The organism is Nocardia sp. NPDC003979, assembly GCF_053605015.1.
In genome coordinates, this window is sequence record NZ_JBSGIJ010000001.1 from 1 (window position 1) to 56,203 (window position 56,203).

At 69.1% G+C, this 56,203-nt stretch carries 53 protein-coding genes (1 of these 53 cut by a window edge); 28 read left to right on the plus strand and 25 right to left on the minus strand.

Annotated elements, in window-relative coordinates:
• Nucleotides 1-229: 229 nt before the first annotated feature.
• Nucleotides 230-1,837 (minus strand): (2,3-dihydroxybenzoyl)adenylate synthase, encoded by a 1,608-nt coding sequence (locus tag ACWEVR_RS00005; protein WP_452465179.1) that lies wholly within the window; start codon nucleotides 1,835-1,837, stop codon nucleotides 230-232.
• A 150-nt stretch (nucleotides 1,838-1,987) separates the two neighbouring features.
• Here ACWEVR_RS00005 and ACWEVR_RS00010 point away from each other — a divergent pair, with 150 nt between their 5' ends.
• The 3 genes from ACWEVR_RS00010 (at nucleotide 1,988) to ACWEVR_RS00020 (ending at nucleotide 7,175) form a co-directional block, all read left to right on the plus strand.
• Complete coding sequence (locus ACWEVR_RS00010) at nucleotides 1,988-5,707, plus strand: non-ribosomal peptide synthetase (RefSeq protein ID WP_452465180.1); 3,720 nt, start codon at nucleotides 1,988-1,990, stop codon at nucleotides 5,705-5,707.
• Between the two features lie 54 nt (nucleotides 5,708-5,761).
• A complete protein-coding gene (locus ACWEVR_RS00015; RefSeq protein WP_452465181.1) occupies nucleotides 5,762-6,625 on the plus strand; it encodes an oxidoreductase in 864 nt (287 codons plus the stop codon).
• 79 nt (nucleotides 6,626-6,704) lie between these two features.
• On the plus strand, nucleotides 6,705-7,175 hold the full coding sequence (locus ACWEVR_RS00020; RefSeq protein WP_452465182.1) for a carboxymuconolactone decarboxylase family protein: 471 nt from the start codon (nucleotides 6,705-6,707) through the stop codon (nucleotides 7,173-7,175).
• Between the two features lie 12 nt (nucleotides 7,176-7,187).
• On the opposite strand, the gene ACWEVR_RS00025 is transcribed toward ACWEVR_RS00020, so the two are convergent.
• On the minus strand, nucleotides 7,188-7,991 hold the full coding sequence (locus ACWEVR_RS00025) for an NmrA family NAD(P)-binding protein (RefSeq protein WP_452465183.1): 804 nt from the start codon (nucleotides 7,989-7,991) through the stop codon (nucleotides 7,188-7,190).
• A gap of 297 nt (nucleotides 7,992-8,288) precedes the next feature.
• Here ACWEVR_RS00025 and ACWEVR_RS00030 point away from each other — a divergent pair, with 297 nt between their 5' ends.
• The 4 genes from ACWEVR_RS00030 to ACWEVR_RS00045 all read left to right on the plus strand — a co-directional run bounded on the left by ACWEVR_RS00030 (nucleotide 8,289) and on the right by ACWEVR_RS00045 (nucleotide 13,145).
• Complete coding sequence (locus ACWEVR_RS00030) at nucleotides 8,289-9,377, plus strand: 3-deoxy-7-phosphoheptulonate synthase (protein ID WP_067640921.1); 1,089 nt, start codon at nucleotides 8,289-8,291, stop codon at nucleotides 9,375-9,377.
• A gap of 73 nt (nucleotides 9,378-9,450) precedes the next feature.
• Entirely contained in the window at nucleotides 9,451-9,675 is a 225-nt protein-coding gene (locus ACWEVR_RS00035) for a ribbon-helix-helix domain-containing protein (RefSeq protein WP_181701128.1), read from the plus strand.
• Nucleotides 9,663-10,088: a type II toxin-antitoxin system VapC family toxin gene (locus ACWEVR_RS00040; protein ID WP_357147687.1), complete on the plus strand. Its 426-nt coding sequence runs from the start codon at nucleotides 9,663-9,665 to the stop codon at nucleotides 10,086-10,088. Before ACWEVR_RS00035 ends, ACWEVR_RS00040 begins: the two co-directional genes overlap by 13 nt.
• A gap of 66 nt (nucleotides 10,089-10,154) precedes the next feature.
• The gene (locus ACWEVR_RS00045; RefSeq protein WP_452465184.1) at nucleotides 10,155-13,145 is read left to right on the plus strand and encodes an ATP-dependent helicase C-terminal domain-containing protein; all 2,991 of its coding nucleotides are present in this window, start codon (nucleotides 10,155-10,157) and stop codon (nucleotides 13,143-13,145) included.
• Between the two features lie 273 nt (nucleotides 13,146-13,418).
• Here the strand turns inward: ACWEVR_RS00045 and ACWEVR_RS00050 are convergent, their stop codons facing one another.
• Together ACWEVR_RS00050 and ACWEVR_RS00055 are read right to left on the minus strand one after the other, a co-directional pair.
• Complete coding sequence (locus ACWEVR_RS00050) at nucleotides 13,419-13,964, minus strand: class I SAM-dependent methyltransferase (protein WP_452465185.1); 546 nt, start codon at nucleotides 13,962-13,964, stop codon at nucleotides 13,419-13,421.
• Between the two features lie 191 nt (nucleotides 13,965-14,155).
• On the minus strand, nucleotides 14,156-14,740 hold the full coding sequence (locus ACWEVR_RS00055) for a GNAT family N-acetyltransferase (RefSeq protein WP_452465186.1): 585 nt from the start codon (nucleotides 14,738-14,740) through the stop codon (nucleotides 14,156-14,158).
• Between the two features lie 111 nt (nucleotides 14,741-14,851).
• On the opposite strand from ACWEVR_RS00055, the gene ACWEVR_RS00060 reads away from it, so the two are divergent.
• Nucleotides 14,852-15,748 (plus strand): sigma-70 family RNA polymerase sigma factor, encoded by an 897-nt coding sequence (locus tag ACWEVR_RS00060; protein WP_067640925.1) that lies wholly within the window; start codon nucleotides 14,852-14,854, stop codon nucleotides 15,746-15,748.
• Nucleotides 15,749-15,788: 40 nt separating this feature from the next.
• Here the strand turns inward: ACWEVR_RS00060 and ACWEVR_RS00065 are convergent, their stop codons facing one another.
• Nucleotides 15,789-16,004, minus strand: a complete 216-nt coding sequence (locus ACWEVR_RS00065) for a hypothetical protein (protein ID WP_067492380.1) — start codon at nucleotides 16,002-16,004, stop codon at nucleotides 15,789-15,791.
• A gap of 173 nt (nucleotides 16,005-16,177) precedes the next feature.
• Here ACWEVR_RS00065 and ACWEVR_RS00070 point away from each other — a divergent pair, with 173 nt between their 5' ends.
• Nucleotides 16,178-17,356, plus strand: coding sequence for a pyridoxal phosphate-dependent aminotransferase (locus ACWEVR_RS00070; protein ID WP_452465187.1), 1,179 nt, complete (start codon nucleotides 16,178-16,180; stop codon nucleotides 17,354-17,356).
• A gap of 16 nt (nucleotides 17,357-17,372) precedes the next feature.
• Here the strand turns inward: ACWEVR_RS00070 and ACWEVR_RS00075 are convergent, their stop codons facing one another.
• On the minus strand, nucleotides 17,373-18,032 hold the full coding sequence (locus ACWEVR_RS00075) for a trimeric intracellular cation channel family protein (protein ID WP_452465669.1): 660 nt from the start codon (nucleotides 18,030-18,032) through the stop codon (nucleotides 17,373-17,375).
• 127 nt (nucleotides 18,033-18,159) lie between these two features.
• Nucleotides 18,160-18,804 carry a LysE family translocator gene (locus ACWEVR_RS00080; RefSeq protein ID WP_452465189.1) on the minus strand — a complete coding sequence of 215 codons (645 nt, stop codon included), beginning with the start codon at nucleotides 18,802-18,804 and terminating at the stop codon, nucleotides 18,160-18,162.
• A 402-nt stretch (nucleotides 18,805-19,206) separates the two neighbouring features.
• Between ACWEVR_RS00080 and ACWEVR_RS00085 the strand changes: the two genes are divergently transcribed.
• The 3 genes from ACWEVR_RS00085 (at nucleotide 19,207) to ACWEVR_RS00095 (ending at nucleotide 23,088) form a co-directional block, all read left to right on the plus strand.
• A complete protein-coding gene (locus tag ACWEVR_RS00085; RefSeq protein WP_452465190.1) occupies nucleotides 19,207-20,877 on the plus strand; it encodes a DNA repair helicase XPB in 1,671 nt (556 codons plus the stop codon).
• A gap of 95 nt (nucleotides 20,878-20,972) precedes the next feature.
• A complete protein-coding gene (locus ACWEVR_RS00090; protein WP_452465191.1) occupies nucleotides 20,973-21,638 on the plus strand; it encodes a DUF3239 domain-containing protein in 666 nt (221 codons plus the stop codon).
• Nucleotides 21,639-21,696: 58 nt separating this feature from the next.
• Complete coding sequence (locus ACWEVR_RS00095) at nucleotides 21,697-23,088, plus strand: M1 family metallopeptidase (protein WP_452465192.1); 1,392 nt, start codon at nucleotides 21,697-21,699, stop codon at nucleotides 23,086-23,088.
• A gap of 2 nt (nucleotides 23,089-23,090) precedes the next feature.
• Here ACWEVR_RS00095 and ACWEVR_RS00100 read toward each other — a convergent pair whose 3' ends face one another.
• Nucleotides 23,091-23,942, minus strand: coding sequence for a hypothetical protein (locus ACWEVR_RS00100; RefSeq protein WP_452465193.1), 852 nt, complete (start codon nucleotides 23,940-23,942; stop codon nucleotides 23,091-23,093).
• Between the two features lie 99 nt (nucleotides 23,943-24,041).
• On the opposite strand from ACWEVR_RS00100, the gene ACWEVR_RS00105 reads away from it, so the two are divergent.
• The gene (locus ACWEVR_RS00105) at nucleotides 24,042-24,548 is read left to right on the plus strand and encodes an LppU/SCO3897 family protein (protein ID WP_133733952.1); all 507 of its coding nucleotides are present in this window, start codon (nucleotides 24,042-24,044) and stop codon (nucleotides 24,546-24,548) included.
• Between the two features lie 4 nt (nucleotides 24,549-24,552).
• Here the strand turns inward: ACWEVR_RS00105 and ACWEVR_RS00110 are convergent, their stop codons facing one another.
• Complete coding sequence (locus ACWEVR_RS00110; protein WP_452465194.1) at nucleotides 24,553-26,853, minus strand: helicase-associated domain-containing protein; 2,301 nt, start codon at nucleotides 26,851-26,853, stop codon at nucleotides 24,553-24,555.
• Nucleotides 26,854-26,892: 39 nt separating this feature from the next.
• On the opposite strand from ACWEVR_RS00110, the gene ACWEVR_RS00115 reads away from it, so the two are divergent.
• Nucleotides 26,893-27,084, plus strand: coding sequence for a hypothetical protein (locus tag ACWEVR_RS00115; RefSeq protein ID WP_067492396.1), 192 nt, complete (start codon nucleotides 26,893-26,895; stop codon nucleotides 27,082-27,084).
• 64 nt (nucleotides 27,085-27,148) lie between these two features.
• On the opposite strand, the gene ACWEVR_RS00120 is transcribed toward ACWEVR_RS00115, so the two are convergent.
• Both ACWEVR_RS00120 and ACWEVR_RS00125 read right to left on the minus strand, forming a co-directional pair.
• Nucleotides 27,149-27,757 carry a transglycosylase family protein gene (locus ACWEVR_RS00120; protein WP_067492397.1) on the minus strand — a complete coding sequence of 203 codons (609 nt, stop codon included), beginning with the start codon at nucleotides 27,755-27,757 and terminating at the stop codon, nucleotides 27,149-27,151.
• Nucleotides 27,758-28,125: 368 nt separating this feature from the next.
• The gene (locus tag ACWEVR_RS00125; protein ID WP_452465195.1) at nucleotides 28,126-28,353 is read right to left on the minus strand and encodes a hypothetical protein; all 228 of its coding nucleotides are present in this window, start codon (nucleotides 28,351-28,353) and stop codon (nucleotides 28,126-28,128) included.
• Nucleotides 28,354-28,515: 162 nt separating this feature from the next.
• On the opposite strand from ACWEVR_RS00125, the gene ACWEVR_RS00130 reads away from it, so the two are divergent.
• Nucleotides 28,516-28,938, plus strand: coding sequence for a cold-shock protein (locus tag ACWEVR_RS00130; protein WP_174550347.1), 423 nt, complete (start codon nucleotides 28,516-28,518; stop codon nucleotides 28,936-28,938).
• Nucleotides 28,939-28,972: 34 nt separating this feature from the next.
• Here ACWEVR_RS00130 and ACWEVR_RS00135 read toward each other — a convergent pair whose 3' ends face one another.
• The 3 genes from ACWEVR_RS00135 to ACWEVR_RS00145 all read right to left on the minus strand — a co-directional run bounded on the left by ACWEVR_RS00135 (nucleotide 28,973) and on the right by ACWEVR_RS00145 (nucleotide 32,152).
• On the minus strand, nucleotides 28,973-29,491 hold the full coding sequence (locus tag ACWEVR_RS00135; RefSeq protein ID WP_452465196.1) for a DUF2771 family protein: 519 nt from the start codon (nucleotides 29,489-29,491) through the stop codon (nucleotides 28,973-28,975).
• Nucleotides 29,488-31,308 carry an MFS transporter gene (locus ACWEVR_RS00140; protein WP_452465197.1) on the minus strand — a complete coding sequence of 607 codons (1,821 nt, stop codon included), beginning with the start codon at nucleotides 31,306-31,308 and terminating at the stop codon, nucleotides 29,488-29,490. Before ACWEVR_RS00140 ends, ACWEVR_RS00135 begins: the two co-directional genes overlap by 4 nt.
• A gap of 67 nt (nucleotides 31,309-31,375) precedes the next feature.
• A complete protein-coding gene (locus ACWEVR_RS00145) occupies nucleotides 31,376-32,152 on the minus strand; it encodes a glutaminyl-peptide cyclotransferase (RefSeq protein WP_452465198.1) in 777 nt (258 codons plus the stop codon).
• A 17-nt stretch (nucleotides 32,153-32,169) separates the two neighbouring features.
• On the opposite strand from ACWEVR_RS00145, the gene ACWEVR_RS00150 reads away from it, so the two are divergent.
• Entirely contained in the window at nucleotides 32,170-33,675 is a 1,506-nt protein-coding gene (locus ACWEVR_RS00150) for a DUF3027 domain-containing protein (protein WP_452465199.1), read from the plus strand.
• Nucleotides 33,672-36,800: a sacsin N-terminal ATP-binding-like domain-containing protein gene (locus tag ACWEVR_RS00155; protein ID WP_452465670.1), complete on the plus strand. Its 3,129-nt coding sequence runs from the start codon at nucleotides 33,672-33,674 to the stop codon at nucleotides 36,798-36,800. The genes ACWEVR_RS00150 and ACWEVR_RS00155 overlap by 4 nt, the downstream gene beginning before the upstream one ends.
• On the opposite strand, the gene ACWEVR_RS00160 is transcribed toward ACWEVR_RS00155, so the two are convergent.
• Entirely contained in the window at nucleotides 36,797-37,423 is a 627-nt protein-coding gene (locus tag ACWEVR_RS00160) for a TetR/AcrR family transcriptional regulator (protein WP_084457265.1), read from the minus strand. The two genes, ACWEVR_RS00155 and ACWEVR_RS00160, sit on opposite strands and share 4 nt — an antisense overlap.
• Nucleotides 37,424-37,542: 119 nt before the next feature.
• Between ACWEVR_RS00160 and ACWEVR_RS00165 the strand changes: the two genes are divergently transcribed.
• On the plus strand, nucleotides 37,543-39,576 hold the full coding sequence (locus tag ACWEVR_RS00165) for a neutral/alkaline non-lysosomal ceramidase N-terminal domain-containing protein (protein WP_452465200.1): 2,034 nt from the start codon (nucleotides 37,543-37,545) through the stop codon (nucleotides 39,574-39,576).
• Here the strand turns inward: ACWEVR_RS00165 and ACWEVR_RS00170 are convergent.
• Nucleotides 39,573-39,833 carry a DUF2530 domain-containing protein gene (locus ACWEVR_RS00170; protein ID WP_067492412.1) on the minus strand — a complete coding sequence of 87 codons (261 nt, stop codon included), beginning with the start codon at nucleotides 39,831-39,833 and terminating at the stop codon, nucleotides 39,573-39,575. The genes ACWEVR_RS00165 and ACWEVR_RS00170 overlap by 4 nt on opposite strands.
• Nucleotides 39,834-39,901: 68 nt before the next feature.
• Here ACWEVR_RS00170 and ACWEVR_RS00175 point away from each other — a divergent pair, with 68 nt between their 5' ends.
• Nucleotides 39,902-40,333: a MarR family winged helix-turn-helix transcriptional regulator gene (locus ACWEVR_RS00175; RefSeq protein WP_067492414.1), complete on the plus strand. Its 432-nt coding sequence runs from the start codon at nucleotides 39,902-39,904 to the stop codon at nucleotides 40,331-40,333.
• Here the strand turns inward: ACWEVR_RS00175 and ACWEVR_RS00180 are convergent, their stop codons facing one another.
• Nucleotides 40,334-40,720 (minus strand): YccF domain-containing protein, encoded by a 387-nt coding sequence (locus ACWEVR_RS00180; protein ID WP_067492416.1) that lies wholly within the window; start codon nucleotides 40,718-40,720, stop codon nucleotides 40,334-40,336.
• A 25-nt stretch (nucleotides 40,721-40,745) separates the two neighbouring features.
• Between ACWEVR_RS00180 and ACWEVR_RS00185 the strand changes: the two genes are divergently transcribed.
• Complete coding sequence (locus ACWEVR_RS00185) at nucleotides 40,746-41,549, plus strand: TrmH family RNA methyltransferase (protein WP_452465201.1); 804 nt, start codon at nucleotides 40,746-40,748, stop codon at nucleotides 41,547-41,549.
• Nucleotides 41,546-41,842, plus strand: coding sequence for a DUF2537 domain-containing protein (locus tag ACWEVR_RS00190; protein ID WP_452465202.1), 297 nt, complete (start codon nucleotides 41,546-41,548; stop codon nucleotides 41,840-41,842). Before ACWEVR_RS00185 ends, ACWEVR_RS00190 begins: the two co-directional genes overlap by 4 nt.
• On the opposite strand, the gene ACWEVR_RS00195 is transcribed toward ACWEVR_RS00190, so the two are convergent.
• The 3 genes from ACWEVR_RS00195 to serC form a co-directional block, all read right to left on the minus strand.
• Entirely contained in the window at nucleotides 41,816-42,532 is a 717-nt protein-coding gene (locus ACWEVR_RS00195) for a DUF6928 family protein (protein ID WP_452465203.1), read from the minus strand. The two genes, ACWEVR_RS00190 and ACWEVR_RS00195, sit on opposite strands and share 27 nt — an antisense overlap.
• Nucleotides 42,533-42,660: 128 nt before the next feature.
• Nucleotides 42,661-43,749: a septation protein SepH gene (gene sepH / locus ACWEVR_RS00200; RefSeq protein ID WP_452465205.1), complete on the minus strand. Its 1,089-nt coding sequence runs from the start codon at nucleotides 43,747-43,749 to the stop codon at nucleotides 42,661-42,663.
• Nucleotides 43,750-44,170: 421 nt separating this feature from the next.
• A complete protein-coding gene (serC, locus tag ACWEVR_RS00205) occupies nucleotides 44,171-45,292 on the minus strand; it encodes a phosphoserine transaminase (protein WP_067492426.1) in 1,122 nt (373 codons plus the stop codon).
• A 239-nt stretch (nucleotides 45,293-45,531) separates the two neighbouring features.
• On the opposite strand from serC, the gene ACWEVR_RS00210 reads away from it, so the two are divergent.
• Nucleotides 45,532-46,167, plus strand: a complete 636-nt coding sequence (locus ACWEVR_RS00210; protein WP_452465206.1) for a hypothetical protein — start codon at nucleotides 45,532-45,534, stop codon at nucleotides 46,165-46,167.
• A 296-nt stretch (nucleotides 46,168-46,463) separates the two neighbouring features.
• Here ACWEVR_RS00210 and ACWEVR_RS00215 read toward each other — a convergent pair whose 3' ends face one another.
• The gene (locus ACWEVR_RS00215; protein ID WP_067640963.1) at nucleotides 46,464-47,585 is read right to left on the minus strand and encodes a citrate synthase 2; all 1,122 of its coding nucleotides are present in this window, start codon (nucleotides 47,583-47,585) and stop codon (nucleotides 46,464-46,466) included.
• Nucleotides 47,586-47,766: 181 nt separating this feature from the next.
• Here ACWEVR_RS00215 and pdxH point away from each other — a divergent pair, with 181 nt between their 5' ends.
• The 4 genes from pdxH to ACWEVR_RS00235 all read left to right on the plus strand — a co-directional run bounded on the left by pdxH (nucleotide 47,767) and on the right by ACWEVR_RS00235 (nucleotide 51,779).
• On the plus strand, nucleotides 47,767-48,423 hold the full coding sequence (pdxH, locus tag ACWEVR_RS00220) for a pyridoxamine 5'-phosphate oxidase (protein WP_452465671.1): 657 nt from the start codon (nucleotides 47,767-47,769) through the stop codon (nucleotides 48,421-48,423).
• 64 nt (nucleotides 48,424-48,487) lie between these two features.
• The gene (locus ACWEVR_RS00225; RefSeq protein WP_452465207.1) at nucleotides 48,488-49,771 is read left to right on the plus strand and encodes an MFS transporter; all 1,284 of its coding nucleotides are present in this window, start codon (nucleotides 48,488-48,490) and stop codon (nucleotides 49,769-49,771) included.
• A gap of 294 nt (nucleotides 49,772-50,065) precedes the next feature.
• Nucleotides 50,066-51,379, plus strand: a complete 1,314-nt coding sequence (locus tag ACWEVR_RS00230; RefSeq protein WP_225281769.1) for a citrate synthase — start codon at nucleotides 50,066-50,068, stop codon at nucleotides 51,377-51,379.
• Between the two features lie 40 nt (nucleotides 51,380-51,419).
• Complete coding sequence (locus ACWEVR_RS00235; RefSeq protein WP_067492438.1) at nucleotides 51,420-51,779, plus strand: FKBP-type peptidyl-prolyl cis-trans isomerase; 360 nt, start codon at nucleotides 51,420-51,422, stop codon at nucleotides 51,777-51,779.
• 54 nt (nucleotides 51,780-51,833) lie between these two features.
• On the opposite strand, the gene ACWEVR_RS00240 is transcribed toward ACWEVR_RS00235, so the two are convergent.
• Nucleotides 51,834-52,406: a hypothetical protein gene (locus ACWEVR_RS00240; RefSeq protein ID WP_452465209.1), complete on the minus strand. Its 573-nt coding sequence runs from the start codon at nucleotides 52,404-52,406 to the stop codon at nucleotides 51,834-51,836.
• Nucleotides 52,407-52,610: 204 nt separating this feature from the next.
• Here ACWEVR_RS00240 and ACWEVR_RS00245 point away from each other — a divergent pair, with 204 nt between their 5' ends.
• Nucleotides 52,611-53,234: a hypothetical protein gene (locus ACWEVR_RS00245; protein WP_067492443.1), complete on the plus strand. Its 624-nt coding sequence runs from the start codon at nucleotides 52,611-52,613 to the stop codon at nucleotides 53,232-53,234.
• A 68-nt stretch (nucleotides 53,235-53,302) separates the two neighbouring features.
• Here ACWEVR_RS00245 and ACWEVR_RS00250 read toward each other — a convergent pair whose 3' ends face one another.
• Nucleotides 53,303-54,463: a hypothetical protein gene (locus ACWEVR_RS00250; protein ID WP_452465210.1), complete on the minus strand. Its 1,161-nt coding sequence runs from the start codon at nucleotides 54,461-54,463 to the stop codon at nucleotides 53,303-53,305.
• A gap of 237 nt (nucleotides 54,464-54,700) precedes the next feature.
• Between ACWEVR_RS00250 and ACWEVR_RS00255 the strand changes: the two genes are divergently transcribed.
• A complete protein-coding gene (locus ACWEVR_RS00255; protein WP_452465211.1) occupies nucleotides 54,701-55,354 on the plus strand; it encodes a hypothetical protein in 654 nt (217 codons plus the stop codon).
• 73 nt (nucleotides 55,355-55,427) lie between these two features.
• On the opposite strand, the gene ACWEVR_RS00260 is transcribed toward ACWEVR_RS00255, so the two are convergent.
• Nucleotides 55,428-56,003 carry an alkaline shock response membrane anchor protein AmaP gene (locus ACWEVR_RS00260; protein WP_452465212.1) on the minus strand — a complete coding sequence of 192 codons (576 nt, stop codon included), beginning with the start codon at nucleotides 56,001-56,003 and terminating at the stop codon, nucleotides 55,428-55,430.
• Nucleotides 56,000-56,203, minus strand: the 3' portion of a protein-coding gene (locus ACWEVR_RS00265; RefSeq protein WP_452465213.1) for a DUF6286 domain-containing protein. Its footprint extends 333 nt past the window's final position; the window shows 204 of its 537 coding nt (coding positions 334-537); its start codon lies off the right edge, out of view; the stop codon is at nucleotides 56,000-56,002. The genes ACWEVR_RS00260 and ACWEVR_RS00265 overlap by 4 nt, the downstream gene beginning before the upstream one ends.

Consider the following 56,203-nt stretch of genomic DNA (forward strand, 5'->3'; position numbering starts at 1 on the left):
AGCGCAACTGGCGATCCAGGGAGGTGGTGATCGGTGGGTGGCAGCGCTCGAAGCGCATGCGCGAAGCGCGAGTCTCGAGCGCTGTTCGCGCGGCCCTCCAGGGGCCGCGCTCGAGCGCGCCAGCGCTCCAAAAACACAGCCCAATACCTCCATGGTGCACAAAACACCAAGGCAGTTCCGCACGGCACCCGAGTCCGGCAGCTGCCCGAACTCGAGTGCCGTAAACCCCCTACAAACTAGCCCGCAGCGCCTTCTTATCGATCTTGCCAACAGCCGTAACCGGCAGCGAATCCGCCTGGCGAACCAAGTCAGGCAGCTTGTAAGTAGCCAGACCACGCTCGGTAAGAAACGTCTTCAACTCAGGAAGCGTCGGCAACGACCCGGTCACCACCAGCACCACACAGACCTTCTCACCGAGCGACGGATCGGGCACCCCCACCGCCGCGGCATGGCGGACAGCAGGATGAGCCAGCAGATGTTCCTCCAACTCATCGCAAGAAATGTTCTCACCACCGCGATTGATGACATCCTTGATCCGCCCACTGACAACCAGGTGCCCGCTGGCAAGCTGACGGACAAGGTCGCCGCTGCGGTAGAACCCATCGGGAGTGAACGCGCGAGCATTGTGTTCGGGGGCACGGTAGTAACCGCGCAGCGTGTAGGGCCCGCGGGTCAGCAGTTCCCCCTCCTCCCCGGCAGGCACATCGTTGCCCTGACCGTCGACCACACGGATCTCGTCACCAGGCGAGAGCGGCCTGCCCTGAGTGGTGTAAACCAGTTCGTCGGCATCATCGAGGCGAGTGAAGTTCAACAGCCCCTCGGCCATCCCGAACACCTGCTGCAACCGGCACTGCAGCGCCGGTTCCACTTCACGGGCATTCACCTCGGCCAACCGCGCGCCACCCACCTGGAGCAGCCGCAGCGAGCTCAAATCGGCGTCCTCCCAATCCACTGCGGCACTCCACAACTGGGCAAGCGGCGGCACCACGGCGCTCACGGTGACGCGATGCTTCTCGATGGCGGCGAACGCGGCCTCGGGGCTCGGGTCGAGGGTGAAGGCGACGGCCCCGCCGGTAGCGACGGTGCCGAAGATGCCGGGGCAGGCGAGCGGGAAGTTGTGTGCGGCAGGCAGAGTCGCGAGGTACACGTCGTCGGCGGTGAGCTCGCACACCTGCGCGCTCGCGGTGGCGTTGTAGACGTAGTCGTCGTGGGTGCGTGCGATGAGCTTGGGCAGACCGGTGGTCCCGCCGGAAACCAGCATCACCGCGATCTCGCCGGGGTCGACCTCGGGCAGCGAATCACCCTGCGCGGGAACGGTATCGAGGGCCCGGAACGCGCCGGGATCGCCCGCGACCAGCACATGCGCCAGGCTCGGCACGGCGGCGCGCACCGTGGCGGCCAGCTCGCGGTAGTCGAAATCGCCGAGCCGGTCCGGGATCAGGTAGGCAACGGCCTCCGACAGTGCCGCCAGGTGCTCGATCTCGGCGCGGCGGTGCGCGGGCAGGGTGAGTACGGGGATGACGCCCGCCCGCAGAAGGCCGAACAGGGCCGTCGCGAACTCGGGGATATTCGGCAGCTGCACGATCACCCGGTCGCCGGGGCGGATGCCGAGGGCGAGCAGACCGTGCGCCATGGCGTCGGCGGCGGCGTCGAGTTCGGCGTAGGACTGCACGGCGGCGTCGCTGAGGATCGCGGGGCTCGACGGCTGGGTGCGTGCGGTGTCGCGCAGCAGGTCACCGAGCGTGCGCCCGGACCAGTAGCCCGCCGTGCGGTACTCCTGCGCTGCCGCCTCGGGAAACGGAACGTAGCCCTCGCGATGGCTTGTCGACGTAGTCACAGTCGAACCCTCCGGTCGATCCAGATCAAAGCGGCCGAGAACCGGGGTGCTCGACCATAGGTTAGGCAACCCTATCTCAGTGGAGTAGGCTGCCGGCGAGCAGTATCGAATCCGTCCGGGGTCGGACGGCGAGCAAGGAGTGATCGGCAGATGGAGACAGCACCCGCGAACGGCGGCGGAATCGACCGTGCCGAGATCCGTGCCGCGATCGCCCGTCACCTCGACATCACCCCCGACGCTGTCGCCGACGCCGACGACCTGATCCAGCTCGGCCTCGACTCTATCCGCACCATGAAGCTCGCGGGCGCCTGGCGCAAACGCGGCATCAAGGTGAACTTCGCCCTCCTCGCCGCGCACCCGACCATCGATGCCTGGCACGCCTTACTCAACGGCGCCGATCCGGAGTCCCTGACCGCCGCCACCCGTGACGGGCGGGTCGCCACGGAGCCGGCCGCGGTCGCGTCCGCTCCGACCGCAATCGCCGACGATGTGTCGACCACCGCCGTGTCGGCCACGGTCGGCCCGACCGGACCGACTGCCAACGCATCGGCCACGCACCGATCGAGTCAGGCCGCGGGTGTCGGCACGGCTGCAGGCGCGCAACCGACCACGCCGACCGAGGGCGCGCTGGCGCCTGGCGAAAACGGCTCTGCCGCAGCGGATCTCATCCCCGACGACGGTACTCCGTTCCCGCTGGCGCCCATGCAGCACGCGTACTGGATCGGACGTTCGGATGCGCAGGAGTTGGGCGGGGTAGCCGCGCACCTGTATGTCGAGTTCGACGGGCAGGGTGTGGACCCGCAGCGCCTCGAGCGGGCCGTGGAGCAACTGCTCGTGCGCCACCCGATGTTGCGGACGAGGTTCCTGCCGGACGGTACCCAGCAGACCCTCGACCGCCCGGGCAGGGCCGTATTCGGGGTCACCGATCTGCGTGCGCTGTCCGAGGACGAAGCGCAGCGCAGACTGGCGGAACTGCGCGACCAGCGCACCCATCAGCGGATGGCCGTGGAGGACGGCCAGGTGATCGATATCGCCCTCACCCGCCTGGCCGACGGTCGCACCCGCCTGCATCTCGATGTCGACATGCTCGCCGCCGACGCCATGAGCTACCGCATCCTCGTCACCGACCTCGCCAAGCTCTACCACGGCGAACAGCCGGCACCGCAGGACTACACATTCCGCCAGTACCTGGCCGAGCAGCCGTCCACCGACGAGGAGCGCGACCGCGACCGCGACTGGTGGCGCGACCGGCTCGCCGAACTACCCGGCGCACCCGAACTGCCGCAGGCGCAGCATGTTTCGGAGCCGAACCGCACCGTCCGCCTGCACCGGTGGCTGTCCCCGGAGGCCAAGGCGCAGGTGTTCGACGCCGCCCACGCGCGTGGCATCACCCCGGCGATGGCGCTGGCCTCGGTATTCGCCGAGACCATCGGCGGCTGGTCGGCGCAGCGCCGCTTCCTGCTGAATCTGCCGCTGTTCCACCGGGAGCCGGTGCACCCGCAGGTCGACGGCGTGGTCGGCGACTTCACCTCCTCGGTGCTGCTCGAGGTCGATGTCACCGAGCCCGCCACCGTCGCCGATCGTGCGCGCACCCTGCAGCAGCGCCTGCACGAGGCGGGCGCCCACTCGGCCTACTCGGGCCTCGAGGTCCTGCGCGACCTGGGCCGCCAGCGCGGCGAACCGGTGCTGGCCCCCATCGTCTACACCAGTGCCCTCAACCTCGGCGAACTGTTCGCCGACACCGTCACCGACACCTTCGGTGACCCGGTCTGGATCATCTCCCAGGGCCCGCAGGTGCTGCTCGACGCCCAGATCACCGAGGTCCGCGGCGGCCTCCTGCTCAACTGGGACATCCGCGAATCCGCCTTCCCGCCCGGCATGGTCGAGGACATGTTCGCCCGCTACATCGAGGCCATCGAACGCCTGGGCGGCCAGAGTTCGGCGACCGTCGCGGGCTGGCAGGCCGAGGCAGGCGTGCGAATTCCCGTGGAGCAGGCCGCGACCCGCGCCCGGGTGAACGCGACGGCCGCACCCCTGAGCGGCAACCTGCTGCACACGGGCTTCTTCGCGAATGCCGCGACGAACCCGTCCGCGCCCGCGGTGCTCTGGGAGCCCGCCGGGCAGCTGACCTACGGTGAGCTGGCCGCCGATGCGCTCGCCGTGGCCGGTGCCCTGCGCGAAGCCGGTGTGACGCCGGGTGATTCGGTGGCAGTGCAGTTGCCGAAGGGGCCCGATCAGGTCGTCGCAGTCTTGGGCGTGCTCGCGGCCGGTGCGGTATACGTGCCGATCGGCTTCGACCAGCCCGCCGCCCGCCGCGCCGAAATCCTCTCCACCGCCGACGCCGTCGCGGTACTCACCGTCGGTGGCACCCAGATCCCCGAGGCTCGGGTCATCGACCTGGCCGAGGCACGCAACCACCCGGAACCCTTGCCGCGCCCCGTCTTCGGCGATCCGGAGAACATCGCCTACGTGCTGTTCACCTCCGGCTCCACGGGCAAGCCGAAGGGCGTCGAGGTGCCGCACCGTGCCGCCATGAACACCATCGACGACCTCGACGACCGCTTCGGCATCGGCGCGAACGACCGTGCCCTCGCCCTGTCGGCCCTCGAGTTCGACCTCTCGGTCTACGACATCTTCGGTCTGCTCGCGGCGGGCGGTGCCGTGGTCACCGTCGACGACGCACAGCGCGGCGACCCGGCCCGCTGGGTGGACATCATTCGCCGCCACGAGGTTTCGCTGGTCAACTGTGTTCCCAGCCTGCTCGACATGCTGCTCACCGCGGCGGGCGGGCAGGCGCTGCCGTCGCTGCGCACGGTGATCCTCGGTGGCGACTGGGTGGATGTCGCCCTGCCCGCCCGCCTGGCGGACGTGGCGCCGGACTGCCGCTTCGCCGGTCTCGGCGGGGCGACCGAAACCGCCATCCACTCCACCATCTGCGAGGTCGTCGGCGCCGAGGTGCCTGCCGAATGGACGGCCGTTCCCTACGGCACCCCGTTGCGCAATGTGCGGTGCCGCGTGGTCGGCCCGGCGGGCAACGACTGCCCCGACTGGGTGAGCGGCGAACTGTGGATCGGTGGGGACGGTGTGGCCGCCGGGTACCGCAAGGACCCCGAACGCACCGCCGACCGCTTCGTCACCCACGAGGGTGTGCGCTGGTACCGCACCGGTGACCTGGCCCGCTACCTGCCCGACGGCGGCCTGGAATTCCTGGGCCGCGCCGATCATCAGGTGAAGATCCGTGGTTACCGGGTGGAACTCGGTGAAGTGGAGAGCGCCCTGCGCGCCGTGCCCGGCGTGCGTCACGCGGTCGCCGCCGTGGTCGGCAAGGCCGCGCCGAAACTGGTCGCGCTGGTGGTGCCGACACCGGGCACCGTCCTCGATGCCGACACCGTGCTGGCCGCTGCCGCCGAACTGGTCCCCACCTACATGGTGCCGACCCGTCTGGAACTGCTGCCCGCACTCCCGCTCACCCCGAACGCCAAACCCGACCGCAAGGCCATTCGCGCCGTACTCGAAAAGGGTGAGGCTGCTGAGGAATTCGTCGCACCGCGCACCGATCTCGAACGCGCGCTCGCGGCGGTGATCGGCGAGGTCCTCGCGACCGAACGCATCGGTGTCACCGACGACTTCTTCGCTCTCGGTGGTGATTCGGTGCTCGCCACTACCGCCGTCGCCCGCATCCGGGAGTGGCTCGACGCACCCGACACCGTGGTCGCCGACCTGTTCACCGCCCGCAGCGTCGAGGGTCTCGCGAAGCGAATGACGCAGCGGGAGAACGAGTCCGGTACGCCGGGCAGATTGGCGGCGGTCGCGACCATGTATCTCGAGGTGGCCGCGATGACTGACGAGGAGATCCTCGCACAGTCCTGACCGGAGGGCGGTTCTCGATTCGCGGTTGTCCCAGCTCGCACTACACTTCGGTCGGTGAGCAAGTGGACTACCGCTGATCTATCCGACCAGACCGGCCGCACTGTCATCGTGACCGGCGCCAACAGCGGTCTCGGTGCCGCCACCGCGCGGGCGCTGTCCGCGAAAGGCGCGCGGGTGATCCTGGCCTGCCGCAATACGGCCAAGGCCGAGCAGGTGGCGAGCGAGTTACCCGGGGAGACCCAGGTGCGTGAGCTCGATCTGGCCGACCTGAACTCGGTGCGCGCTTTCGCCGAGTCCATCGAGCGGGTCGACGTGCTGATCAACAACGCGGGCGTGATGGCGCTGCCGCTGCGCCGCACCGCCGACGGTTTCGAAATGCAGTTCGGCACAAACCATCTCGGACACTTCGCGCTCACCAACCTGCTGCTCGACCGGATCGCCGACCGGGTGGTCACCGTGTCGAGCAACGCGCACCGCATCGGCCGCATCGACCTGACCGACCCCAACTGGGAGCAGCGTCGCTACGACCGCTGGCGCGCCTACGGCCAGTCCAAGCTGGCCAATCTGCTGTTCGCCACCGAACTGCAGCGCCGGCTGGCCGGTGAGGGATCGTCGGTGCTCTCGGTGGCCGCGCACCCCGGCTACGCCGCGACCGAACTCATGTCGCACACCGAATCGGTGCAGGAAGTCTTCATGTGGCTCGGCAACCGGATGTTCGCGCAGAGCCCTGCTCAGGGCGCCCTGCCCACGCTGTTCGCCGCCACCGCCGACGTGGAGCCCGGCGGGTTCTACGGTCCCGACGGCCTGTTCGGCCTGTGGGGCCACCCGGCGCCGTGCGCGATGGCCGCGCCCGCGCACGATCGCGCCGTCGCCGCCGAACTCTGGGAGCTGTCGGAGAAGCTGTGCGGTCTGCTCTGAGGTGATCGTGATCACCCATGTCACACTCCGGCGCCGTGCGTCGTCGTAGAGGTGTATTCCACCCGACGAAGGAGTGATCATGGAAGCGCGTTTCGACCTCTACAACAACCCCGTCGCCAGCAGCTTCGTGAAGCGGCTGCAGACCGCGGCCAAGGTGATCGACGGCTCGCCGCTGCCGAAGGCCACCCATGAGCTGGTGAAGATCCGCGCGTCGCAGATCAACGGGTGCAGCTTCTGCGTCGACATGCACACCAAGGACGCCGCGCACATGGGCGAATCCTCGGTGCGGATCAACCTGGTCGCCGCGTGGCGCGAGGCCAACGTGTTCACCGAGGCGGAGCGGGCCGCGCTCGCCCTCACCGAGGAGGCGACCCGCGTCGCCGACGGTGGCCAGGTCACCGACGACACCTGGGCCCAGGTCCGCAAGCATTACGACGACGACCAGATCGCCGCGTTGATCGCCGCCATCGCGACGATCAACGCCTGGAATCGGCTCAATGCCATCGCTCACACCCCGGCGGGCGACTACGTGGCAGGCCAGTTCGGCTGAGAATCCGGGCGCTCAGGCGAATCGGTGCCCGTATTCGGCCGCCCACTGCGCGAAGGTGCGCGCTGGGCGGCCGAGCACGTTTTCGACCGTCGGGTCGACGGTGCGGGACTCCGGGCTCGACTCGGCGTACCAGCCGATCACGTACTCGGCGTCCGCCCGCGACACCCCGGTCGCCGTCAGCCGCTCGATCGCCTGCTCATGGCTGATGGTCACGAACGCGATCTCCCTCCCGGCGGCCTCGGCGAGTACCGCCAACCGTTCCTGCGGCGTGAGCGCCTGCGGGCCGGTGAGGTTGTAGGCGCGCCCGGCGTGCCCGTCCTCGAGCAGCGCGACCGCGGCCACCGCACCGATATCGGCTTCGTGCACCAGCGCGCTCGGATGCGCGTACGGCTCGCGCACCACGCCCTCGGCCCGGATCGAATCGGCCCAGGTGAGCGTGTTCGCCATGAACTCCTGCGGTTCCAGCCGCGTCCATTCCACGCCGGAACGCTCGATCGCCTGCTCGATGGGACCGACGCCGCCACCCCAGACCACCGTGATGCGGCGCACGCCCGCCGCCACCGCCCGGTCGACGAGTTCCTGGCCCACCTCGGCCAGACCCGCCGTCACGGTCACGTGCAATCGGTCGACACCGCTCCAGTCGAGCGTGCCCGGCTCGGTGTGCGTTCCGCCGACCAGTTCCACCTCGGGACCGAGGAGTGCGCGTGCCCTCTCGGTATCGCGGGTGAGTGCCTTGACCTTCTCGCCGCGCTCGACGAGTTCACGAACCACCTGGCGCCCGGTATTGCCGGTCGCGCCCGTAACCAGTGTTGTCACAGTCGATTTCCTTTCCTCGGCACCCACGCTAGGAACTCAACAGAGGTTGAGGTCAACCGGCGCAGCGGTGTGATCGTGCGCACTTCGGGCAACCACGCGCGGGTCCGCGACGTTTCACCGGTGGTACAGTCCACGGCATGCAGCGCGCATATTTCTGGTTTAGCGAGCCGGCCCTGGGTGGGCCGGTCTGCGACCCTGCGCGCTGACTTCCTCCACCCCGAGCCGGATACCTGACCGGCTCGACGGGTAGCGAAATTTCCGTGGGTCGGCCTTCAACCGAAAAGGACCCACATTCTCATGACCACCGCAGTTGACGTAGACGCGCGGCACTCCGATCTCGACGATCAGCGCACCCTCAGCGTGAGCCCCCTTCGCTCACCCGCCGAGGTCCGCCTCGTGCACCCCATCACCGACGAGCTGGCCGACACCGTGCGCTCGGGTCGCAAAGCCACCGTCGACGTGCTCAACGGCGACGACGACCGCCTGATGGTGATCGTCGGCCCGTGCTCGGTGCACGACCCCGTCGCCGCCCTCGACTACGCCCGCAAGCTCGCCGCCAAGGCCGAGGAACTCGGCGACCGGCTGCACATCGTCATGCGCGTGTACTTCGAGAAGCCGCGTACCACGCTGGGCTGGAAGGGCCTGATCAACGACCCGCACCTGGACGGTTCGTTCGACGTGAACACCGGTCTCGGCATCGGCCGCAAGGTGCTCGTCGACATCACCGCCCTCGGCCTGCCGGTGGCGTGTGAGTTCCTCGACCCGATCACCCCGCAGTACATCGCGGACCTGGTCTCCTACGGCGCGATCGGTGCGCGCACCGCCGCCAGCCAGGTGCACCGTCAGCTGTCCTCGGCGCTGTCGATGCCGGTGGGCATCAAGAACGGCACCGACGGTGACGTGCAGGTCGCGGTCGACGGTGTGCGCGCCGCCGCCGCCAGCCACGTCTTCCCCGGCACCGATCTCGACGGCCGTTCGGCGCTGATCCGCACCTCGGGCAACCCGGACTGCCACGTCATCCTGCGCGGTGGCAGCAACGGCACCAACTACGACGCCGCCTCCGTCGCCGAGGCCAAGCTGCGCCTCGAGAAGTCGTCGCTGCCCCAGCGTGTGGTGGTCGACGCCAGCCACGGCAACAGCAACAAGGACCACAACCGTCAGGTCGACGTCGTCACCGATATCGCGACCCGGCTCGCCGCCGGTGAGCAGGGCGTGGTCGGCGTGATGCTCGAGTCGTTCCTCGTCGCGGGCCGCCAGGACCTCACCCTCGGCAAGGCCGCCGACCTCACCTACGGCCAGTCCATCACCGATGCCTGCATCGACTGGGAGACCACCGCCACGCAGCTCGACCGCCTGGCGCAGGCTGTCGAAACCCGGCGCGGGTAACGCGACGGGCCGAGAGCCCCGGGTATTCCGGGGCTCTGGCCGCAGAGCCTGCCGGAAGGTATGCTGGCATACCATGAAGCGCACGACCATCAAGCTCCCCGACGACCTCGACAGCCGCGTCCGGCACGAGGCCGCGCGTCGTGGCATGACTGTGTCGGAGTGGACCAGAGAAGCGCTGGCTGCGCAGCTTCCCGGCCACGGTGTTCGCCGATTCGGTGCCGCGGGCGCGGGTCGCAGTGGACGCTCCGATATTTCCGAGCGGATCGAGGAAATTCTGCGGGGAGAGTGGGACCGATAGCGCGCCTGCTGGTCGACGCGGGCCCGCTCTATGCCTATGTCGACGCGGACGATGCCCATCATCGGGCCTGTTTGGAGCTACTCCAAAGCCACCGTGGCCCGCTCATCGTTCCAACGCTCGTCATCACGGAGGCCGCCTACCTCATCGGCACGCGATTGGGCGCGGAAGCCGAGGTGCGCTTCCTCGGTGACTTCGCCGAGGGGTTGTTCGAGGTAGAGCCGGTGCGTCCAGGCGACTGGCTGCGCATCGCCGAACTCGTTGCGCGTTACCGTGACTGGCCGCTGGGAACGGCGGACGCGTCGGTTGTCGCTACCGCCGAGAGATTGGGCATCACCGAGATCGCGACAGTCGACCGCCGGCACTTCGGAGCGATCCGCCCTGCTCATACCGAGGCTTTCCACCTCTTACCGTGAGCTCGACGTTGTAGGTGCGGTAGGCCGATGTCGGGGGCCGTCTCGCGGGCGCCACACTTGTGGGCGATGAGACTTCCCGAACTGCCCGATCTTCCCGTGCGGCCCGCGCTGGCGGACATCACGCGCACCCTGGCCGATCGGGGTGTCGCGGTGCTGGTCGCGCCGCCGGGGACCGGGAAGACGACGCTGGTGCCGTTGGCCTTGGCTGCGGACGAGTACGTGGGGCGGGGGAAGACGGTGCCGTCGGCTTCGGCTGCGGGCGAGTGTGTGGGGTCGGGGAGGGCGGTGCCGTCGGTTTCGGCTATGGGCGAGTACGTCGGGTCGGGGAAGACGGCGCCGTCGGCTTCGGTGGCGGGCGGTGGGCGGGTTTTGGTGGCCGAACCGCGGCGGTTGGCGGCGCGGGCGGCTGCCGCGCGCATGGCCGGGATGCTCGGGGAACGGGTCGGGGAGACCGTCGGGTATGCGGTCCGTGGGGATCGCAAGGTGGGGCCGGGTACGCGGATCGAGGTGGTGACCTCCGGTCTGCTGGTCCGGCGGTTGCAGCAGGATCCGGAGCTCGCGGGGGTCGGCACGGTGATCCTCGACGAGTGCCATGAGCGGCACCTCGACGCCGACCTGTTGCTTGCCCTGCTGCTCGACGCGCGGTCGGGTCTGCGACCGGACCTGAAGGTGCTCGCCACCTCCGCGACCGTCGCGGCCGATCGCCTCGCCGAGCTGCTCGGCGGCGGCGATCGGGCGCCGGTGCTGGAGGTACAGGGGCGGACGTATCCGGTGGAGGTCGGATATATGCCCGCAGCGTCTCGGGAACGGGTCGAGGGGCATGTCGCGCGGGTGACGCGGATCGCCTTGGCCGAGTCCGACGGGGACGTGCTGGTCTTTCTGCCGGGTGTCGGCGAGATCAACCGGACGGCCGCGCTTCTGCGTGATCTCGATGTGGATGTCGTGCCGTTGCATGGCCGGCTGGCCGGGGCGGCGCAGGACAGTGCGCTACGTCCGGGTGCGCGGCGCCGGGTCGTGTTGTCCACTGCCGTAGCGGAATCCAGTCTCACGGTGCCCGGTGTGCGTGCCGTTGTCGACTCCGGATTGTCGCGGGTGTCGCGGGTCGATCATCGGCGTGGGCTGTCCGGTCTTGCGACAGTTCGTGTTTCGGCCGCGGTCGCCGAACAACGTGCCGGGCGTGCCGGTCGTGAGGCGCCCGGTCGTGCCTGGCGTTGCTGGCCCGAATACGAACACCACACCCTGCCCGCCTACCCCGACCCGGAAATCCGCACTGCCGAATTGACCCGCCTCGCACTCGAATTGGCGTGCTGGGGCACCCCCGACGGTTCCGTCCTCGCCTGGTGGGACGCCCCACCCGAAGGCGCGCTCGCCGCCGCCCGCACCGTCCTGCACGCCCTCGGCGCCATCGACGACAACGACCACATCACCGCCCGCGGCCGTGCCATGGCCACCCTCGGCCTGCACCCCCGCCTGGCCCGCGCCCTCCTCGACGGCGCCGCCCACCTGGGCCCGAAACTCGCCGCCGAAATGGTCGCCCTGATGGACGACGACACCCTCGCCCCCGGCACAGACGCCACCGCGGCCCTGCGCACCCTCCGCACCGAACGTCCACCCCGCTGGACCCGAGAGGTCACCCGCCTCACCCGCCTCGTCGGCGACTCCGATGGCTCGGCCGTACCGGGCGAGAGTGCTTATGGCGCAATCGCATCGGGTGCGGAGACCGGCGGCGCGGTGCCGGCCGGCGAGGAAAGCCGTTCTGCGGCGACATCGTTCGATGTCCGAGCTGCGGCGGGATCGCCAGGTGATGGTCACGCTGAGCGCAGTTCGCCTGCGGGAAGCCATGGTGATCGGCAGGCGGACGCGAGGCGTGCCAGTGGCGGCTCGGGTACGGGAAAGCATGACTCGGCGGGGTCGGGTGCGGGGAGGCGTGACTCGGCCGGGTCGGGTGTGGGGAGGCGTGACTCGGCCGGGTCGGGTGTGGGGAGGCGTGACTCGGCCGGTTCGGGTGTGGGGAGGCGTGACTCGACCGGTTCGGGTGTGGGGAGGCGTGACTCGGCTGGGTCGAGTATGGGGGTGCTCGAAGAAGGGGTGGCGTTGATGATCGCGTTGGCGCAGCCGGAGCGGTTGGCGCGGCGGCGGGGGAGGGGGTCGGGGTCGTATTTGATGGCGGGCGGGACGGCGGTTTCGTTGCCTGCGGGGTCCGGGTTGGTGGCGGCGGAGTGGTTGGCTGTTGCCGTGGCGGATCGGGATCCGGGGTGGGCGGAGGGCCGAATTCGGCTGGCGGCCATTGCTTCTGAGGATTTGGCGCGGGAGGCGGCGCCTGGCTTGGTCAGTGCTGGGGAGGAGGTGCGCTGGGACGGCGGGGATGTGATCGCGCGGCGGGTCGAGCGGTTGGGTGCGATCGTGCTGTCCGAAAAACCGCTGCGTGAACCGGATTCGGCGTTGGTGGGCGCGGCGTTGCGGGAAGGACTGCGCGCGGAGGGGATCGGTCTGCTTCGCTGGTCCGACGACGCGCGCACCCTGCGTGATCGCCTCGCCTTCCTGCACCGCACGCTCGGCGCACCATGGCCCGATGTCGACGACGACGCCCTCCTCGCCGCCCTCGACTCCTGGCTCGGCCCCGAACTCGCCACCGCCCGCCGCCGCGCCGACCTCGCCCGCATCGACGCGGGTACCGCCCTGCGCCGCCTCCTGCCCTGGCCCGAAGCCGCCCGCCTCGACGACCTGGCCCCCGAGCGCCTCGAAGTCCCCTCGGGCAGCCGCGTCCGCGTCGACTACAGCGCCGACCAGCCGGTCCTCGCGGTCAAGGTCCAGGAAATCTTCGGCTGGACCACCCCACCGGCCCTCGCCGACGGCCGCGCCACCCTCCTGCTGCACCTGCTCTCCCCAGCCCAGCGTCCCGTAGCCGTCACCGCCGACCTCCCCTCCTTCTGGCAAACCGGCTGGCCCCAGGTCCGCGCCGACCTCCGCGGCCGCTACCCCAAACACGCCTGGCCCGAAGACCCCACCCGAACCCCCGCCCACCGAGGCACCGCCCGCCGCCTCCGCCCCACCTGACCACCCTCGAGACCGGCCCCTGTCCCGCCTGATGTCCGCATCGGGCTTGCCGCCGCCTCGAATTCCACCAGCCGTCCGCCCGGAATCGTTGAGTGCGGCTCGCGGAGGAAGTCGTGAACGAAACCCAGCTTCCTCGGTTGACCTACACCTCTCTCGTCCCGCCTGCCCCCGCTTCAGGCCAGCGGCCACCCATCGAGCTGGACATGTGATCGCCACGCTCTGATGGCGGCATCGACCGAGAAGCCAACGCCACCAGAGCGTGGTGAGCTTGGATCAGCGGGTGGGGGTGAGGTGGACGGCGAGGAGGTCGCCCGAGGTGGTGGGTTCGCAGGTGAAGCCGGCGGCGGCGCAGCGGTCGGTGAGGCGGGTGGGGGTGGGTTTCGGGGAGGTGGGGGTGTCGGTGGGGGTGCCGTAGCCGTAGCAGAGCCAGAGGCGGCCGGTGGGGGACAGGCAGGTGCGCAGCGTTGCCCAGGCCTGGGGTGCGGTGGAGGTCCAGAAGAGGTTGACGTTGACCGCGTAGATCAGGTCGAACTGTTCGCCGGGATCGAGTTCGGCGAGTAGGCGGGCCGGTGCGGTCTTTCCGATCTCGCCCTCCACCAGCCGGATTCGGCCTGCCGCGATCTGGTCGGCACACCGCTGCCCGGCTCGCGCCAGCGCGGTCGCCGAACGCTCCACGCCGACGATCCGCCCGTCGCCGAGCCGCTCCGCCATCCGTGCCAACGACACGCCGTTACCGGGCCCTATTTCGAGGACCCGCTCACCGGGCCGCACTCCCATGACATCGGCGAACCACTCGAACCGCGCGTCATCAGCCAACATCGCGCCCCTTTCTCCGCGTTCACCAGCCATGACTGATCGTGGCACGGCTTGCACATGCGAGGGGCGACCATCGCCGAGCCTGCTTCTCCGGGCACGGGCCTGCGGTGCGGAAGTACATATCGCTTGGTTCACGCGTACGGCTCGGCGAAAGCGGCTGGTTCCGACTCACGACAGGGCCGCCGAGACCCGGCTCAGCCTTCCGGAGGAAAGGTTTCCGCAGGCCATCCATCAACCGGCCCGGGAGGATCGTCCACCAAGCGCGCCGCATACCACTCGTCGACCCGAACCCCACGCTGCACGCCACCCAACCGGGCTTTCCCCTCGTAGTGGAATCCGTTACGACGAACGGCGGCTGCCGAAGCGTGATTGCCGACCATCGCGCGCCACGTGATGCGTTGCAGACCAAGCCCGTCGGATGCGAAGGCGAAATCGCAGACCAGGATGATGGTGCGTGACATCAGGCCCCGGCCTCGGTGTTCGGGGCTGAGCCAGAAGCCGATCTCACAGGCGTCGGGACCTCGGGCGTGCAGGCCGACCATGCCTTCGACCCGGCCGTCGGGTGCGGTGCGGATGGACCAGATCGGCTCGTTGTTCAGCCAACCTGCCGCCACGTTCCTGTCCAGGAATTCCTCGGCGTCGGCGCGGCCGTAGGGCACAGGGACGGTGGTCCAGCGCTGGACGGCGGGGTCTTGCACGCATTCGACGATGCGGTCGATATCGGCGGCGGCAGGCCGGATGAGCCACACGGTGCCGTCGGTGAGCGTGTGCTGGTACATCACCTCATCCTGGCAGGACGGGTGCATAGTTCTCACGGCATTTTCCGCGCGCAGGGCAAAACCGGTACACCCGTGCAACCAGCGTGAACCCACTCCGTAGGATCAGCGGCGATGGTTTCCCCGCTTCTCGCCGACCTGTTCGAATCGCATCGAGCACATCTCATTTCGGTGGCCTACCGGCTCACCGGAAGCGTCGGCGACGCCGAGGACGCGGTGCAGGAGAGCTGGCTGCGGATGGCGGGCGCCCACCAGTCCGAGATCGAGGACCTGCGTGCCTGGCTCACCACGGTGGTGAGCCGGATCTGCCTCGACCATCTGCGCAGCGCGGCGGTGCGCCGGGAAACCTACGTGGGCCAGTGGCTGCCCGAACCGATCGTCACCGGGCAGGCCCGCACCGACGACCCGCTCGAGGTGGTCGTCCGCAATCAGGACAACCGGATGGCGGCGATGGTGGTGCTCGACGCGCTCACTCCGCAGCAGCGGGTGGCGCTGGTACTGCACGACAGCCTCGCCGTCCCGTTCGACGAGATCGCCGACATCCTCGGCGTATCACCAGATGCCGCACGGCAGTTGGCGGTGCGCGCCCGCAAGACCGTCGCCCGCACCCCACCCCCGGTGACCGACGACGTGCACGACGAGGCGGTGCAGCGGTTCCTGGCCGCCCTGGCCACCGGCGATATCGCCGCGGTGGCCGCCACCCTGCATCCGGACGTGAATTTCATCGCCGACGCGGGCGGCACGGCACGCACGGCGCTCAATGTCGTCGAGGGTGCGGAGAAGGTGGCGCGGCTGGCGGTCGGCCTGTGGCGCAAGCAGCTCGAGGAACCGGCGCTGGAGATCGGTTTCGCCGCGGTGAACGGGCAATCGGGTCTGGTACTCACCGATCCGAACTCGCCGTTCGGCCGGGCGGTTCGGGTGCTCGCGTTCTCGGTGCGCGATGGGCTGGTCTGTGCCGCTTACGATTTCGCCAATGTGGCGAAGCTGTCGGGCGCTCGGCTGCGCACCTAGCCGGACCGGACCCGCGCGATCCGATCCGGCGCTGCGGTGTCTACGGGTAGGTGGACCCCCACTGGTGATCACCGGTGGACGAGCCGAGGTTGTGGTCCCCGGTGGAGGAGCCCATGTTGTTGTCGGGCGTGGCCGAGCCCGTGAAGAAATCGACGATCGGGCTGGCTTCCAGCTGTTCCTGGATGAAGCGAAGTGCCGAACCGGCGACCTCCGACGCGGCCGGTTGCAGGATGAAGTCGAGCAGAGGTGAGGCCATGCGAGCCCCTTTCGATATGCCACCACGCTGTGGTGTGTGAGGTAGAACACGGCGAGGCTAGCTGAGGTTGAGTGATCGCACAATACCGCAGGTCAAAGGCCAAAAACGTTTGTGAAACATAGGTGTTCGCTATCGTGCGGCAACGGCTGGGAAAGGTGGGATACGCTGCGGAGATGTCGTCTGTGCCGCCCACCGTCGCCCGCTTGCGCCCCTTCGGCTCGACCATTTTCGCCGAGATGACCGAACTGGCCGTGCGCCACGACGCGGTGAATCTCGGGCAGGGATTCCCCGACACCGACGGTCCGGCGAGCATGCTCGAGGTCGCCCGCACCGCCATCGCCGAGGGCCACAACCAGTACCCGCCGGGTCGAGGGGTGCCCGCCTTGCGCCGCGCCGTCGCCGACGATCGCGCCCGCCGCTACGGCACCCGCTACGACCCCGACACCGAGGTCCTGGTCACCGTCGGCGCCACGGAAGCGATCAGCGCGACGCTGCTCGGCCTGGTCGAACCGGGCGCGGAAGTGGTGCTCATCGAGCCCTATTACGACTCCTACGCCGCCGCGGTCGCCCTGGCGGGTGCGCAGCGCCGGACCGCGCGACTGGTTCCCGACGGCGACCGCTTCGTCCTCGACCTCGACAGCCTGCGTTCCGCGATCACCCCGAAAACACGCATGCTGGTGATCAATTCACCGCACAACCCCACCGGCTCGGTGCTCTCGCGCGACGAACTCGCCGCGATCGCCGCGCTGGCGCGCGAACATGATCTGCTGGTGCTGGCCGACGAGGTGTACGAGCACCTCGTGTACGACGGCGTGGAGCACATCAGCATCTCGACGCTGCCGGGGATGCGCGAGCGGACCATCGTGGTGTCCAGCGCGGCGAAGACTTTCAATGTCACCGGCTGGAAGATCGGCTGGGCGTGCGCGCCCGCGCCACTGCTGAATGCCGTGCTCACGGCGAAGCAGTTCATGACCTTCGTCGGTGGCGGGCCGTTCCAGCCCGCCGTCGCCCACGCGATCGACACCGAGCTGGAGTGGGTGCACGGCATGCGTGACGGCCTCGCCGACAAACGTGTACGGCTCTCGGATGCGTTGCGCGACACCGGCTTCGCCGTGTCGTCCACCGCGGGCGGCTACTTCGTGTGCGCTGATGTGCGACCGCTCGGCATCGACGACGGGTTGACGCTGTGCCGGGAGATGCCTGCTCGGTTCGGCGTGGCCGCCGTACCGGTGAGCGCGTTCGTGGACCATCCCGGCGAGTGGAAACACCTGGTGCGCTTCACCTTCAGCAAACGGGACGAAACCATCGACGAAGGCGCCCGCCGGTTGCGTGCGGGAGTCGCGACTCGCTGATCGGCGAGACTGCCGGTCAGTCCCGGGCGTGGCGGGCGGTGGGTGCGTGCCAGCCGTAATGCCGTGCGAGCAAACGGAATCCGACGGCGCCCGCGGCGGCGAGCAAACCTGTCCAGGTCTGGTAGATGTCCAGGTGCAGCAGGACTGCGGTGGTCGCGGCGCCGAACAGGGCGGGGATCGCGTAGAGGTCCTGGTCGGGTCGCAGGACCAGGGGGACCTCGCCGCTGAGCACGTCGCGCAGCACGCCGCCGCCGATGGCAGTCGTCATGCCGAGCAGGGCGGCGGTCGGCGCGCCGAGCCCGACCGAGTCGGCAATCACGGTGCCGGTGACACAGAACAGTCCGAGCCCGATCGCGTCGGCCACTTCGAGGGGGCCCTTGGTGAGCCGTGGCGAGGGCGCGATGAAGTACAGGATCAGCGCGGTCACGATCGACGCGGTCAGGAAGGTCAGGTCGGTGAACGCGGCGGGCGGGGTGCGTCCGATGAGCAGGTCGCGCACGATGCCGCCACCGAGCGCCGTCGCGCAGCCGAGCACGACCATCCCGAACAGGTCCAGCCGCTTGCGCACCGCGACCAGCGCACCCGACGCGGCGAACGAGATCACCCCGAGCAGCTCGCCGCTGCGATGCACCACGCTGACCGCCTCGTCGAGCTGCGCCGCCAGCGCGCCCACCATCACCACACCACTCACCACCCGCTCCTTTCCGCTGCAAGCAGGGTGGCACGGCGCCCCTCGGCGACCGCACACCGCCCATGTGTCGCAGCGCACGCCCGCCAGCGCGCCGGGCCGGTCGGTGCGCGCCTTACACCGGAGCGGGGCGGGTGCGGTCGGTGGCGAGGAGGACCGCGATGCTGCCCAGGGCGGTGCCCATCAGATAGCGCTGGATACGCAACCACAGCGGGCGGGCGGTGAGGAAGGCCGCCAGGCCCGCGGCACCGAGGACGATCAGCGCGTTGACCGTGAGGGCCACGGTGATCTGGATCGCGCCGAGCGACAGGCTCTGCAACCACAGCGAACCGAGGGCCGGGTCGATGAATTGCGGGATCAGGGCCATGTACATGATCGCGATCTTGGGGTTGAGCAGGTTGGTGAGAAAACCCATCGTGAACAGGCGCCGAGCCGGATCGGCGGGCAGCGCGGCGGGCGCGAACACCGAGACTCCACCGGGCCGGATCGCCTGCCACGCCAACCACAGCAGATAGGCGGCACCGGCCAGCTTGAGCGCGAGATACAGCCCGGGAACCACCGCGAACAACGCCGTGATCCCCGCCGTCGCGGCCAGCAGATAAACCCCGAACCCGGCCGCCACACCCGTGAGCGAGATCATGCCCGCCCGGCGCCCCTGCGCGACCGTCCGCGAGACCAGGTACATCATGTTGGGCCCCGGCGTGAGCACCATCCCGAGTGCCGCCGCCCCCACACCGAAAACCGCCGCCGTCTGAAGCATGAGTCGAGTCTGACCTGGTCAGCGAGGCATGTCGCGGTCCAGTCGACGATCGCTGGACCGCTGTCACCGGGCTTCGATCCGAGATCCGCACCGCCTCGGTCACGAGCCACAGGGCGGTGGGTTCGCGGCCCTGCGCTCAGCAGCCCGCCATCGCGACGCCGAACCCTGTCACCGCAGGTCCGTACAATTGATCGAGCTGCCGAACCTCCCCGGAACGGCTCACCAATCCCGACACATCCCGGCCGAACGCAACCCCGCACAGGCGAGTCTTACGAGCCGTTCGGGGCCGCCCCTTCGATTCAGCGCTCGAAGCGCATGTGCGCAGCGCGAGTCTCGAGCGCTGAATCGAAGGGTTACAGGCCCCGAACCCGCGGCCCCCGGCCGCCAAAGATACGGAGCACAGTGACAGACGGTCCGTTGATCGTGCAGAGCGACAAGACCCTGCTGCTCGAGGTCGACCACGAGCTGGCAGGCACCGCGCGTCAGGCCATCGCGCCGTTCGCGGAGCTCGAGCGCGCCCCCGAGCACGTGCACACCTACCGCATCACCCCGCTGGCGCTGTGGAATGCCCGCGCGGCCGGTCACGACGCCGAGCAGGTGGTCGACGCGCTGGTGAACTTCTCGCGCTACGCCGTGCCGCAGCCGCTGCTGGTCGACATCGTCGACACCATGGGCCGCTACGGCCGGTTGCAGCTGGTCAAACACCCCGCGCACGGCCTGTGCCTGGTGAGCCTGGACCGCGCGGTGCTCGAGGAGGTGCTGCGGCACAAGAAGATCGCGCCCATGCTCGGCGCCCGCATCGACGACGACACCGTGATCGTGCATCCGTCCGAGCGCGGTCACATCAAGCAGATGCTGCTGAAGATCGGCTGGCCCGCCGAGGACCTGGCCGGGTATGTCGACGGCGAGGCGCACGACATCGGCCTCGACTACACCGAGGGCAAATGGCACCTGCGCGACTACCAGGAGATGGCCGCCGACTCGTTCTGGGCGGGCGGCTCGGGTGTGGTCGTGCTGCCGTGTGGCGCGGGCAAGACGATGGTCGGCGCCGCCGCGATGGCCAAGGCGAAGGCGACCACGCTGATCCTTGTCACCAATACCGTCGCGGGCAGGCAGTGGCGGCGTGAGCTGCTGGCGCGCACCACCCTCACCGAGGACGAGATCGGCGAGTACTCCGGTGAGCGCAAGGAGATCCGTCCGGTCACGATCGCGACCTACCAGGTCATCACCCGCAAATCGAAGGGTGAGTACAAGCATCTCGAACTCTTCGACAGCCGCGACTGGGGTCTTGTGATCTACGACGAGGTGCACCTGCTGCCCGCCCCGGTCTTCCGGATGACGGCCGATCTGCAGTCGCGCCGCAGGCTCGGGCTCACCGCCACGCTGGTGCGCGAGGACGGCCGCGAGGGCGACGTGTTCTCGCTGATCGGCCCGAAACGCTACGACGCGCCGTGGAAGGACATCGAGGCACAGGGCTGGATCGCCCCCGCCGACTGCATCGAGGTGCGCGTCACGCTCACCGACGCCGAACGCATGGCCTACGCCACGGCCGAACCGGAGGAGCGCTACAAACTGTGCTCCACCGCGCGCACCAAGATCCCGGTCGTCGAGTCCATCCTGGCCAGGCACGAGGGCGCACCCACCCTGGTGATCGGTGCCTACCTCGACCAGCTCGAGGAACTCGGCATCGACCTGAACGCTCCCGTCATCACCGGGGCGACGAAGAACCGCGAACGCGAGGCACTCTTCGACGCCTTCCGCTCCGGCGAGATCCCCGTGCTCGTCGTGAGCAAGGTGGCGAACTTCTCCATCGACCTGCCGGAAGCCTCGGTGGCGGTGCAGGTTTCGGGCACCTTCGGTTCACGGCAGGAGGAGGCCCAGCGTCTCGGTAGACTCTTGCGGCCGAAACAGGATGGGGGACAGGCACATTTCTATTCGGTCGTCGCCCGCGACACCCTCGACGCCGAATACGCCGCGCACCGTCAGCGTTTCCTCGCCGAACAGGGGTATGCCTACCGCATCACCGATGCCGACGATCTGCTCGGGCCGGCCATCGGGGACAGCGGCGTGTAGCGCCGTTTCCCCGCTCAGGTGCCGGTAGCGTGCGGGAGCAGGCCCCGGCAGATAAGTGGAGGCAACACCTCCGCAACTTGTGCTAGGAAGGAAACGTGCGCCGCTTCGAATTCGAGGTCGACCGTGAGCATGCTCATGCGGTCAACGAGACCTTCACCGGATTACGCAGGATGCGGGTGCTCGCCCTGCTCGCCGCCGGGCTGGCCGTCGCGGCCACCGCCGCGTTCCTGTGGAGCGGGCAGGCCTGGGGGTATCTGCTCGCCTTCGTGTGTGCCCTCGCCGCGGTCATCGCCCTGTGGGTCGCGCTGTGGACACCGCACCGCTCCGATATCGAAAAGCTCTACCGCGACGGGGTTCTCGTGCCCGCCGTCGTCTGCGCGGCCGAACCGAACGGGATCATCCTGCTCGCCCTCGTCGACACCGCCGAAGCCACCGCGTCCGCGCGTGGCTGGGCACTGGTCACCCGCAAGGTGCGCGCGCTGCCCGGCCACGAACCGACACCGGGGGAGCGGGTGCCGTCGGTGGCGGTGCGCACCGACGGCGCACCCCGTCAGGTCGGCGAACGCTGGCAGCTGGTGACCGCCATGCCGATCGCCTGGGGCACCCGCGACCGCACGGTGATCGAGCAGGCCCGCGACACCATCTCCGACCTCGAATGGCGCCTGCTCGCCGACAATCTCGCCCTCGCCGCGCGGGTGCGTCGCACCGCCACCAAGCGGCTGATGCTCGACCCGCAACACCTGCCGCCGGAACTGGCCTGAGCGCCGCCCGCCTGCGACGATACTCGGATCCGAGTCGGCGAGAATGGGGGTCCGCGGCATGCGATGGTCGGCAGGTTCGGTGGTGGTACTGGCGCTTCTGGCACTGGGAATCCCGCCGGTAGCAGCGGATCCGGGCCTGGTCGGTGCACCGGGGCTCGGCGATCCCTACTACCCGCTCGACGGCAACGGCGGCTACGACGTGAGCCACTACGACATCACCGTCGACTACGACCCACCGACCCATCAGCTGCGCGGCACCGCGCGCATCGATGCGCGGGCGAATCAGCCGCTGGCGCAATTCAATCTGGACTATCGCGGTCCCGATGTGCTCATGGTGACCGTCAACGGCCAGCCTGCCGGGTTCGCGCGCGAGGGCGACCACGAACTCGTCGTCTCCCCCCTGCTGCCGCTGCTGCCCGGGCTGCCGATGCGCATCGTCATCGACTACGCGGGCGAGGCGGCCGACACCGAGGGCGAGGGGTGGACGTACGCGCCGAGCGGTGGCGCCTTCGCCATCGGCCAGCCGCACAGCGCGAGCAGCTGGTACCCGCTCAACGACACACCCTTGGACAAGGCGACTTTCACGTTGCACGCCACGGTGCCCGCCGAATGGGAGGTGATGTCGACCGGCGCGCGCACCCGCCACGAGGCGCGCGACGGCAAGCTGCACACCAGTTGGGAAACCCGCAGCCCCGTGCTCGGCTACCTCACCACCATCGCCGTCGACCACTTCACCTTCCTCGAACAGCGCCGTGCCGACGGCACACCGGTGCTGAGCGCGTTCGCCCCCGATTCCGACGACAATCGCGCCGACGAACAACGCCTCCCCGAGATTCTCGACTTCCTCGAAAACCTCTACGGTCCTTACCCGTTCGAGGTAGCCGGCGGCATCTACGTGGACGCCGAAGTCCCGTTCTCGCTCGAAACCCAGACCCGTCCCACCTACGCGCCGTGGGCCGATCTCGATACCGTGGTGCACGAGCTGGCGCATCAGTGGTGGGGCGACACCATGTCGGTACGGCAGTGGTCCGATATCTGCCTCAACGAGTGCTTCGCCAGCTACACCGCCGACTACCTGTGGATCGAGCGCGTCGACGGTGTCGATGTGGATGCGAAGTACCGCGAGGACATCGCGAAATACCGGTGGGAGCAAGACTTCTGGACGTACCCGCTGGCCGACCCCGGCGCCGGTAGCGAGTTCACCTCCGTCTATTGGCGTGGCCCTCTATTCCTGCACGCCCTGCGCAAACTGATCGGTGACGACGTGTTCTTCACGGCCGTCAAGGATTTCGTGAACGCCCACCGCGACGGCCATGCCTCGATGCCGGAATTCCGCGCGTTCGTCCAGAGCCGGACCTCGATGCCACTCGGCGAGTTCCTGTCCGAATGGCTGGACGGTACGACTCCGCCGCGCGAAACATTCCTGTTCCCGGGAACATTGCGCCGATAGGGTCAGTCCTCCTCGAGGCGGGAGCGTGCCCGTTCGACCCACCGCTGCATCCGCTCGAATTGCGTTTTGGCCGAAGTCAATTCACCGCGCGCGCGGTGCTCGGCGGTCCGTAGGAAATGGCGTTGCTGCTCGGCGTGCTCGAGGTCGGCACGCAGCTGCTCGATCCGTTGCTCGACCTCGTCGAGTTCGGACTTGGCCTGCGCCGCAGCCTCTTCAGCTTCCCTGCGGGCGGATTCGGCCTCCGCCAGTCCGGACTCCGCGTCGTCGAGTTCCTGCTTCGCCTCGGCGCGCCGGGCCGCCTCGGCGTCCTCGGTCGACTTCTTTGGACGAGCCTTCTTCGCCGGAGCCTTGCCCTTGCCGCCGGTGATCGCGACCAACCCGGCCGGACCGAAACCGTCATAGGTGACCGTGGCGGGCAGCACCCCGGCCCGGACCTGGTCGGCGACATCCGGGTCGGCCAGCGCGGCCGTGAGCGTCTGACCGACCTCCCGCAACACCTGCTCGCTCGCGGGTCGGTCGTGCTCGGCGGCCAGCTCACCCGCCCGCTTGGTCATGGCATTCACCACCTGCTGACGCTGCGCACCGAGCGCGCGCAACTTGTCACCGGAGAGCTGACGTTGCGCCGACCGCAGCGCGTCACCCAGATCCAGTAGCGCCGCGATCTCCTTCGGCGCGTGCCGGGCCAGTAGATTCACCGTCCACGCCGCGACCGTCGGCTTGCGCAGGGCACCGATGGCCTTGGCCAGCTCGCGATCGCCGTCGTCACGGGCCTGGGCCGCACGTTCGGTGCGTGTCGCGACGAAGTCGGCCGGGTCGAGACCGTACAGCTCGCCCGCGACATCGTCGATGGTCATCTTCCGATCGTATCCATGGGGGGAGCGGCGGAGGTGGGCGTTTGGGTATCGTCACCGGCGGTCATATCGGCTGAACCGTTCGGTGAGTGAGGTTTTGGAGTGTTTTTCCCAGGAAAGCGGCTGCTTGTCCGGCTCGTGTTCGCGCCAGTGGCGGCAGTCGCGCTGGTCGGGGCGGTAGCGGCGTGCTCGGGTGACAGCGAGGCGTCGTCGGCGCCTGCCGTCGGCTCGTGCGTCGAGGTCACCGACAACGCGGTCGACGCGATGAAGGCCACCGTCGGCGACTGCTCGTCGGCGAAGTCGAACTACCGGATCGCGCAGGTCGGCGCCGCGCCGCTGAACTGTACGGCCCAGAACGCCACCTTCAACGGCACGGTGGGCGACACCAAGACCGGTCTGTGCCTGTCGCCCAACTTCGCCGAAGGGGCCTGCTACGCCGACGCGGGCACCCGCCCGGTCGAGGCGGTGGACTGCACGGCACCCGAGGCCACCTTCAAGGTGGTCAAGCGCATCGACGGCGAGACCGACGAGATGTTGTGCGGCATGGACGCGACGCTGTACCGCACGGTCCCGGACCCCAAGACGACGTTCTGCATGGCCAAGCCCTGACGGGTCAGTCCAGGAGAGCCACCGACGCGATGCGGTGGAGGGTGAAGTGGCGGGTGGCTCCGGTCACCGGGTCGACGGCGTCCAGTTGCCCGTTGCCGACCCGGACCGGTTCGACCACCCGCTGACTCGCCACGCCCTGGGCGTCGACGTAACCGATGTTCACCGGGCGGCCCACCCGGGCGGCCAGCTGGAGTAGCGCGAGGGTGGCCTGGGTGCCCGTGCGGGTGCCGTCGGCCCGGACCGACTGGGACGTGCGGGCACCCGCCGCCCGCTCGCCCGCGCGCAGTTCGGTGACCAGCTGAGCGAGCTGATCGTCCGACGGCGGGTTGGGCCGGTAGGGCCTGCGAGCCAGGGGACGGACGGCGATGCGTGCGCCACGCGGCCGCAGGTCGACGATGGCGCCGCCGGAATCCTCGCCCGCGGGCGTGAAGCCCGCCGCCCGTAACCGCTCGAGTAGTTCGCCGAGCGGCGCCTGCGCGATCGCGACCGTGGGGGCGATCGCGCGCAGCGCCAATGTCTCGGCCACGGGGGCCGACAGCACCTGGGCGAGCAGCGCCGGGTCGTCGCTGCGCAGGAACGATTGCGCCATCCCCGCGCGCAGCTGCCCGTGCCTACGGGCCACGTCGTCGATGAGATAGGTCAGCGACTGGGGGACCGGCGTGCGGGAGTGGTTGGCGAACAGGGCGTGCAACTCGGCGGCAGTGAGTCCGGCATCGAGCGCGCGACGCACCGAGGCGTCCCCCACGCGATACACCGTCGCCGCACCCGCGGATTCCACGTCGGCGACCAGCGCGATCCGGCTGCGCAATTCGGGCACGAGCGGACCGGGTGCGATCACCGTGAGGTCGGCCTGCACGAGGACATGGTCGACGGGTTCCGGTAGGGCGGCGGCCATCTCGGCCTCGGCATCGGCCACGCTGGTCGGGCTGCCGTGCAACAGGGCACGGGCAGCCGAATCGAGGGCCCCGCGTCCGAGCAGACCGACGGTCGCCGCCTCGGCCAGGGTCGCGGTCACCACGTCGAGCCGGAAGTGCCTGCGCCGCCTCGGCATTCGCCAGGCGAGCAGTTTCCCGAGATCGGCGGGCGAGACCTGGGTGCCGCTGGGGTACTCGGCGAGCAGGCCGAGAATCGCATGCCGGTCGCGCACCGCGTGCGGGATCCGCAGCTCGGCCGACAGCGCCGCGATCGGCTTGTCGGCGGCGTCGCGCAACCCGATCATCCACGGCATCCGGTCCAGCTCGAGCCACGCCTGGGCCAGCGTCACCCAGCGTGTGGCGGGTGGCGCGTCGAGCCAGGCGTCGGCGGCGGGTGTCGGCGCCCAGAAGTCGTCGGTGGAATCCAGGTCGGGCGGCGGTTCGGGCAGACCCTTCTCGACCAGCTTCGCGGCGGCGAGCAGTTCGAGCAGCAGGCCGGTGCGCTGCTCGTCCACACCGGTCTGCTTGGCCAGCCTGCGCAGCTCGCGCACCCCGAGTCCACCGGCGCGCAGCGCGGGGGCGGGAAGTGCACCGAGCGCGTCGAGCAGGTCGGCACAGTCGCGCAGCAGCTCACCCACCTCACCCGCGCCGACGGCGTTCACCTCGGCGGGCGCGTGCTTGGTGAGTGCGGGCTTGGGCGGGGCGAGGGCATGCGGATCGGTGACGGGTTCGCCACGCAACACCTGCCCGACGGTGACCGGCAGTTCGACGGTCTCGTCATCGATCCAGCGCAGCAACCGCGCCGCGAGCAGCCGCTGCACCGGGCGGTCGGCGGGCGCGTCGGGCGCGGCGTCGCGCGTGCGCCCCCGCGGACCGGTCGTCGCCAGTTTGTCCAGCAGCGCCCGTTCGGCGGGCCCGGCCGTGTTCAGCGCCGTGCGTACTTCCGGCTCGGTGAGCGCGTCCGGTAGCGCTGTCGTCGCCCCGAGCGGCCACGGGAGGGCCTCCACGGCGCTCGGCGCCAGGTGCAGGCCGTCACCGGTCTCCCACACGAGCGCGCGGTCGAGCAAGCGGGTGAGCGCGGCTGTGAACGCGGTCTTGGTGACCCGGTCCTTCAGCTGCGCGTGCAGCGCGGTCCGGGTGAGCGGGGTGTGCGCGGTGCCGATCGTGCGCGCGTCCTCATGGGCCGCCAGCGCCTCGATGATCGCGAACTCTAGGGTGTCCAGGTCGTCGGCGGCACGCAGCACCGAGGCCCGCTGCTGCGCCCGCACCGCGAGCACCGACATCGACGCGGGCAGCGGCACCGCCAGATCGGGCCGCAACTGCAGCAGTTTCACCAGCTGGGCGTCGGTGCGCGCACCTAGCCAATCGGCGAGAGAGTCGGTCGCGATCATCGGATTCAGCGTACGTGTTCGATATGCCAGAATGAGCCCGTGGTCAACAAATCGAAGAAACCCTACGTCGACAACGGCTGGCCCGAGGTGGCCGACGGCGAGCACGCCGTCACCGAACTGTCGGCGACCCGCGCCGGTAATCTCTCGCCCTTCGGTGAGGACACCGAGTTTCCCGTTCCGGCCGCGACGCTGCCGTATGTGCACCCGCACACTGTCATCAATCGGGTGTAATTCGAACGGGAAAGACAAGAGCCCGCATCCTGGACGAGGATGCGGGCTCTTGTTGTAAGGCGGATCAGGAGGGCAGCAGGCCCTTGTTCGCCTCGAAGAAGTCGATGACCGCCGGGTCCAGCTGGGTGCCCTTGGCGTTGTTGACGAAATCGATGGCCGCCTGCGGCACGGCGACGCCCTGCTGCTGGGCGACGGTGAGGGCGCGATCGACGGCCGAGAAGACTTCCTGGCTCGGATCCTGCACCTGCGGGACGCTGACCTCGGGGACCCAGCTCGGGGTCGAGGGCACGGCGCGCTCGGTCGGACCGCTGCTCAGGCCCAGCTTGGCCGAGCAGGAGGGCCAAGCGCCCCAACCCTGGGAAGCGAGAACCTTTTCGGCGACCGCGATCTGCTGTTCGCGAGTGGCCTGGTTTGCGGTGGCGGCGTACTCCCCACCGCCGTGTGCGGCCCAGGTGGAGGGCGAGAACTGCAGCCCACCCTGGTAGCCGTTGCCGGTGTTGATACCCCAGTTGCCGCCGGCTTCACACTGTGCGAGGCGATCCCAGTCGGAGTCGGGGGCCGCGCTGGCGTTTCCGGCGAGGGCAGCGGTTGCGGTGCCGAAGATCGCGCCGGTGACGGCGACCTTGGCAGCAGTGCGCCCGGTGGAAGTCGGCTTGCGGTGGCGTCCACTCATATCGGGTTTCTTCCTCTCGTTCGCACCTGCATGTGGTCCGGACTGAGAGGTCTCCCGGTCCGCCCTCACCCCTTGATTCCAATCGGGGTCCGGTACCCGCGGGGTGAGGTTCGGTGCGGCGGGCCGGTGGTTCCGGGGGCCTGCCCCGGCTGAGAGAAACGGTACGACGGTCAGCGGGGAAAGTCACTATTTGGTAACCGGCGTGTGCGGGTGGGTATCAGGGTGGTCTCAGGGTTGTCCCGGAGGCGTCCGCGCAGGTAGTCGCGGCGCCGGGTGTGCGTGACCGTTGCACGCACAGTTCGTTACCCAGCCGTTATGTGACGAGGATCACACAAGAGATTGGGTATCGAACCCTCGGGATAACCGGTTCACCGTGCCCGTCGACCCGACCACAGGGCGAACACGATCGCGAGCAGGAAGCCCACCGGCGCGAGCATCGCGAGCAGATACAGCCACAGGCCCGGTTCCGAGTCGGAGACGATCGGCGTCACGAAGATGGCGACGACGGCGAGAATCCCGATGCCGAACAGCGCCACCGCCACTTGCAGCAGCCGATCACTGGAACGTCGCGCGGGCGGTCGAGGTGAGTTGGTCACGGGTGCACCGTAAAACTGATGTGCTCGCGGTATAGCCACCGGGGTAGACTCTGACCACATCGCGTCCTGCCTTGTTGTGGGGCGCGTTCTTTTCGCGACAAGCAGCAGGTAGTAACCCGGGCCACAAGGGTTCGGGTATCGAATGATGAACGGGTGAGCGCAGTGCCGACCGGCCGGGTGAAGTGGTACGACGTCGAAAAGGGCTTCGGCTTCCTTTCCCAAGACGAGGGCGAGGACGTCTACGTCCGTTCTTCCGCGCTGCCCGAAGGAGTCGAGGGCCTCAAGCCGGGCCAGCGGGTCGAATTCGGGATGGCCGCCGGTCGTCGCGGCCCGCAGGCGCTGAGCCTCAAGCTGCTCGAGGCGCCCCCGACCGTCGCTCGCGGTGAGCGTGGCGCACAGCCCGCCCGCAAGGACGCGGGCCCGCGCAAGTCGCCCGACGAGCTGCACGGCCTGGTCGAGGACATGATCACCCTGCTCGAGACCAAGGTCCAGCCCGACCTGCGCCGCGGCAAGTACCCGGACCGCAAGATGTCCCAGCGCATCTCCGAAGTGGTCCGCGCGGTAGCCCGCGAACTGGACCACTGAGATCGGCGCCTGGTGAAACCAGGCGCCGATTCGCTCAGGGCTGCGGGGTGCCGACGCGCCAGAGGCCGTGCACGTCGTACATCTCCTGGCCGGTGGCCGGGTCGGTGTAGACGATCGGCAGGCGCAGCTCGAAGCCCGCGAGGCGCAGTTCGGGTTCCGGCTGGGTGTCCAGGCTCAGGAAACGGGTGCCCGACGGGTAATCGATGAAGCTCAGGATGCGTTCGAACTGCTCGCCGTTGGGGCGCTCGTACACGGTGACGACGATCCACGGCGCCTCGGCGACGCTGGTCGGCAACGACACCTGCACCGGCTTACCCGAGGTGGCCGGGATGTAGTAGGTCGACTCGTCGTTGACGCACTCCCCGTTCGACAGCTCGCAGTACCCGTACGGCTCGACGACGACGGACTCGCCGTTGGCGAACACGGTGAGTTCGGGATAGTGCTTCGGCGCCTTGGACACGGCGTAGGCCACCACGCCTGCGGTCACCGCGGCCAGGGCCAGCAGGCCCACCGCGACCAGCGCGAAGATCGTGCGGACGTTGGGCTTGCTCACCAGTGCGGGTCTCCTGTTTCGCGGGGATGGGTCGGCACTTCCTGCTCGGCGTGCTGCGGGCGGTTGCCGCCGAAGCCCGGCAGCAGGGTGTGCCCGGTATAGCTGACGAAGGTCTGCGCGAGCCCGGCAACCAGGATCACGCTGATCACCGCGAAACCCTTCCAGAACTCTGTCGGCAGCAGCACACCGGCCGCCCCGCCGATCACCCAGCTCAGCTGCAGAACGGTCTCCGACCGGCCGAAACCCGAGGCGATCGACTCGGGTGGCAGGTCGTCCTGGATGGCCGCATCGAGCGACACCTTGGCCAGCGCACTGGCCGCCGACGCGACGAGCGCGGCCACCGCGGCGCCGAACAGATTGCCGGTGAACACCGCGAACAGCGCGACCGCCACACACGCCGCGGTGCACCCGAGCACCACCAGCGCCGGCCTGCCGAGCTGCAATCGCGCGCCGGTGGCGTTGCCGCCGAAATTGCCGAAACCGGCCGCCACGCCGACGAGACCGAGCATGGCCGCCTGCTCGGTCGGACTGCCGCCGGAGCCCTTGGCGACGAAGGCGATGTAGAAGGTCAGGAACCCGGTGAGCACGCGGATGGAACTGTTGCCCCACAGTCCGGTGACCACCGCGCGGCCGAGCGGTTGCCTGCGTTTCCTGGCGGGCACGGCCGATTCCTTGCCCGGCTCGAGCACCTCGGTGCGCGCGTCGGCGCCGTGATAGGTCAGCGTGGCCGGCACCTCACCCTCGGTGACCTCCACCCACGACGGGATCCGCAGGCTCAGGTAGGCGCCCGCGATCGCGATGCCCGTGGCGAACACCAGCGCACCCGTGGAGCCGGCGGCGAGCGCGGCCAGTGCGGCCAGCGCACCCGCCCCGATCGTGCCGCCGACCAGGCCGAACACCGTGAGCCGCGAATTCGTGCGGACCAGGTCGATGTCCGGTGGCAGCACGCGCGGCGTCACCGCGCTCTTGAGCACCGCGAACGATTTCGAGCCGACCATCATGCACAGGGCGAGCGGATACAGCCCCCACGTGTCGATATTGAAGATCAGCAGCACCGCGAACAGTGCCCGCAACCCGAAGGTCGTGGCCAGCGCCAGCCTGCGTCCGCGTTGCAGCCGGTCGAGCAGCGGCCCGATCAGCGGGGCGATCACCGCGAACGGCGCGATGGTGATGAGCAGATACAGCGCGACCTTGGTTTTCGACTCGGCGGTCGCGCTCGCGAAGAACAACGTGTTGGCCAGCGCGACGGCGATCGCGGCGTCGAGCGCGAAGTTGGCCATCGTGGCGTAGGTGAGGGCGGTGAGCCCCGACTGGTCGGCGCCGTCGGCCTTGGCCGCACGCTGGAAGGTGGCGATACCGCGTTCGGTGAGTTCGCGGCTACGCATCGCGGCCACGCGGGTGACCGTCAATTTGCGCGGCACCCGCTGCTTGGGCGGCTCGTCGGCGGGTTCGTCGGCCCGGGGGAGCGGGCGGGTTCCTGCCGGTCCGTCGAGCCGATCGGGGTGTTGGTGGCTGCCTGCCGGTCCGTCGTGGTCCGGGTGCGGACGGCCGCCTGCCGGTGTGTCGGGGCGCGGGCGACCGGCGCCGTTGCGTTTCGGGCTCGCCAACGGCGTGGTGGCGCCGGGGTCGGGATCACGCCCGAACCGGCCGCGCGAACGAACCGGCGCGGTCGGTGGCTCGATGTGCGGGAAGACCTTGCGCGGCGGGGATGGGGGCGGGTAATGCCCGAAGCCGGGGTGCCGACCGGGTAGTCCACCCGAGGCACTGCCGTCCCGGCGACCACGGTCAGGACCGGATGGATCGCGGGGAGTAGTCACAGTCCAATTCTGTCGTACTCGGGCTTTCGGCGTTCACTCGCGGGCGAGCAGTGTCGGCCACACCCGCTCAACGGGGCACGAAGCGCACCTCGAACAGTCGAGGCCAGTACTTGCCGGTGAGCAGGAATCGGTCGGTGCCGGGCAGGTGGGCGATGCCGTTGAGGACGTCGGTGCCCTGGCGTTCGGCGGGGGTGAGCAGGCCGCTCGCGTCGATGACGGCGGTGATGGCGCCCGTGTTCGGGTCGATGCGCAGGATGTCGTCGGTGGGGAAGTTGTTGGCGTAGACGGTGCCGTCGGGTGCGCAGTCGAGTTCGTTCGGTTTCGGGTCGTCGAGGCCATGCAGGGTCACCGACCCGGTTTCGGCGAAGGTCAGTGGGTCGCGGAAAGTGAGTTTCGGGGTGCCGTCGCTCATGACGAGGCGGCCCGGTTGAGCGCACAGCCCCCAGCCCTCGCCCTCGTAGGTGGCGCGGCCGGTTTCGGCGAGGGTGTGCGGGTCGCGGGCGAAGGCCACGCCGTCACGCCAGGTCAGTTGCCAGACGATGTCGCCCGCCCGGGTGAGTCCCTCGCCGAACATCCGGCCGGGCAGGTCGACGCGCGCCCGCTCCACACCCGAGACCTGGTCGCTGACGCGGACGTTCGACACGCCCCACATGCCGGTGCCTTCGTAGCGCGATCCGTCGACCACCTCGAGCCCCTGGGTGAACGCCGACGGATCGTGCGGTGACGAGCCGATCACCTCCACCCGCCAGCGCGGCGGACCGGACTGATCCTGGCCCCCGCAGGAGCTCACGCCGAGCACGCTGACCAGCACTGCGACGGCCAACGAACTCCGATTGCACTTCATACGGCAAAATGTATGCCGTGAGCGCAGTATCTGTTTCGGAGTCCGGCGTGCGTCCCGTTCTGGCCCAGGCGGCCGAGGTCGCACTTCGTGCGCTCGTCGAGCTGGAACCCGACGGGGTCGGAGCCCATCTGGGGGTGACCGCCGAGGACGACTCGTCGGCCACCCACCGGTTCGAGGCGACCCTGCCCGGTTACCGGGGTTGGCAGTGGGCCGTCGTCGTGGCCGCGCCGCCCGGTGCCGACCACGCGACCGTCAGCGAGTCGGCCCTGCTGCCCGGCCCCGATGCCCTGATCGCTCCCGAGTTCGTCCCGTGGGAGCAGCGCGTGCGCCCCGGCGATCTCGGCCCCGGCGACCTGCTCGCCCCGCCCGCCGACGATCCGCGCCTGGTCCCCGGTTACGTCGCCACCGGCGACCCGGCGATCGACGAGGTGGCCCGCGAGGTCGGCCTCGGCCGCACCCAGGTGCTCAGCCTCGAGGGCCGCCTCGAAGCCGCCCAGCGCTGGTACAGCGAATTCGGCCCCGACACCGAGATGGCCAAGGCCGCCCCTTCCACCTGCGGCCTGTGCGGCTTCTTCCTGCCCCTGGCAGGCGCCCTGCGCGAAACCTTCGGCGTGTGCGCCAACGCGATGGGTGCCGACGGCCACGTCGTGCACGTCGAATACGGCTGCGGCGCCCACTCCGACGTCGTCGCCCCCTCCGGCAACGGCTCGCCCCGCTACGAGGCCTTCGACGACCACGCCGTCGACTACATCGACATCGCTCCGCAGGAAACCGCCGAAGCCGAAGCGGTCGACGCGGCGGCCGCCGCCCGCAAGGCCCGCGCCGAAGGCGAGCTCCCGGAATCCCCGGAAGAGGTCATCGCCGCCGAAGTCGACACCGACCTCGCCGCTTTCGCACCGCTCGTCGGCCTCGCGTCGGCACCGGCGACCACCGACCCGGTCGAGGCATCGAGCAACCCTGAATCGCCCGCAGACACGGCGGTTTCCCCTGCGGCAGCCGAACCCACCACGGAGGCGACCGAGTCGACCTCGATCGCGGCCGCCGCTGAGCCGACCGGTACCGCCGACGCGGGAGTGTCGAGCGCCGCTGACGTCGTCACCGAGGCCGTTGTCGCTGATATTCGCAACGAGGACGTCGCCCAGCCCCAGGATGCTCCTGTAACCGATTCCGCTGCGGCCGAAGGTGTTTCGACTGATGCGGTTGTCGAAGCGACCACCGAGAATATCGAGGCGGATTCCTCGAATGGTGCCGGCGCCGGTGTAGATGCTTCGGCCGCTGCGGCGAATGTCGAATCGGATAGCGGTGCGGCGCAGGAGTCTTCGGCTGCCGGAGCTGCGCACCGACCCGAGTCGGCCGCGGCGGCGGATTCGGGTGTGGAGACTGATGACGCCGGGGCTGATTCGTCGGCAGATGCCGACGCGGGCGCGGCGGATTCGGCCGCTGATGCCGCTTCCGCCGAGGGTGATTCCGGTGTGACGCATGTCGTGGGCGCCGGGGAGCGCGGATCGTCGGTGGGGCGCTGAACGCTGGGGCGGACCCGTTCGGTACCGCGGGGCTGCGGGCCGGAGTTCTTGCCGCGTGGCGGGATTCGCCGACGCGGTTGCGGGAGGACAGTGCCGGTGAGGCCGATCTGGTCGCCGCGGGCTATCGGGATCGGGTGCTCACCGAGCTGGCGCAGAACGCGGCCGATGCGGCGGTGCAGGGCGGTGTGCCCGGTGAGCTGACGGTGCGAATCGTGGACCGCCGGTTGCATGTCGCCAATACCGGTGCACCACTCAGTGTTTCGGGTGTGCACGCACTCACGGCACTGCGTGCCTCGGGCAAGGACGACGGCGCGCAGGTCGGCCGGTTCGGCGTCGGCTTCACCGCGGTGCGCTCCGTGGGCGACGAAGTGGAGATCCGCTCCACCACGGGTTCCATCCGCTTCTCCCTCACCGCCACCCTGAACGCCCTGCACGACAACGGCATCACCCACCCCGAAGACCTCACCCCACCGGCCCTCCGCCTGGCCTGGCCCATCCCGACCACCCCACCCTCGGGCGCCGACACCGAAGTCGTCATCCACCTCCGCGACGACATCGACCCCACCACCCTCCTCACCTCGATGCGCGCCGAGGCCCCCGACCTCCTCCTCGAACTCCCCGCCCTCCACCGAATCCGCATAGCCGACAGCGAATTCACCAGCGTCACAACCCGCCTCGACCACCCCGCCCCGCCACACGGCAGCGCGAACGCCACACGTGGCGAGGCTACCCACGTCGATACGGCCCCACGCCCTCACGCGGAGCCGGGCAACGAGATCTCGATTGCCGCGCCGACGTCCGAAGGGGGCGCGGAGATTGCCCATGCTTCTGGACTCGATACGAAGACCCATGGGGGCCCGCCGGTGGGCACCCTCACCAAGCTGACCATCACCGGACCCGACGGCACCCAACACTGGTGGCAGTACCGCACCGCCCGTGCGCGCTGGCTGCTCCCGCTGGTCAACGGCCGCCCGGTCCCCGCCGCACCGGATGTCCTGCGCGCGCCCACTCGTTCGGACGAGGAACTGTCCCTCCCGGCGATCCTCGTAGCCGACATCGCCATGCAACCCGACCGCCGCAGGCTCCTTCCCGGCACTCGCCTGCACGAAATCGCCTCGGGCTACGCCGATTTCGCCCGCGCTTTGCCGCCGAAGGACCGCCTCGTCCTCGTCCCGACCCCCGCTTTCGCCCGCAGCGAGGCCGACGCCCTCCTCCGCGAAGCGATCATCACCGAACTCCGTACGAACCCGTGGCTCCCGGTCTGCCCGACCCGCGACCGCTCGGACCACGAATTCGATCCGAGCCAAGAGGAATTCCACGCTCTCACCGGGACGAATCTCGAGTCCACTGATCGCCACGACTCAACTGCCGGAGTCGACCAGGACACCTTCGGTAAGGACATGGTCACCGCCGATGTATCCGCCCCTGACAACTCGTCCGTCGGCACCGCGCGGCACCCCGGCACCTTCGAGCTCACCCGCTCGGCAAGTGTCGAAATCCCCACTCGCGCCTCCGTATTCCCTGACTCGACGCCGGAACTGGCCGCAATCCTCGCCGACCTCACCGGCCCCCTGGTCATCCCGGAACTCTCGACCCGCTCCGCCCAGGAAAAGCTGACAGTTCTCGACGTCCACCGCCTGTCATCGGCGGCCCTGGCCGACCTCACCACCGGCCTCGAACGAGACCCGCACTGGTGGCGCACCTTCTACTCCACGCTGGAACCCTTCGTCACCGATTCGAGGACAGCCGAGGAGTTCGGTGCCCTGGCCGTCCCCCTGGCCGACGGCCGCCTCGTCACCGGTCCGCGCACCGTCGTCCTCGACGATCAGCTCACCGTCGCCGTCCCGGTCCACTGGGCCCGTCTGGTACACCCGGACGCCACCCACCCGCTGCTGGCCCGCCTCGGCGCCCGCAGTGCCTCGGCCACCGACCTGCTCACCGATCCCGGCTTGCGCGACCTCCTCGAACACGACCCGGCCGACCCGGACACGGTCACCGCGGTCCTGCATCTCGCCCAGTTCGTGAGCGCCGACGAACTCCCCGACTGGCTCGGCCTGCTCGAATTGCCCGACGACACAGGAGAACTCCGCCCAGCCGACGAGCTCCTCCTCCCCGGCGCACCGCTGGCCGAGGTGCTGGTCGACGACTCACCCTTCGGTACGGTCGCCGAATCGACGGTCGCCGAGTTCGGCGAACAGGCCTTGCGCGCAATCGGTGTGGGTTGGGATTTCGCCGTCCTCACCGACCCCGACCCGCTCGGCCCCGACCACGACCTGGACGACGAATCCGCCTGGTGGAACAGCCTTCCCGAGGACCCACGCGAACTCGGCGCCGTCCGCGACCTCGACCTTGTCGACGACACCCGCTGGCCGCAGGCCCTGCGCACCCTGCTCGCGGAACCACGCACCCGCGCCCTCCTCGCCGACCGCGACGGTTACACCACCTGGTGGCTGCACCGCCACGCCCACATCGACGGTCTTCCCCTCGGCCGCTACCGCCACCCGGACGACACCGAATTCGCCGGCCTTCTCCCGCCTTTCACGGCAGCCGACCCTGACGCCCTACGTCAGGTCCTCGTCCGTCCCGACGTGATGACCCCCGAGCTGGCCGAGGAACTCCTCGACGCCCTCGCCGACCCGTCGAAAACCCCGACCCCCGAAACGGTTTCGCGAACTCATGCCCGCCTGGCCGCCGCCGTCGCGTCCGGCGCGCTCGACCCACGCGAACTCGACCTCCCCGAGCAGGTCAGGACACTCGCGGGAACAGTGGTCGACGCCGAGACCGCCATGGTCCTCGACCGGCCCTGCTTCGGCCTCGTCATCCCGGCCGAGCGCCTGGTGGTAGGCGACCCGGAACATGCCGAGGCCCTCGCCACCCTGCTCGACCTGCCGCTGGTGTCCGACCGGGTGAGCGCCGAGGTGCTCGGTGCGGGCAGGCAGAGCACCTGGGACACGGAACCGCTCGGCGTGGTGCTGCGGCAGCTGTGGTCACCGCCGCACACCACCGGCGCCCTCGTGCTGCACGAAATCCTCGAGGTATTTCTGCGCGGCGAGTTCTCGGGCACGGTCCGCGTGCCGTGGTGGGACGCCGACGGCACCGTGCACGTGCAGGTGCCGCGCGGTTAGTTCGCGTGCGCGGTGACCATCTCGGCGAGCAGGTCGAGCTGGGCCTGCACCGCGTCGCTGTCGTCGTCGACGAGCCAGCGCAGCACGATGCCGTCGATGACGCTGAGGATGAACCGGCTCAGCTGGGGCAGCGGGATGTTCCAGTCGCAGCCGGTGGCGTCGCGGCAGTGGTCCATCACGTCGGCGACGGTGCTGTCGTTGAACTTGTACTGCTCGCGGGCGATGGCGAGTTTGGCCGGGGTCGACTCACCCTCGCGCAGTGCGTAGGTGGTGGTCTCGTAGGTGAGCAGCTGACGTTCCGGGGTCGCCTCGATGTTGCGCCACATCAGTTCCAGCCCCTGGCGAACCAATTTGTGAAGCGCTTCTTTTCCTGTTCCGGTATCGGCCCAGACAGTTTCATCCGCATCGACGGAATCGCGTAATTCCATCGAGAGCGCTTTGACCAGCTCGGTCATCAGCGCGTCCTTGTTTTCGAAACAGTAATGCACCACACCGAGCGAGACACCCGCCGCTTGGGCGACATCGCGTGTGGTCACGCCCGCCACGCCCTTTTTCTCGGCGAGACCGATCGCTGCCTCTATCAGGTGGGCTCGTCGTTCTTCGACGCTCAATCGGGAGGACACCTGTGCGAGTTAAGCGCTCACGTCGCGAACAGTCAATTCGCCGAACCGCGCCGAATTCCTGGACAGTCGACCAGTTGTATGGTTGTCTGCGTCACATCACCCGTGAAGGAGCTGTTCGGATGCCTGTGAACCGTCGTACCGTGCTGGCCGCCTCGACGCTGGGGGTACCCCTCGCCGCGGCCATGGGAGCTCACGGAGCGTCGCAGGCGCGTGCCGAATCCGCGCGCGGTGGATTCGAATTCGGGCTCGGTATCGCCGATCTCACGGGCCCCGCCGCGGAATGCGGCATGATGGGCTACTCACAACTCGAACAGACCACCGCGGGAATTCATCTGCGGCCGCGAGCGCGCGCGTTCGTGATCGAATCGGGTGGAAATCGGATCGCGTTCGTCGCGGTGGAGAACGGTGCGTTGTTCCAGTCCGTGCACCGGGGTGTACTGCTCGCGCTGGCGCGCCGATTCGGTGATCGGTATACCGAACGAAATGTCGTCCTCACTTCGACTCACACGCATTCCAGTTGTGGCGGTTCCGCGCACGATTACGCCTATACGCTCGCGACGCTCGGATTTCAGCAACAGGTCTACGACACCGAAGTCGACGGCATCGTCGAGGCGATCGCCGCCGCCGACGCCGACCTCGCACCGGGCACGGTGGCGCTCGGCCGCGCCGAATTGCGCGACGCGAGCGTGAACCGTTCGCGGGTGGCCTTCGACCGCAATCCGGCGGAAGACCGCGCGGCCTTCCCGGACGCGATCGATCCGGCGGTCACCACACTCGTGTTCCGCCGTGGTGCGAAGGAGGTCGGCGCGCTCACCTGGTTCGCCACCCACAACACGTCGATGACCAACAAGAACCGGCTCATCAGCTCCGACAACAAGGGCTACGCCAGCTACGCCGCCGAGCACCTGGAGCACGGCGTGCGCCATCTCGACGGCGAGCCTTCGTATCTGGCCGCGTTCGCGCAGACCAATGCCGGTGACATGTCCCCGAACCTCGCGCTCGCACCGGGCGTCGGCCCGACCGACGACGAGTTCGACAACACCCGGATCATCGGCGAACGCCAGTACACCGCCTCGCGAGCCGCCGCCGACCGGGCGGCACCGATGACGAGCGCGATCGATTCGCTGCTCTGCTACGTCGATCTCGCGGCCGTGACGGTCGAGGGCCGCTTCACCCCCGACGGCGCACCGCACCGCACCGCACCGGCCGCCGCGGGCCTCTCGCTGGCGGCGGGCAGCGTGGAGGACGGCCCCGGCCTGCCCGGCGGACCCATTCCCGAGGGTGTACGTAACCCGCTGGTGGACTTTCTCGGCGGAATCGACCATCCCCACCCGGCGTGGCTGGCCGACGCGCAGGCGCCCAAGGCGATCTTCGCTCCACTCGGGTTGATGCCGCCGGTGCCGTGGGTACCGAATGTGGTTCCGCTTCAGCTGATCCGGCTCGGCGATCTCTACGTGGCCGCCGCCGGAGCCGAGTTCACCATCGTCGCCGGCTTGCGGGTGCGACGAGCGGTCGCGCAGGCGCTCGGTGTCGGCGTGGAACAGGTGCTGTTGCAGGGCTATTCGAATGCCTACCACCAGTACGTCACCACGCCGGAGGAGTACGACGCGCAACAGTACGAAGGCGCGTCGACGCTGTTCGGCCGCTACACGTTGTGTGCGTATGCGCAGGAATTCACCAGGCTGGCAGAGGCTTTCGTGGCGGGCGCGGTCCCGGGTCGCGGTCCCGCACCGCGTGACGTCTCCGCCTTGCAGCCGAATCTCGCCGCCACGCCGGGCCCGGACGCGACACCGTCCGGCCGCAATTTCGGTGATGTCGTGCGCCAACCCGGGCGCACCGCTCGCGGCAGCCGGGTGGAGGCCGAATTCGTCTCGGCCCATCCGAAACACAATCCGCGTCGCGGCGGCACCTTCCTCGAGGTGCAGCGCCGAACCGGGAACGGCTGGCAGCGGGTGGCCAACGAGGGGGAGTGGGATGTGCGATTCCACTGGCGGAAACAGGACGCGGCGGTCTCGATCGCCCGTTTCGTCTGGGACATCCCGGCCGGCGCGGAACCGGGAACGCACCGGTTCGTGCACTTCGCCGACGCGCTCGGCGCCGACGGCGTGCTTCGCCCGTTCACCGGGACCAGCGACGAGTTCGAGGTCGTCTAGTCCTCGGTGAGACCCACCTGGGCGCCCTTGTCGCCGCGCAGGGCCGACCGCCGCTGTGCCAGCCAGATCGACGAGCCGAGCACGCCGACGAACAGGCCCATCAGGCAAACCGGCCGGGCATCGGCCCAGGCAGGGACCACGAAAGCCAGCACGCTCGCCACCGCCCAGGCGGCGAAACCGATCAGCACCACCGGGCGCGGATCGACCAGGCTTCGCGGCAGGTGCGGCATCTCGCGGCTGACGGGTCCGGCATCCATACCCAAACAGTAGCGCCCTGAAACCCGTCAGGGGGCACGGCCGTACCGTAGAGTTCTGCACTGTGACAGTGCCATCCGACGTCCGTGCCCTCGCCGGTGATCTCTCGCTGGCGGTTGTGCGGCTCACGAGACACCTGCGCGGCCGCCGTGCCGAAGCGCAGATCTCGCTCACACAGCTGTCGGCCCTGGCCACCCTCGCTCGCGACGGCGCGATGACGCCCGGCAATCTCGCGGGCAAGGAGCGCGTGCAGCCGCCGTCGATGACCCGCGTGATCGCCTCCCTCGCCGACCTCGAGCTGGTCCAGCGCAGACCGCATCCCACCGACGGACGCCAGATCATCGTGTCGCTGTCACCGGCAGGCCGGGCGTTGGTCGCCGACGAGACGCACGCGCGCGAGGCCTGGATGACCGAGCAGCTGTCCAACCTGAGCCCGGAACAGCTCGCGGTGCTCGATCAGGCCGTGGCGATCATGAACCAGATCATCGCGGGTTCGGAGTAGTCAGCCCTGCTGCGGTACCACCTCGTGGCCGAGCGGGAACAGCGACAGCGGAACCAGTTTGAGATTGGCCCAGGCGAACGGCAGCCCGATGATCGTCACCGCCAGCGCCACACTGGTGAACACGTGGCCGAGCGCCAGCCACCAGCCGGCGAAGACGAACCAGATGATGTTGCCGAGCAGCGACCCCGCCCCGGCGCTCGGTTTGTCGACGACCGTGCGCCCGAACGGCCACAGCACGTAGCCGGCCAGCCGCAACGATGCGATGCCGAACGGGATCGTGACGATCAGGACGAAGCAGATCAGCGCCGCGAACAGGTAGCCGACTGCCATCCAGAACCCGCAGAGCACCACCCACAGAATGTTCAAGATCAACTGAACCAGCTTCATGCTTCCAGCATGCCAGGATGATCCGGTGGCCGAAGTAATTCCCATCGACGATCCCGCCGACCCGCGTGTCGACGACTTTCGTGATCTGTCCTCCGCCGACCGCAGGCCCGACCTGCCCGGCCGCAAGGGACTGGTGATCGCCGAGGGGGTCGTGGTGGTGCAGCGCATGCTCGACTCGCGTTTCACCCCGAGTGCGCTGCTCGGTGTCGCCAAGCGCTACGAGACCCTCGCCGACGACCTCGCGGGTCTCGATGTGCCGTACTACCAGGCGACAGCCGAGGTGATGGCCCAGGTGGTCGGCTTCCACCTCAATCGTGGTGTGCTCGCGGTCGCGCCACGGCCGGCCGAGCTGACGGTCGACGAGGTGCTCGACGGTGCGCGCACGGTGGCCGTGCTGGAGGGTGTCAACGATCACGAGAACCTGGGGTCGATGTTCCGCAACGCGGCCGGGCTCGGCGCCGACGCGGTGCTGTTCGGCGACCGCTGCTCCGACCCGCTCTACCGGCGTTCGGTCCGCGTCTCGATGGGGCACGTGCTGCGGGTGCCGTTCGCCCGGATTCCGCAGTGGCCGGGTGGGCTGGAGTTGTTGCGGGAGCACGGCTTTCAGATCATCGCGCTCACCCCGAACTCGGCGGCGGTGAACCTGGCGACGGCGATGACGGGCGAGCGGGTAGCCCTGCTGCTCGGCGCCGAGGGCCCCGGCCTGACCGAGGAGGCCATGCGCGCCACCGACATTCGCGCACGTATTCCCATGTCGCCCGGCACCGATTCGCTCAATGTCGCCACGGCTGCCGCGATGGCCTTCTACGAACGAGTCCGCACGTCATGAGCCCGGACGGGCCCTATCGGGCGGGGTCGGGTTCGGTGCCGTGGGCGTTGGGCGGCACGGTGATCGCGCTCGTCGCGGCGCTCGGCGCGGTGGCGGTGTACGCGTTCGGTGTCGCGCTCGCCGATGTGCATCCGCTGCTCGCGATCGCGGTGAACGTGATCGCGGTGGTCGGTGTCGCGCCTACGGTGTGGCGGTGGCGGTGCACGCCGGTCGTGCGCTGGGTGCTCGCGGGGGCGGTGGTCGGCGTGGCGCTCGGCTGGATCGCGCTATTGGTCTACCTGGTCGTCGGCTAGCCGACCGGGCCTGCGCAACCAGCGGGACAGGCCGCGCCGGGGAGGCGCGGTCGACACAGGTTCGGGCGCTCGGCCTTTCGGGTACAGCGTGAATCCGCAGACGGGCAGGTCGCCCAGGCCGGGTGCCTCGAGATGGCGGAAGCCGAGCCAATGAGCATTGGCCGCGTCGGCGAACTCGGGTGGATCGAAGGGCAGCGATTGCGGGTCCGGCAGGTCGTCCCGATCCCACGGCACCGGATGGTCTCCCGCCCAGAACTCGCGCTCCCACACCATGGGCAGTCCCTCGTTCTCCAGGATGTCGACCCTGGTCGAGCTGAACGAGCGCCGGAATTCCCCACGTTCCCAGTGGGCGAAAGCACCCCAGTGCACGGTGGTGTCGAACGAGATCAGGTAGGTGTGTTCGGAAGCGAGCGGACGCACGAGCAGATCGGGCAATCTGGTCGGCTCGATCAGTGCGGCCTCGGCGGTGCACACGACCGTCACTCCGGGATAACACCCGATGTAGACCTCGTCGCGATCCGGACCAGCGCAGCCGTCGAGTGTTCCGACCACGATCGGGCGCACATCGTTGTCGGCGTACAGCTCACCCGCCAGTGCCTGCGCGGCAACGGGATCGGACGCGGGCCGCTCGCGCAGGACGGCGGCGGGATCAGCGGTATCGACATACCAGAGCGTGGAAGCCGACTTCACGTGTCACCTCCGACAGTTATCGGAACCCGTGGTGCGGTGGCTGCCGCCGCGCCGGGCGTGCGCTCGACCCCGCTGTCGACCAGCACGGCCCCGAGTTCTCGGGAGAACTCGGGGCCGCCGGTGCACAGTCAGTTGCCGGAGCTGCGAACGCCCAGGAGGACGTCTTCCCAGGACGGCATCGGTGCCTTACCGCGCTTGTTGCGTGCGGGCTTCGGCTTCTCCGGCTCCGGCTTGGCGGCGGGCTTGTCCTGCTGCGCGGCGGGCGGCGCCGGTGTGGCGGGCTCGCTGGGCGCAGCAGGGGCCGTCGCCGCCGGAATCGGTGCGGCGGGCTTGGGGGCCGCCGGGATCGGTGCGGTCGGCATCGGTGCGGTAGGCATCGGCGAGGCAGGCATCGGCGAGGCAGGCATCGGCGTGGCGGGCATGGCCGTCGGCGCCGGCTTGGCCGGAATCGCCGCCGTCCCACCGCCTGCCGCGACCTGACGCTGCTCGTAGTACTCGTCCAGCGCGGGCTGCGGACGGCTCTGCGGGCGCGGCGCAGGCGTCATCGGCTCACGCGGACGCGGCTCCACCGGAACCGGCGCCTCGACCACCGGGGCCGACGGTGCGGGCATGGTGGCCAGACCACGCAGGGCGCGACCGAAATCCGGATCGATCAGGTCGTTGGCCGGGTCGTCGAGCGGGGAGACCGAACCGCCGTGCGCGTCGGGCTGGTAGCGCCAGTGCGCGGCGATCTCGGAGTGCCCGTGCCGCCACTGCAATTGCGCGACCCAGAACCCCTTTTCGTCTTTCCAGGCATCCCATTCGGCGTGTTCGATGGTGTGCCCGCGCTCGGCGAAGGCCGCGGTGACGATCTCGTGCAGCGTTTCCAGCGCCGGGCCGTCCGGCCGCACCGGATGGGCTTTCTGCGCCAGTTCGGCGGCGCGAGCACGCTCGAGCAGCACCGGATAGGCGAACCGCTCGACTTTGCTCGCCGGCATGCCGGACTCCGCCGTGACCTGCTCGACGGACGCGCCGGCGCGAATACGGGCCTGGATATCTCTAGGACGCATAGACGCTTCCATTTCGATCTCGATCTGGCCGAATCGTGCGAGGTCGCCGCGCGCCGCCGCGCGGAGCTTGTCGTCGGCGGGCAGCCGGAACTTGGTGCCGGACTCGAGGTCGCTGCACACGATGTGCGTGGAGTCGGGCGTCACCCCGATCACTCGAAGTTCACGCACCGTTACCTCCCTATCGCGTCGGCTCCGTCTGTTAGGACACCGCCCACTTTCCTAGACAGTAGTGCACATTACTTGGCCGTGGCAGCAGACACGCACGCCCAAATCGCGCACCCGGGCACCCCGGGCGGCTAATCTGATCAGCTCCCCGCGCGAATCCTGGTCGTGTACAGGCGTTTTGGTGATAGATCAACGGCTCGGTGCCGGATGGAATGTCGCGAAGAATGCGAACTTTGCGAAGCGTGTCAACGCTGACGAACGACGTGTGTCAGCGCCGGAGAATACGCAATGGGTTTGCGCCGACCGGGAGTTGCGGGTGCGATTTTTGCGACGAAGGAACAAAAATCGTGCCCGCAACTCCCGGTCTTACAGGGCGCAAACCCCGCGGCGCCGCAGGCGCCGCCAACAACACCGCCGCAAAAAATTACAGCTGACCGACGACCCAGTCGATCGAACGGGTCAGCTGGGAGACATCTTCGGGGTCGATCGCCGGGAACATGCCCACACGCAGCTGGTTGCGGCCCAGCTTGCGGTACGGCTCGGTGTCGACGATGCCGTTGGCCCGCAGGATCTTCGCCACCTGGGCGGCGTCGACCGAATCGTCGAAGTCGATGGTGCCGACGACCTGCGAACGGTGTGCCGGATCGGTGACGTACGGGGTGGCGAAGGAGCTCTGCTCGGCCCAGGTGTAGAGGCGCGAGGACGAGTCGAGGGTGCGCTTCACGGTCCAGTCCAGGCCGCCGTTGGTGTTCATCCACTCGATCTGGTCGGCGAACAGCAGCAGGGTGGCGATGGCCGGGGTGTTGTAGGTCTGGTCCTTGGTGCTGTTGTCGATGGCGACGGGCAGCGAGAGGAACTCCGGGGTCCAGCGACCCGAGGCCTTGATCTCCTCCACGCGGGCCAGCGCGGCCGGGCTCATGATCGCGACCCACAGGCCACCGTCGGCGGCGAAGCACTTCTGCGGGGCGAAGTAGTACACGTCGGAGTCGGCGATGTTCACCGGCAGACCGCCCGCGCCGGAGGTGGCGTCGATGGCGATCAGCGCGTTCTCCGAACCGGCCGGGCGCGACACCGGGATGGACACACCGGTCGAGGTCTCGTTGTGGGCCCAGCCGATGAGGTCGACGCTCGGGTCCGACACGGGCTCGGGTGCGCTGCCCGGCTCCGACGACACGACGATCGGGTCACCGATGAAGGGGTTGCCCTTGGCGACCGAAGCGAACTTCGAGGAGAACTCGCCGTTGGTCAGGTGCAGCGAACGCTCACGGATCAGGCCGAAGGCGGCCGCGTCCCAGAACGCGGTGGTGCCACCGTTACCGAGCACCACCTCGTAGCCCTCGGGCAGCGAGAACAGCTCGCGCAGGCCGTTGCGCACCCGCGCCACCACGTCCTTGACCGGCTTCTGGCGATGCGAGGTGCCGAAGACCGAGGCGCCGACAGTCACCAGCGACTGCAGCTGCTCCGGGCGGACCTTGGACGGGCCGCAGCCGAACCGTCCGTCGGCGGGCTTGAGGTCGGCGGGAATTGTCGGGAACGCACTGGTCATGCGGGGGAGTTTAGTGGTGGGCGGATGACGGTGGTCGCGGTGGGTGCGGGTCTGTGAGCCGCCCCACGTCCGACCGGGGATCCTGCTGACGCCCCCGCCCGCCGACAGGCCGGGCGCGCGCGGAAGCTGCCTCTCGGTGCTCCGCGTGATCGACGTCCGGATGCGCTGTCCGGCGGGTCACCGGTCCGGGTGCGGGGAATTTGCCCTGGCGCCAACGTAGTTGGCAGTACTCTTCCGCTATGACTCTGCTCGCGGTCGATTCGGGACGGAACCTGCTCGACCGGTGGGCCTGGGTTTTCGGGCGGCGGCCGGGGTTGCTCTCGGAAGCGGCGCGGCGGGAACTGCTGCTCAGGGGGATGCCCGCCACCGCGACCGTGTTGTCGGTGTGGTCGCGGCGCGGTGAGGTCGGGAATCGGTTCAGCGTGCGGGTGCAATTGCCCGGCGAGCTTGCCTACGACGTGCGGGTACGGCAACGGGTCCGTAGCCAGGACCTGGAGTGGATGCGCCCCGGCGACACCATCGGCTGCCGCGTCGACCCCGGCGACCCCGACCGCGTCGTCCTGTACCTCCCCGAGCAAGCGACATCAGGTCGCCGCTCCACCGCCAAGATCCTCGCCAACGGCCGCCGCGCCGAAGCCACAGTCCTCGCCGTAGCCCCCGTCGCCACCGACTACACCGCCCGCGAAGACCCGGTCCTACGCCTCGATCTGGAACTCCGAGCCTGGGACGAACCAACCCCCTGGCGAGTCCGCCTCATCCAACCCGTCCCCTTGACCGCCGTCGGCCAAATAGAACTGGGCACCCGTCTGGAAGCCGCCTTCTTCACCGTCGACCGAGGAAAGTCGGTAGCCCTCGACTTCACCTCCCTGAGCTGACCCGACAACCTCTGCTTTTGTATTCGCGCACATGGCAATCGGGCCCTCGGCAAGAAGAACTTCCCTGTGAAGAACGAATTTACGTATCGACGCGAAGAATGGTTCGGTCCAGAGAGTTGTCTGGCCGTCGTGGCGGGGACGGTGTGCCTCTCCCTGCCTTATCTGGTGGCCGACTTACGGGATGCGATATGGCTGAGTTGCCAGGCTCGGAGGTAGACGTGCCGACCGGACTCGACGGTTGAGCGAACAAAAAACCGGGCACCGATGCGATCGGTGCCCGGTCGGGGGAGTGGGGGTCAGTCCGCGATGGCGGACCAGCCGGCGACTTCCTCCGGCTTGCGGGGGCCCGGTCCGGTGTAGATGGCGGCGGGGCGGACGAGCTTGCCGAGCTGCTTCTGCTCGAGGATGTGGGCGCACCAGCCTGCGGTGCGGCCGCAGGTGAACATGGCGGGCATCATGTGGGCAGGGACCTCGGCGAAGTCGAGGATGACCGCGGCCCAGAACTCGACGTTGGTTTCGATGGCGCGGTCGGGGCGGCGTTCGCGCAGTTCGGCGAGGGCGGCCTGTTCGAGGGCGGCGGCTACTTCGTAGCGGGGGGCGGCCAGGCGCTTCGCGGTGGCGCGCAGCACGCGGGCGCGGGGGTCCTCGGCGCGGTAGACGCGGTGGCCGAAGCCCATCAGCTTCTCTTTGCGGTCGAGGATGCCCTTCACCAGAGCCCGTGCGTCGCCGGTCTTTTCGACTTCCTCGATCATCGGGAGCACGCGGGCGGGCGCGCCACCGTGCAGCGGACCCGACATGGCGCCGATCGCGCCCGACAGCGACGCCGCCACGTCGGCGCCGGTGGAGGCGATCACGCGGGCGGTGAAGGTGGAGGCGTTCATGCCGTGCTCGGCGGCCGAGACCCAGTAGGCGTCGATGGCCTCGGTGTGGCGCGGGTCCGGGTCACCCTTCCAGCGGGTCATGAACCGCTCGGTGACGGTGGTGCACTCGTCGATCTTCTTCTGCGGCACCGCGGGCTGGTAGATGCCGCGCGCGGACTGCGCCACATACGACAGCGCCATCACCGAGGCGCGCGCGAGGTTCTCGCGGGCGGTCTCGTCGTCGATGTCGAGCAGCGGCTCGTAACCCCAGATGGGGGCCAGCATGGCCAGGCCGGCCTGCACGTCGACGCGCACGTCGCCGGTGTGTACGGGCAGCGGGAACGGTTCGGCGGGCGGCAGGCCGCGGCCGAACTGACCGTCGACGAGCAGCGCCCATACGTCACCGAAGGTCACCCGGTTGGCGACCAGATCCTCGATGTCGACGCCGCGATACCGTAGGGCGCCACCGTCCTTGTCGGGCTCGGCGATGTCGGTGGTGAAGGCCACCACGCCTTCCAATCCGCTGACGAAATCCTGTGGTACCGAGCTCGCGGTCATGGTGACTCTCCTTGCAGGGGCAGGCCGATCTTTCGCAACGATAGACCCGCTGGTACTGCGGAGTAACGTCGCCCCTATGCGTGAACTCGACCCGTCCTCGGCGGCCGCGACCGAGCCCGCCGCGCAGCCTTCCGTAACCCTGTCCGACGCCGCGATTTCCGGCGCTGTCGACCTGAGCACGATGCGCGTCGACTACGGCGATCCGCGGGCGGTGCGCACCACCGAACCCGATCTGGACGAGTCGTGGGTGGCCGGTGGCTGGGAGCCGCTGCTGCGCCGCTGGATCGAACAGGCGGGCACCCTCGGGGTGGCCGAACCGAATGCGATGGTGCTGGCCACCGTCTCGCTCGCCGGTCCGGCGCCACGACCGGTGGCGCGCACGGTGCTGTGCAAGGGCCTCTCGCCCGAGGGTGTCGTCTTCTATACGAACTACGACTCGGCCAAGGGCAATCAGCTCGCCGCCGACCCGTACGCGGCCGCCTCCTTCGTCTGGCCGTCGCTGGCCAGGCAGGTGCATGTGCGCGGGGTGACCGAACGTGTGGCGCCCGAGGTCACCGAGGCGTACTGGCAGACCCGGCCGCGCGAATCCCGGCTGGGCGCCTGGGCCTCGCAGCAGTCGCGGCCCGCGGCCACCCGCGCCGACCTCGATCGCGCCCTGGCCGAGACCACCGCCCGGTTCGCCGATGTCGACGACATCCCGGTGCCGCCGCACTGGGGTGGTTATCTGCTGCGACCCGACGAGGTGGAGTTCTGGCAGGGCAGGCACGGGCGGCTGCACAACCGGATCGTCGTCCGCCTCGACGGCGAACAGACGACCGTTCTGCGGCTGCAACCCTGACGGTGGGATATCTCACCGAGCGCAAACATGGGACGTTTCACCGCAACTGGCTAATCTCCGGCGCGTGAAACTGCTCGCCGATACCCGGCCCCTGCGTAATCGCGACTATCGCAGGCTGTGGACGACCAACATCGTCACCGTCATCGGCGCGCAGCTGTCGGTGGTCGCGGTGCCGCAGCAGATCTTCCAGATCACCGGCAGCTCCGGGTACGTGGGTCTGGCCGGACTGTTCGGCCTGATTCCGCTGGTGGTGTTCGGGCTGTGGGGCGGCGCGCTGGCCGACGTGATGGACCGGCGCACCCTGCTCGTCGTCACCACCGCGGGCACCGGGGCGACGGCGGTCGCGTTCTGGGTGCAGGCCGCGCTCGGCCTGAACAACGTGTGGCTCGTGCTCGGGTTGTTCGCCACTCAGCAGGCGTTCTTCGCGGTCAACCAGCCGACTCGCAGCGCCCTGATCGCCCGGTTGCTGCCGCCCGAGCAGATCGCCGCCGCCAGTTCGCTGAGCATGACGGTGCAGAACGTCGGCATGATCGCCGGACCGGTCCTCGCCGGTGTGCTGATCCCCGTGCTCGGTCTGCCGACGCTGTACCTGCTCGACGCCATCGCGCTGCTCGCCACCCTGTGGGCGGTGTGCCGCCTACCTGCCTTCCCGCCGAGCGGTGAGCAGCGCCGGGCCGGTCTGCGCGCCGTGATCGACGGCTTCCGCTACCTCACCGGCCAGCGGATCCTGCTCGCCTCCTTCGTCGTCGACATCATCGCCATGGTGTTCGGCATGCCGCGCGCGCTGTTCCCGCAGATCGCGCACGAGACCTTCCACGATCCGGCCGAGGGCGGTGTGGCGCTCGGTCTGTTGTTCGCGGCGATCTCGGCGGGCGCGGTGCTGGGCGGGGTGTTCTCCGGCTGGGTGCCAAGGGTGCGCAGGCAGGGGCTGGCGGTGATCGTGTGCATCGCGATCTGGGGCGTGGCGATGGTCGGTTTCGGCCTCGCGGTCGGCCTGGCCGGTCACCTGTTCGGGCTGGGGGTGTGGTTGTGGATCGCGCTGGCGTTCCTGGCGCTCGGCGGTGCGGTCGACATGGTGTCGGCGGCGTTCCGGACGGTGATGTTGCTCAACGTGTCGACCGACGAGATGCGCGGTCGGCTGCAGGGGGTGTTCATCGTGGTTGTCGCCGGTGGACCACGGGTCGGTGATGTTGCCCACGGTTTTGCCGCCGCGAGCCTGGGTACTGCTGTTGCCGCCGCGGGTGGTGGCGTCCTGGTGGTGATCGGGGTGCTTCTCGCCGCGTTGGCCTTCCCCGCTTTCGTTCGCTACCGCGTGGCTCGCGCGCACGCCGACGTTGTCGCCGAATAAGTTGGGAGACAAGGAAATACACGATCGACGCGGGTGGTGGGCGAGTTCGGGCCGTGACCACCGGTTCCGGCCCCGCCGCGTGCCGTGCGAACCCGGATCCGCGCAGGTGGAGCACCTCACCACGGATTCGCCCCGGTGTGAGCACAGCCCAGGCCAACCCTGATTGCTCATCCACGGCCGACAAGAGTTAGCGTTACACCAAGCGCGCCGTCTGCCGACCGCAAACGGCGCACGGTTCGGCGCCGGGTTTCAGGGCTCGGCGAGAATCTCAACTAGCCTGAGAGGGATCCTTCCGTGCCCGCTGAGAACATCACCAACGTCGCCGATGACGCCAAGGCGGTACTGCAGTACCCCGGTGGCGAGTTCCCGATCTCGGTCACCAAGGCCGCGGAGGGTAACGACGGGCTCGACTTGGGCAAGCTGCTGGCCAGCACCGGTTACGTCACCTACGACCCCGGTTTCATGAACACCGCGTCGACCAAGTCGGCCATCACCTACATCGACGGCGAAGCGGGCATCCTGCGCTACCGCGGCTACCCGATCGACCAGCTCGCGGGCCGCTCGACCTTCATCGAGGTCAGCTACCTGCTCATCTACGGCGAGCTGCCGACCCAGGCCCAGCTCGACGACTTCACCGATCGCATCCGCCGCCACACCCTGCTGCACGAGGACCTGAAGCGGTTCTTCGACGGCTTCCCGCGCAACGCGCACCCCATGCCGGTGCTGTCGTCCGCGGTGAACGCGCTGTCGGCGTACTACCAGGACTCCCTGGACCCGCGCGATCCCGAGCAGGTCGAGCTGTCGACCATCCGCCTGCTGGCGAAGCTGCCGACCATCGCGGCCTACTCGTACAAGAAGTCGGTCGGTCAGCCGTTCCTCTACCCCGACAACTCGCTGTCGCTGGTCGAGAACTTCCTGCGGATGACCTTCGGCTTCCCGGCCGAGCCCTACGAGGTCGACCCCGAGGTCGCCGCCGCGCTCGACATGCTGCTGATCCTGCACGCCGACCACGAGCAGAACTGCTCCACCTCGACCGTGCGCCTCGTCGGCTCCTCCGACGCCAATCTGTTCACCTCGGTGTCCGGTGGCATCAACGCGCTCTGGGGCCCGCTGCACGGCGGCGCCAACCAGGCCGTGCTCGAGATGCTCGACGAGATCAAGGCCAACGGCGGCGACGTCAAGGAATTCATCCGCAAGGTCAAGAACAAGGAAGACGGCGTGAAGCTCATGGGCTTCGGGCACCGCGTCTACCGCAACTACGACCCGCGCGCCACCCTGGTCAAGCAGGCCGCCGACAAGATCCTGTCGAAGATCGGTGGCGACGACCAGCTGCTCGACATCGCCAAGCAGCTCGAAGAGGCCGCCCTCACCGACGACTACTTCGTCTCGCGTCGCCTGTACCCGAACGTCGACTTCTACACCGGCGTCATCTACCGCGCGATGGGCTTCCCGACCCGCATGTTCACCGTGCTGTTCGCCATGGGCCGCCTGCCCGGCTGGATCGCCCACTGGCGGGAAATGCACTCCGAGCCGCTCAAGATCGGCCGCCCGCGCCAGATCTACACCGGCTACGGTGAGCGTGACTACCGCGCGATCGACAACCGCTAGTCATCTGGACAACGCACACTATCGAAGGGGATAGCCCGCAATGACCAAGCCGGAAATCGAATTCCAGGAGGGCCCGCCGCCCTCTCAGCTCGTCATCAAGGACATCATCGAAGGCGAAGGCGCCGAAGCTGTGCCCGGCGGCACCGTTGAGGTCCACTACGTCGGCGTCGAGTTCGAGACCGGCGAGCAGTTCGATTCCTCCTGGGACCGTGGTGAATCCATCACCTTCCCGCTGCGCGGCCTGATCCAGGGCTGGCAGGACGGTATCCCGGGGATGAAGGTCGGCGGCCGTCGCCAGCTGACCATCCCGCCGGAGCTGGCCTACGGTCCGGTCGGTGCGGGTCACCACCTGTCGGGCAAGACCCTGGTCTTCGTGATCGACCTGCTCGACGCCAACTGAGCTGAGCCACCGACGGCCCGTGTTTCCCTCAGGGAGACACGGGCCGCCGGCGTTTTACACCTTGTCGATCGCGGCGGCCAGCCAACGGTCGTCGACCTTGCGCATGGTCAGCGCGAAGGTGGTGCGCTGCGATCGACCGTCGGGTGCGGTGCCGTTGGTCAGCCGCTGACCGACGATGGCGACGACGACGTACTCGGTGCCCGCGCCGGACCTGGACAGACACTCCGGCTCGCCCTCGACCGTCGAGGACACCTGAGCGGTCTCCATCGCCGCCCGCAGCCCGGCGGCGCCCTCCACGAACTGGTCGTGGAATTCGCCGGTGGAACCGGCTCGCATCTGCTCGAAGTAGCCGTCCAGGTCGCTGTGGTGATAAGTCACCATCATCCGCGTGAACGCGCAGGCCGCGAGTCGGGCCGCCTCCTGGGGCAGGACGACGGGCTCGCCCGGCAGCGCCACGGGAGCGGCGGGTTCGCGAAACACGGCCACCGCGGCTGCCGAGCCGCCGATCAGGGCCGCGACGAGCACCAGGACGCCGACGACGATCCAGCCGACACCGGGCGAGCCGCCCGGCGGGCGCACCGGTCCGGTGGGTGCGACATTGTGTGTGCCAGAGCCGGTTTCGATCATCCTGCCCCCCTTCCCGCGCGTCAGCTTACGGGCTGCGGCGCCCCGTGGCGCGGCGCGGTCGGGCATCGGGGTAATGTGCGGCGAGTGTGACCGGAGCCATAGCTCCCCGTGTGTCTCGTTTCCAATGCGTTGTCCATGACAGTGACTTGTTCGATTCGCCCGAGGCCCGGCTGCTCGGGTGATTCGGGAGGGAGATTCTCGATCATGTTCCACCACAAGGTTGTCCGTCACGCGCTGGCCGCCGTGCTGCCCGTCGCCGTCGCGGTGAGCGTGGTCGGTGCCGGGACGGCTTCGGCTGAATCCGATCAGGTGCGCTTCGCGCAGGGGCTGGCCAGCACCGGCGAAGGGTTCAGCACGACCGTCGCCCCGGATCTGCGCACCGTGTCGGCCTCGCTGTCCGAAGGTCGTTTCGTGCTCGGCCCGCAGGGTGTGGTCGTCGAATCGGCCGCGGGCGAGCAGACCGGGCAGATCCCCACCTCGTTCACCACGGCGGGCGGAAACCTCATCTCCCTCGCCACCGAGATCGCCGCCGACGGTCACAGTCTCACGGTGACCCCGCGGCCCACCCCCGCCGCGACGGCCGAACTGCGCACCATCGCCACCAACCCCGCCGCGCAGTTCCCCGACCCGGTCCAGAACGCCGCCGCCATCGGCGCGGGCATCGGCCTCATCGCCGCCGCCGTCGTCTGCATACCGATGATCACCACGATGATCCTCTACCTGCCCTGCGTCGGCCTCGTCGGCCTCCCCAACGCCCTGGTGGGCGCCCTGATCGGCGCCATCGTCGGCGTAGCCGCCCCGGACGTCATCCCCCAGATTCTGCCCTGACCCCGAAATCCCTGCGGCCCGGTCTACTTCGACCGGGCCGCAGGCTTTCCAGCGCATATACCGGGAGGTTACTCGTGGACGATCTCGACAGGGTCGGTGAGGGCGAGGGCCAAGGCGGATTGTTGCGATTGCCCGCGTGGGGGGAGGGCTTCGAGTGCCTTGCTGGTTTGGGTGTTGAGGTTGCCGACGATGTTCTGCAGGGCGCCTACGCCGCCGGTGAGTTGTTCGATGGCCGAGACCAGTTGGGCGCCGCCCTGTTCGGCGAGGGTGGGGAGGTCTTTGGCGAGGGCGGCGCCCTGGGTGAGCTGGTCGCGGGCGCTGTTGAGGCGGGCGACGACAGTGCGCAGGAGGGTGCCGAGGTCGGTGTTGGGATCGACTGCAGCGCCGGTCAATTCGCTCAGACCGGCCAACTGGGTGCCCGCCTGGTTCGAGACCGCTTGGAGCGCTTCGAGTTTGGTGATGATGCCGGCCAGCTGGGGGTCGGCGGCGAAGGGGAGTGCCTTCAGTGGCGGCAGGATCTGGTCGAGACCTGAGCCGAGGGCGGCCGCGCTGTTCTGTACGCCCGCAATGGTCACGCCGGTGGAGCTGAGGGCATCGGCGAGCTGGGTGGCCTGCAGTGCCGCACCGTCGACGGTCTGGTTCAGCAACTCGATCGCTGAAGTGAGCTGTCCCGCACCCTGTTTGGCGAAGTCGAGGAAGCCGAGCAACTGCTCCGCCCCACCGCTGAACTGGTCGGCCCCATCGGCGGCCGCGTTCACGCCCGCGCTCAGGAGCTGGGCGGTGAACTGCACCGAAGTCATCTGATTGCGCGCCTGCGACACCGCCGCGAGCGCCGCATCCACGCCGGACGCGCCGATCCGATGAGTCACCACGTCGACCGCGCCGTTCACCGTGCCCTGGTCGGCGCCTTCATGAGTGGTGACGGTGACCTTGGCGCGCTGCGGTGTCGGCGTGGCGAGGGTGGCCATGGCCGAGGTGAGATCGGCGGGCAGCGTGATCACCGCGGCGTAGTCGCCGGGGTCGACCTCGCCGGGCTTCGCGAGCGTCCACTCGTAGCCGCCCGCCTCCTGCACCGCCTTGGCGACCCGTTCGCCGGTCGGTCCGGTGTCGGCGTTGACCAGTGCGATCCCGGTCGGCGCGGAATCCGTTGTGGCGCAAGCGGCGACGGTGGCACCGGTGAGCAGGACGGCGGTGAGCAGGCAGAGCAGGCGGGCGCGTGTGTGGATCACAGCGCGACGGTATCGGGACAGTTCGGTGCGGGTCGTGGGGGTTGTCTGAGAGTTCGTTGAGGAACACCGGTTCCCACTCATCGAGACTGTTAACCCCCGAACGCTATGTGCTGTGTCACAGTTCCGGTTTCGCAGCTGTTCTATTCGGTACAACTCTCGAGTCAATCGACATCGAGATTTCTTCGATTCGTCCGGGGGTTCGGGGGTCGCCGGAGGCATCGGGAGGGAGACATTTTCATGTTCCGCCACACCATCACCCGTGCGAGTCGCCGCGCGTTCGTCGCCGCGCTGCCGCTGGCCGTCGCCACCTCGCTGGTCACCGCGGGCACCGCCGCCGCCGACGTGACCGAGCGTCAGGCGCAGATCGCCACCGGCCTGTCCAGCGTCGTCTCCGAGGGTGGTGTCGACTTCCGCAGCTCTGTCTCGCCCGACCTGCGCACCATCTCCGCGACCGTCGAGAACGGACGCTTCGTGCTCACCCCCGACGCGCTGACCGTGGTCTCCGCCGAGGGCGTCACCGTCGGTGAGGTGCCGCTGAAGCTGAACACCGTCGACGGCAACGCCATCGCGGTCGCCTCCGTGGTCTCGGCCGACGGCAAGAGCGTGTCGATGGCCCCCGCGCTGTCGGCCGACACCAGCACCGAGCTGAAGAACATCGCCACCGACCCGGCCGCCGCCAACCACGACCCGGTCCAGAACGGTGCCGCCGCGGGCGCGACGATCGGTGCGATCGCCGCCGCCATCCTGTGCGTCCCGGCCCTGGCCGCGTTCATCATCGGCTACGTCTTCTGCGCCATTCCCGGCGTGATCTCCACCGCCATCACCGGCGCGGTCATCGGTGCCGTCATCGGCCTGGTCATCCCGGAATCCGTCCCCCAGGTCCTGCCCTGATGATCCGCACCCGCGGACGGTAGCCCCCGGCTCGACACACGAAAGCCCCGCACTCGCCGTGCGGGGCTTTCGGCTACCTGGCGCGCTTGGTTCTGCCGCGATCGGCGATCCGGAACTCGACGCTCACCGGAATCGCGCTGAGCTCCAAGGCCGTTCGCAACCGGGGAACGGCGTGACCGAGGATCCGTTTGCGCAATGCGGTCAGATCGGCGTCGGGGTCGGTCTCGACCAGCAGATGCAGATCGGGTGCCAGCTTTGTGCCCGAGAGCCGGGCGGTAGCAGAGCGAACCCCATCGTAGGTCTCGATGTCGGCGGCAACCGGTTCGGCCGCGGCACCGGAACCTAGGCGGGTGTACCCCTGCTCGGTGGAGTCCCCGAGCTGCCACACCGTTTGCTTGGGCAGGCGCGTGAATTGAGCGGCCAGCCACCGCAACGCGGCGAGCGCGAGGACGACGGCTCCCGCCACAGCGAGGAAGAAGACCCAGCGCGGTGGTTCCGCCGTCCCGGGGACCAGCGGTGCAGCGCGCGATATCCGGGCGAAGGCACCCAGGTGTGCCGCGATCAGCAGCCCGCCCGCCGTGGTGAGCGTGAGGCCGAGCAGTCCGAGCAGTCCGCGATTGAGCCGGGCGGGCCGGTTGACGACGGTCATCGCGTACCTCCTGGTCCGATCGTGCGCAAGCTGGTGCGCAAGCGGGGGACAACGGCCGGCCTGATCCGGTCCAGCCGGGCGGCCACGGCCGTGCCGAGATCCTCAGCGGTCCGCTCGGCGGTGTGACTGGTGTGCCCCGCGATATGGATCTTCTTGCGGCGCAACCGGACCCGCGCCTTCTCGACGCCGTCGACGGCGCC

Excerpts from the sequence above, each read along its gene's own strand:
- ACWEVR_RS00210 (WP_452465206.1), top strand. The coding sequence starts at position 45,532 with ATGACTCTGCTCGCGGTCGATTCGGGACGGAACCTGCTCGACCGGTGG.
- ACWEVR_RS00070 (WP_452465187.1), top strand. The coding sequence starts at position 16,178 with ATGTCGTCTGTGCCGCCCACCGTCGCCCGCTTGCGCCCCTTCGGCTCG.
- pdxH (WP_452465671.1), top strand. The coding sequence starts at position 47,767 with ATGCGCGTCGACTACGGCGATCCGCGGGCGGTGCGCACCACCGAACCC.
- ACWEVR_RS00110 (WP_452465194.1), bottom strand. The coding sequence starts at position 26,853 with ATGATCGCGACCGACTCTCTCGCCGATTGGCTAGGTGCGCGCACCGAC.
- ACWEVR_RS00065 (WP_067492380.1), bottom strand. The coding sequence starts at position 16,004 with ATGGCCTCACCTCTGCTCGACTTCATCCTGCAACCGGCCGCGTCGGAG.
- ACWEVR_RS00095 (WP_452465192.1), top strand. The coding sequence starts at position 21,697 with ATGCGATGGTCGGCAGGTTCGGTGGTGGTACTGGCGCTTCTGGCACTG.
- ACWEVR_RS00170 (WP_067492412.1), bottom strand. The coding sequence starts at position 39,833 with ATGGATGCCGGACCCGTCAGCCGCGAGATGCCGCACCTGCCGCGAAGC.
- ACWEVR_RS00060 (WP_067640925.1), top strand. The coding sequence starts at position 14,852 with ATGGTTTCCCCGCTTCTCGCCGACCTGTTCGAATCGCATCGAGCACAT.
- ACWEVR_RS00030 (WP_067640921.1), top strand. The coding sequence starts at position 8,289 with ATGACCACCGCAGTTGACGTAGACGCGCGGCACTCCGATCTCGACGAT.
- ACWEVR_RS00165 (WP_452465200.1), top strand. The coding sequence starts at position 37,543 with ATGCCTGTGAACCGTCGTACCGTGCTGGCCGCCTCGACGCTGGGGGTA.
- ACWEVR_RS00075 (WP_452465669.1), bottom strand. The coding sequence starts at position 18,032 with ATGGTGGGCGCGCTGGCGGCGCAGCTCGACGAGGCGGTCAGCGTGGTG.
- ACWEVR_RS00010 (WP_452465180.1), top strand. The coding sequence starts at position 1,988 with ATGGAGACAGCACCCGCGAACGGCGGCGGAATCGACCGTGCCGAGATC.
- ACWEVR_RS00055 (WP_452465186.1), bottom strand. The coding sequence starts at position 14,740 with ATGTACCAGCACACGCTCACCGACGGCACCGTGTGGCTCATCCGGCCT.
- ACWEVR_RS00080 (WP_452465189.1), bottom strand. The coding sequence starts at position 18,804 with ATGCTTCAGACGGCGGCGGTTTTCGGTGTGGGGGCGGCGGCACTCGGG.
- ACWEVR_RS00180 (WP_067492416.1), bottom strand. The coding sequence starts at position 40,720 with ATGAAGCTGGTTCAGTTGATCTTGAACATTCTGTGGGTGGTGCTCTGC.
- ACWEVR_RS00215 (WP_067640963.1), bottom strand. The coding sequence starts at position 47,585 with ATGACCGCGAGCTCGGTACCACAGGATTTCGTCAGCGGATTGGAAGGC.
- ACWEVR_RS00020 (WP_452465182.1), top strand. The coding sequence starts at position 6,705 with ATGGAAGCGCGTTTCGACCTCTACAACAACCCCGTCGCCAGCAGCTTC.
- ACWEVR_RS00260 (WP_452465212.1), bottom strand. The coding sequence starts at position 56,003 with ATGACCGTCGTCAACCGGCCCGCCCGGCTCAATCGCGGACTGCTCGGA.
- ACWEVR_RS00255 (WP_452465211.1), top strand. The coding sequence starts at position 54,701 with ATGTTCCGCCACACCATCACCCGTGCGAGTCGCCGCGCGTTCGTCGCC.
- ACWEVR_RS00240 (WP_452465209.1), bottom strand. The coding sequence starts at position 52,406 with ATGATCGAAACCGGCTCTGGCACACACAATGTCGCACCCACCGGACCG.
- ACWEVR_RS00245 (WP_067492443.1), top strand. The coding sequence starts at position 52,611 with ATGTTCCACCACAAGGTTGTCCGTCACGCGCTGGCCGCCGTGCTGCCC.
- serC (WP_067492426.1), bottom strand. The coding sequence starts at position 45,292 with ATGACCAGTGCGTTCCCGACAATTCCCGCCGACCTCAAGCCCGCCGAC.
- ACWEVR_RS00190 (WP_452465202.1), top strand. The coding sequence starts at position 41,546 with ATGAGCCCGGACGGGCCCTATCGGGCGGGGTCGGGTTCGGTGCCGTGG.
- ACWEVR_RS00050 (WP_452465185.1), bottom strand. The coding sequence starts at position 13,964 with ATGTTGGCTGATGACGCGCGGTTCGAGTGGTTCGCCGATGTCATGGGA.
- ACWEVR_RS00035 (WP_181701128.1), top strand. The coding sequence starts at position 9,451 with ATGAAGCGCACGACCATCAAGCTCCCCGACGACCTCGACAGCCGCGTC.
- ACWEVR_RS00145 (WP_452465198.1), bottom strand. The coding sequence starts at position 32,152 with ATGAAGTGCAATCGGAGTTCGTTGGCCGTCGCAGTGCTGGTCAGCGTG.
- ACWEVR_RS00045 (WP_452465184.1), top strand. The coding sequence starts at position 10,155 with ATGAGACTTCCCGAACTGCCCGATCTTCCCGTGCGGCCCGCGCTGGCG.
- ACWEVR_RS00120 (WP_067492397.1), bottom strand. The coding sequence starts at position 27,757 with ATGAGTGGACGCCACCGCAAGCCGACTTCCACCGGGCGCACTGCTGCC.
- ACWEVR_RS00100 (WP_452465193.1), bottom strand. The coding sequence starts at position 23,942 with ATGACCATCGACGATGTCGCGGGCGAGCTGTACGGTCTCGACCCGGCC.
- ACWEVR_RS00235 (WP_067492438.1), top strand. The coding sequence starts at position 51,420 with ATGACCAAGCCGGAAATCGAATTCCAGGAGGGCCCGCCGCCCTCTCAG.